This window comes from Enterococcus innesii (genome assembly GCF_022846515.1).
GTDB lineage: Bacteria > Bacillota > Bacilli > Lactobacillales > Enterococcaceae > Enterococcus_D > Enterococcus_D innesii.
The window spans coordinates 1,937,501-1,995,171 of record NZ_AP025635.1; the positions used below are offsets into that span (position 1 = coordinate 1,937,501).

53 protein-coding genes, 2 rRNA genes and 2 other annotated features (2 of these 57 running past the window's edge) are annotated in these 57,671 nt (G+C 44.4%); of the genes, 30 read left to right on the forward strand and 25 right to left on the reverse strand.

What is annotated here, in order from left to right; genetic code table 11:
• Together ENLAB_RS09055 and ENLAB_RS09060 are read right to left on the reverse strand one after the other, a co-directional pair.
• A 23S ribosomal RNA gene (locus tag ENLAB_RS09055) occupies positions 1-454 on the reverse strand; it reaches 2,461 nt to the left of the window's first position.
• Positions 455-683: 229 nt separating this feature from the next.
• Positions 684-2,243: ribosomal RNA gene (locus ENLAB_RS09060) — 16S ribosomal RNA — on the reverse strand.
• The 16S and 23S rRNA genes sit together here, the layout of an rRNA operon.
• A gap of 716 nt (positions 2,244-2,959) precedes the next feature.
• On the opposite strand from ENLAB_RS09060, the gene croR reads away from it, so the two are divergent.
• From croR to ENLAB_RS09080, 4 genes are all read left to right on the forward strand, one after another.
• Positions 2,960-3,649, forward strand: coding sequence for a response regulator transcription factor CroR (gene croR, locus ENLAB_RS09065; protein ID WP_008376963.1), 690 nt, complete (start codon positions 2,960-2,962; stop codon positions 3,647-3,649).
• A complete protein-coding gene (locus tag ENLAB_RS09070; protein ID WP_244350786.1) occupies positions 3,639-4,847 on the forward strand; it encodes a sensor histidine kinase in 1,209 nt (402 codons plus the stop codon). The genes croR and ENLAB_RS09070 overlap by 11 nt, the downstream gene beginning before the upstream one ends.
• Positions 4,848-4,882: 35 nt before the next feature.
• Positions 4,883-5,080 (forward strand) — a binding site (T-box leader).
• 57 nt (positions 5,081-5,137) lie between these two features.
• Complete coding sequence (gene serS / locus ENLAB_RS09075) at positions 5,138-6,415, forward strand: serine--tRNA ligase (protein WP_086293456.1); 1,278 nt, start codon at positions 5,138-5,140, stop codon at positions 6,413-6,415.
• 287 nt (positions 6,416-6,702) lie between these two features.
• Positions 6,703-8,223: a polysaccharide deacetylase family protein gene (locus tag ENLAB_RS09080; protein WP_244350787.1), complete on the forward strand. Its 1,521-nt coding sequence runs from the start codon at positions 6,703-6,705 to the stop codon at positions 8,221-8,223.
• A 69-nt stretch (positions 8,224-8,292) separates the two neighbouring features.
• Here ENLAB_RS09080 and ENLAB_RS09085 read toward each other — a convergent pair whose 3' ends face one another.
• A complete protein-coding gene (locus ENLAB_RS09085) occupies positions 8,293-8,919 on the reverse strand; it encodes a TetR/AcrR family transcriptional regulator (protein WP_086293459.1) in 627 nt (208 codons plus the stop codon).
• Between the two features lie 85 nt (positions 8,920-9,004).
• On the opposite strand from ENLAB_RS09085, the gene ENLAB_RS09090 reads away from it, so the two are divergent.
• Together ENLAB_RS09090 and ENLAB_RS09095 are read left to right on the forward strand one after the other, a co-directional pair.
• Positions 9,005-9,706 (forward strand): ABC transporter ATP-binding protein, encoded by a 702-nt coding sequence (locus ENLAB_RS09090; RefSeq protein ID WP_008376960.1) that lies wholly within the window; start codon positions 9,005-9,007, stop codon positions 9,704-9,706.
• Positions 9,707-9,715: 9 nt separating this feature from the next.
• Positions 9,716-12,421, forward strand: coding sequence for an FtsX-like permease family protein (locus ENLAB_RS09095; RefSeq protein ID WP_244350789.1), 2,706 nt, complete (start codon positions 9,716-9,718; stop codon positions 12,419-12,421).
• Positions 12,422-12,579: 158 nt separating this feature from the next.
• Here ENLAB_RS09095 and guaB read toward each other — a convergent pair whose 3' ends face one another.
• The 12 genes from guaB to ENLAB_RS09155 all read right to left on the reverse strand — a co-directional run bounded on the left by guaB (position 12,580) and on the right by ENLAB_RS09155 (position 21,504).
• The gene (gene guaB, locus ENLAB_RS09100; protein WP_074535545.1) at positions 12,580-14,064 is read right to left on the reverse strand and encodes an IMP dehydrogenase; all 1,485 of its coding nucleotides are present in this window, start codon (positions 14,062-14,064) and stop codon (positions 12,580-12,582) included.
• 202 nt (positions 14,065-14,266) lie between these two features.
• The gene (locus tag ENLAB_RS09105; RefSeq protein ID WP_005226251.1) at positions 14,267-14,959 is read right to left on the reverse strand and encodes a DUF1129 domain-containing protein; all 693 of its coding nucleotides are present in this window, start codon (positions 14,957-14,959) and stop codon (positions 14,267-14,269) included.
• Positions 14,960-15,030: 71 nt separating this feature from the next.
• Positions 15,031-16,131, reverse strand: a complete 1,101-nt coding sequence (ychF, locus tag ENLAB_RS09110) for a redox-regulated ATPase YchF (RefSeq protein ID WP_005226252.1) — start codon at positions 16,129-16,131, stop codon at positions 15,031-15,033.
• Positions 16,132-16,139: 8 nt separating this feature from the next.
• A complete protein-coding gene (locus ENLAB_RS09115; protein ID WP_005226253.1) occupies positions 16,140-16,328 on the reverse strand; it encodes a DUF951 domain-containing protein in 189 nt (62 codons plus the stop codon).
• Positions 16,329-16,338: 10 nt separating this feature from the next.
• On the reverse strand, positions 16,339-17,229 hold the full coding sequence (locus ENLAB_RS09120; RefSeq protein ID WP_005226254.1) for a ParB/RepB/Spo0J family partition protein: 891 nt from the start codon (positions 17,227-17,229) through the stop codon (positions 16,339-16,341).
• A complete protein-coding gene (locus tag ENLAB_RS09125; RefSeq protein ID WP_005226255.1) occupies positions 17,219-17,983 on the reverse strand; it encodes a ParA family protein in 765 nt (254 codons plus the stop codon). The genes ENLAB_RS09120 and ENLAB_RS09125 overlap by 11 nt, the downstream gene beginning before the upstream one ends.
• A gap of 11 nt (positions 17,984-17,994) precedes the next feature.
• Positions 17,995-18,711 carry a 16S rRNA (guanine(527)-N(7))-methyltransferase RsmG gene (gene rsmG / locus ENLAB_RS09130; RefSeq protein ID WP_140966363.1) on the reverse strand — a complete coding sequence of 239 codons (717 nt, stop codon included), beginning with the start codon at positions 18,709-18,711 and terminating at the stop codon, positions 17,995-17,997.
• 142 nt (positions 18,712-18,853) lie between these two features.
• Complete coding sequence (locus ENLAB_RS09135; RefSeq protein ID WP_195265660.1) at positions 18,854-18,997, reverse strand: hypothetical protein; 144 nt, start codon at positions 18,995-18,997, stop codon at positions 18,854-18,856.
• A gap of 11 nt (positions 18,998-19,008) precedes the next feature.
• Positions 19,009-19,779 (reverse strand): Asp23/Gls24 family envelope stress response protein, encoded by a 771-nt coding sequence (locus ENLAB_RS09140; RefSeq protein WP_005232937.1) that lies wholly within the window; start codon positions 19,777-19,779, stop codon positions 19,009-19,011.
• A 24-nt stretch (positions 19,780-19,803) separates the two neighbouring features.
• The gene (locus tag ENLAB_RS09145; RefSeq protein ID WP_005226258.1) at positions 19,804-19,995 is read right to left on the reverse strand and encodes a DUF2273 domain-containing protein; all 192 of its coding nucleotides are present in this window, start codon (positions 19,993-19,995) and stop codon (positions 19,804-19,806) included.
• Positions 19,996-20,002: 7 nt separating this feature from the next.
• Positions 20,003-20,572: an alkaline shock response membrane anchor protein AmaP gene (gene amaP, locus ENLAB_RS09150; protein ID WP_005232936.1), complete on the reverse strand. Its 570-nt coding sequence runs from the start codon at positions 20,570-20,572 to the stop codon at positions 20,003-20,005.
• Between the two features lie 38 nt (positions 20,573-20,610).
• The gene (locus ENLAB_RS09155) at positions 20,611-21,504 is read right to left on the reverse strand and encodes an SDR family oxidoreductase (protein ID WP_008376956.1); all 894 of its coding nucleotides are present in this window, start codon (positions 21,502-21,504) and stop codon (positions 20,611-20,613) included.
• Between the two features lie 256 nt (positions 21,505-21,760).
• On the opposite strand from ENLAB_RS09155, the gene ENLAB_RS09160 reads away from it, so the two are divergent.
• The 3 genes from ENLAB_RS09160 to ENLAB_RS09170 all read left to right on the forward strand — a co-directional run bounded on the left by ENLAB_RS09160 (position 21,761) and on the right by ENLAB_RS09170 (position 23,566).
• Positions 21,761-22,213, forward strand: a complete 453-nt coding sequence (locus ENLAB_RS09160) for a DUF2188 domain-containing protein (protein ID WP_244350791.1) — start codon at positions 21,761-21,763, stop codon at positions 22,211-22,213.
• A gap of 350 nt (positions 22,214-22,563) precedes the next feature.
• Positions 22,564-23,031 (forward strand): DUF5626 family protein, encoded by a 468-nt coding sequence (locus ENLAB_RS09165; protein ID WP_081117589.1) that lies wholly within the window; start codon positions 22,564-22,566, stop codon positions 23,029-23,031.
• Positions 23,032-23,047: 16 nt separating this feature from the next.
• Positions 23,048-23,566, forward strand: coding sequence for a helix-turn-helix domain-containing protein (locus ENLAB_RS09170; protein ID WP_081117590.1), 519 nt, complete (start codon positions 23,048-23,050; stop codon positions 23,564-23,566).
• A gap of 105 nt (positions 23,567-23,671) precedes the next feature.
• On the opposite strand, the gene mnmG is transcribed toward ENLAB_RS09170, so the two are convergent.
• Both mnmG and mnmE read right to left on the reverse strand, forming a co-directional pair.
• Positions 23,672-25,564: a tRNA uridine-5-carboxymethylaminomethyl(34) synthesis enzyme MnmG gene (mnmG, locus tag ENLAB_RS09175; RefSeq protein ID WP_008376950.1), complete on the reverse strand. Its 1,893-nt coding sequence runs from the start codon at positions 25,562-25,564 to the stop codon at positions 23,672-23,674.
• A gap of 33 nt (positions 25,565-25,597) precedes the next feature.
• Entirely contained in the window at positions 25,598-26,995 is a 1,398-nt protein-coding gene (gene mnmE / locus ENLAB_RS09180; RefSeq protein WP_081117591.1) for a tRNA uridine-5-carboxymethylaminomethyl(34) synthesis GTPase MnmE, read from the reverse strand.
• A 238-nt stretch (positions 26,996-27,233) separates the two neighbouring features.
• Here mnmE and ENLAB_RS09185 point away from each other — a divergent pair, with 238 nt between their 5' ends.
• Positions 27,234-27,563: a heavy metal-binding domain-containing protein gene (locus ENLAB_RS09185; RefSeq protein ID WP_005226284.1), complete on the forward strand. Its 330-nt coding sequence runs from the start codon at positions 27,234-27,236 to the stop codon at positions 27,561-27,563.
• Positions 27,564-27,766: 203 nt separating this feature from the next.
• Here ENLAB_RS09185 and jag read toward each other — a convergent pair whose 3' ends face one another.
• From jag to rpmH, 4 genes are all read right to left on the reverse strand, one after another.
• Positions 27,767-28,525: an RNA-binding cell elongation regulator Jag/EloR gene (gene jag, locus ENLAB_RS09190; protein ID WP_005232929.1), complete on the reverse strand. Its 759-nt coding sequence runs from the start codon at positions 28,523-28,525 to the stop codon at positions 27,767-27,769.
• Between the two features lie 17 nt (positions 28,526-28,542).
• Positions 28,543-29,367, reverse strand: coding sequence for a YidC/Oxa1 family membrane protein insertase (locus ENLAB_RS09195; protein WP_077453252.1), 825 nt, complete (start codon positions 29,365-29,367; stop codon positions 28,543-28,545).
• 18 nt (positions 29,368-29,385) lie between these two features.
• A complete protein-coding gene (rnpA, locus tag ENLAB_RS09200; protein ID WP_015510644.1) occupies positions 29,386-29,721 on the reverse strand; it encodes a ribonuclease P protein component in 336 nt (111 codons plus the stop codon).
• A gap of 147 nt (positions 29,722-29,868) precedes the next feature.
• Entirely contained in the window at positions 29,869-30,003 is a 135-nt protein-coding gene (rpmH, locus tag ENLAB_RS09205) for a 50S ribosomal protein L34 (protein ID WP_002356012.1), read from the reverse strand.
• Between the two features lie 511 nt (positions 30,004-30,514).
• Between rpmH and dnaA the strand changes: the two genes are divergently transcribed.
• The 14 genes from dnaA (at position 30,515) to ENLAB_RS09275 (ending at position 46,775) form a co-directional block, all read left to right on the forward strand.
• A complete protein-coding gene (dnaA, locus tag ENLAB_RS09210; RefSeq protein ID WP_077453250.1) occupies positions 30,515-31,852 on the forward strand; it encodes a chromosomal replication initiator protein DnaA in 1,338 nt (445 codons plus the stop codon).
• 159 nt (positions 31,853-32,011) lie between these two features.
• Entirely contained in the window at positions 32,012-33,142 is a 1,131-nt protein-coding gene (gene dnaN / locus ENLAB_RS09215) for a DNA polymerase III subunit beta (RefSeq protein WP_216682123.1), read from the forward strand.
• Between the two features lie 222 nt (positions 33,143-33,364).
• On the forward strand, positions 33,365-33,604 hold the full coding sequence (yaaA, locus tag ENLAB_RS09220; RefSeq protein ID WP_077453248.1) for a S4 domain-containing protein YaaA: 240 nt from the start codon (positions 33,365-33,367) through the stop codon (positions 33,602-33,604).
• On the forward strand, positions 33,591-34,703 hold the full coding sequence (recF, locus tag ENLAB_RS09225) for a DNA replication/repair protein RecF (RefSeq protein ID WP_077453246.1): 1,113 nt from the start codon (positions 33,591-33,593) through the stop codon (positions 34,701-34,703). Before yaaA ends, recF begins: the two co-directional genes overlap by 14 nt.
• Before the next feature lie 5 nt (positions 34,704-34,708).
• Positions 34,709-36,658, forward strand: coding sequence for a DNA topoisomerase (ATP-hydrolyzing) subunit B (gene gyrB, locus ENLAB_RS09230; protein WP_140966360.1), 1,950 nt, complete (start codon positions 34,709-34,711; stop codon positions 36,656-36,658).
• 23 nt (positions 36,659-36,681) lie between these two features.
• The gene (gyrA, locus tag ENLAB_RS09235) at positions 36,682-39,192 is read left to right on the forward strand and encodes a DNA gyrase subunit A (RefSeq protein ID WP_244350792.1); all 2,511 of its coding nucleotides are present in this window, start codon (positions 36,682-36,684) and stop codon (positions 39,190-39,192) included.
• Positions 39,193-39,455: 263 nt separating this feature from the next.
• Complete coding sequence (rpsF, locus tag ENLAB_RS09240) at positions 39,456-39,755, forward strand: 30S ribosomal protein S6 (RefSeq protein ID WP_005226363.1); 300 nt, start codon at positions 39,456-39,458, stop codon at positions 39,753-39,755.
• 43 nt (positions 39,756-39,798) lie between these two features.
• The gene (gene ssb / locus ENLAB_RS09245) at positions 39,799-40,323 is read left to right on the forward strand and encodes a single-stranded DNA-binding protein (protein ID WP_005226365.1); all 525 of its coding nucleotides are present in this window, start codon (positions 39,799-39,801) and stop codon (positions 40,321-40,323) included.
• A gap of 23 nt (positions 40,324-40,346) precedes the next feature.
• Positions 40,347-40,583 carry a 30S ribosomal protein S18 gene (gene rpsR, locus ENLAB_RS09250; protein WP_005226367.1) on the forward strand — a complete coding sequence of 79 codons (237 nt, stop codon included), beginning with the start codon at positions 40,347-40,349 and terminating at the stop codon, positions 40,581-40,583.
• 239 nt (positions 40,584-40,822) lie between these two features.
• Positions 40,823-42,271 carry a GGDEF domain-containing protein gene (locus tag ENLAB_RS09255; protein WP_244350793.1) on the forward strand — a complete coding sequence of 483 codons (1,449 nt, stop codon included), beginning with the start codon at positions 40,823-40,825 and terminating at the stop codon, positions 42,269-42,271.
• Positions 42,272-42,286: 15 nt separating this feature from the next.
• Positions 42,287-42,739, forward strand: a complete 453-nt coding sequence (rplI, locus tag ENLAB_RS09260) for a 50S ribosomal protein L9 (protein WP_005226371.1) — start codon at positions 42,287-42,289, stop codon at positions 42,737-42,739.
• A 108-nt stretch (positions 42,740-42,847) separates the two neighbouring features.
• Positions 42,848-44,218, forward strand: a complete 1,371-nt coding sequence (dnaB, locus tag ENLAB_RS09265) for a replicative DNA helicase (protein WP_005226374.1) — start codon at positions 42,848-42,850, stop codon at positions 44,216-44,218.
• Positions 44,219-44,466: 248 nt separating this feature from the next.
• Positions 44,467-45,759, forward strand: a complete 1,293-nt coding sequence (locus tag ENLAB_RS09270) for an adenylosuccinate synthase (RefSeq protein WP_244350794.1) — start codon at positions 44,467-44,469, stop codon at positions 45,757-45,759.
• A gap of 140 nt (positions 45,760-45,899) precedes the next feature.
• The gene (locus ENLAB_RS09275; RefSeq protein ID WP_244350795.1) at positions 45,900-46,775 is read left to right on the forward strand and encodes a DegV family protein; all 876 of its coding nucleotides are present in this window, start codon (positions 45,900-45,902) and stop codon (positions 46,773-46,775) included.
• 99 nt (positions 46,776-46,874) lie between these two features.
• On the opposite strand, the gene ENLAB_RS09280 is transcribed toward ENLAB_RS09275, so the two are convergent.
• Positions 46,875-48,497 carry an ABC-F family ATP-binding cassette domain-containing protein gene (locus ENLAB_RS09280; protein WP_081117596.1) on the reverse strand — a complete coding sequence of 541 codons (1,623 nt, stop codon included), beginning with the start codon at positions 48,495-48,497 and terminating at the stop codon, positions 46,875-46,877.
• Between the two features lie 208 nt (positions 48,498-48,705).
• On the opposite strand from ENLAB_RS09280, the gene ENLAB_RS09285 reads away from it, so the two are divergent.
• Entirely contained in the window at positions 48,706-49,524 is an 819-nt protein-coding gene (locus ENLAB_RS09285) for a ZIP family metal transporter (RefSeq protein WP_081117597.1), read from the forward strand.
• Positions 49,525-49,579: 55 nt separating this feature from the next.
• Here the strand turns inward: ENLAB_RS09285 and ENLAB_RS09290 are convergent, their stop codons facing one another.
• Positions 49,580-49,783, reverse strand: a complete 204-nt coding sequence (locus ENLAB_RS09290; RefSeq protein ID WP_008376766.1) for a hypothetical protein — start codon at positions 49,781-49,783, stop codon at positions 49,580-49,582.
• A gap of 150 nt (positions 49,784-49,933) precedes the next feature.
• On the opposite strand from ENLAB_RS09290, the gene ENLAB_RS09295 reads away from it, so the two are divergent.
• The gene (locus tag ENLAB_RS09295; protein ID WP_244350796.1) at positions 49,934-50,335 is read left to right on the forward strand and encodes a DUF4809 family protein; all 402 of its coding nucleotides are present in this window, start codon (positions 49,934-49,936) and stop codon (positions 50,333-50,335) included.
• Between the two features lie 103 nt (positions 50,336-50,438).
• Here the strand turns inward: ENLAB_RS09295 and ENLAB_RS09300 are convergent, their stop codons facing one another.
• Positions 50,439-51,683: a glutamate-5-semialdehyde dehydrogenase gene (locus ENLAB_RS09300; RefSeq protein ID WP_244350798.1), complete on the reverse strand. Its 1,245-nt coding sequence runs from the start codon at positions 51,681-51,683 to the stop codon at positions 50,439-50,441.
• On the reverse strand, positions 51,680-52,495 hold the full coding sequence (gene proB, locus ENLAB_RS09305) for a glutamate 5-kinase (protein WP_081117600.1): 816 nt from the start codon (positions 52,493-52,495) through the stop codon (positions 51,680-51,682). Before proB ends, ENLAB_RS09300 begins: the two co-directional genes overlap by 4 nt.
• 189 nt (positions 52,496-52,684) lie before the next feature.
• Between proB and ENLAB_RS09310 the strand changes: the two genes are divergently transcribed.
• From ENLAB_RS09310 to gltX, 4 genes are all read left to right on the forward strand, one after another.
• The gene (locus tag ENLAB_RS09310; protein ID WP_081117601.1) at positions 52,685-53,194 is read left to right on the forward strand and encodes a dCTP deaminase/dUTPase family protein; all 510 of its coding nucleotides are present in this window, start codon (positions 52,685-52,687) and stop codon (positions 53,192-53,194) included.
• 44 nt (positions 53,195-53,238) lie between these two features.
• Positions 53,239-54,609 (forward strand): DNA repair protein RadA, encoded by a 1,371-nt coding sequence (gene radA / locus ENLAB_RS09315; protein WP_005226394.1) that lies wholly within the window; start codon positions 53,239-53,241, stop codon positions 54,607-54,609.
• A 172-nt stretch (positions 54,610-54,781) separates the two neighbouring features.
• Positions 54,782-55,921, forward strand: coding sequence for a PIN/TRAM domain-containing protein (locus ENLAB_RS09320; protein ID WP_005232908.1), 1,140 nt, complete (start codon positions 54,782-54,784; stop codon positions 55,919-55,921).
• Between the two features lie 169 nt (positions 55,922-56,090).
• Positions 56,091-57,548 (forward strand): glutamate--tRNA ligase, encoded by a 1,458-nt coding sequence (gltX, locus tag ENLAB_RS09325; protein WP_195265652.1) that lies wholly within the window; start codon positions 56,091-56,093, stop codon positions 57,546-57,548.
• Positions 57,545-57,671, forward strand: a binding site (T-box leader) (it continues 72 nt past the right edge of the window). Its footprint overlaps the gene before it by 4 nt.

Consider the following 57,671-nt stretch of genomic DNA (forward strand, 5'->3'; position numbering starts at 1 on the left):
TGGTCCTCCCGGATTCCGACGGAATTCCTCGTGTTCCGCCGTACTCAGGATCCTCCTAGGTGTTATCCAAATTTCGCCTACGGGGTTTTTACCCTCTTTGACATACTTTTCCAAGTATTTCGACTATCTGAATAGACTACCATATCGGAGTCCTACAACCCCAACAAGCAAGCTTGTTGGTTTGGGCTTTTCCCGTTTCGCTCGCCGCTACTCAGGGAATCGAATTTTCTTTCTCTTCCTGCAGGTACTTAGATGTTTCAGTTCTCTGCGTCTACCTCGACTGCGCTATGTATTCACGCAGACGTAACATCCTATAAAAGATGCTGGGTTCCCCCATTCGGAAATCTCTGGATCATAGCTTACTTACAGCTCCCCAAAGCATATCGGTGTTAGTCCCGTCCTTCATCGGCTCCTAGTGCCAAGGCATCCACCGTGCGCCCTTATTCACTTAACCTTTGACCTTACGGTCGGTTTTGAGTACTTCTTCTAGCGATAGAAGGTTGCTCAAGAAAATAAGCGTTGAACTTATTAAAAAACTCTTTTAACATTTCAACTCGGTGTGTGTTACTTGTTTTGATTCTTTCTTCGATATCCAGTTTTCAATGAACAAATTTTGTTTGAGAGTAAACCTCTCAAAACTGAACAAAGGCAAACGATGTGTAGTCTTCCGAAATATTCCTTAGAAAGGAGGTGATCCAGCCGCACCTTCCGATACGGCTACCTTGTTACGACTTCACCCCAATCATCTATCCCACCTTAGGCGGCTGGCTCCAAAAAGGTTACCTCACCGACTTCGGGTGTTACAAACTCTCGTGGTGTGACGGGCGGTGTGTACAAGGCCCGGGAACGTATTCACCGCGGCGTGCTGATCCGCGATTACTAGCGATTCCGGCTTCATGTAGGCGAGTTGCAGCCTACAATCCGAACTGAGAGAAGCTTTAAGAGATTAGCTTAGCCTCGCGACTTTGCAACTCGTTGTACTTCCCATTGTAGCACGTGTGTAGCCCAGGTCATAAGGGGCATGATGATTTGACGTCATCCCCACCTTCCTCCGGTTTGTCACCGGCAGTCTCGCTAGAGTGCCCAACTAAATGATGGCAACTAACAATAAGGGTTGCGCTCGTTGCGGGACTTAACCCAACATCTCACGACACGAGCTGACGACAACCATGCACCACCTGTCACTTTGCCCCCGAAGGGGAAGCTCTATCTCTAGAGTGGTCAAAGGATGTCAAGACCTGGTAAGGTTCTTCGCGTTGCTTCGAATTAAACCACATGCTCCACCGCTTGTGCGGGCCCCCGTCAATTCCTTTGAGTTTCAACCTTGCGGTCGTACTCCCCAGGCGGAGTGCTTAATGCGTTTGCTGCAGCACTGAAGGGCGGAAACCCTCCAACACTTAGCACTCATCGTTTACGGCGTGGACTACCAGGGTATCTAATCCTGTTCGCTCCCCACGCTTTCGAGCCTCAGCGTCAGTTACAGACCAGAGAGCCGCCTTCGCCACTGGTGTTCCTCCATATATCTACGCATTTCACCGCTACACATGGAATTCCACTCTCCTCTTCTGCACTCAAGTCTCCCAGTTTCCAATGACCCTCCCCGGTTGAGCCGGGGGCTTTCACATCAGACTTAAGAAACCGCCTGCGCTCGCTTTACGCCCAATAAATCCGGACAACGCTTGCCACCTACGTATTACCGCGGCTGCTGGCACGTAGTTAGCCGTGGCTTTCTGGTTAGATACCGTCAAGGGATGAACATTTTACTCTCATCCTTGTTCTTCTCTAACAACAGAGTTTTACGATCCGAAAACCTTCTTCACTCACGCGGCGTTGCTCGGTCAGACTTTCGTCCATTGCCGAAGATTCCCTACTGCTGCCTCCCGTAGGAGTCTGGGCCGTGTCTCAGTCCCAGTGTGGCCGATCACCCTCTCAGGTCGGCTATGCATCGTTGCCTTGGTGAGCCGTTACCTCACCAACTAGCTAATGCACCGCGGGTCCATCCATCAGTGACGCAAAAGCGCCTTTCAACTTTCTTCCATGCGGAAAATAGTGTTATACGGTATTAGCACCTGTTTCCAAGTGTTATCCCCTTCTGATGGGCAGGTTACCCACGTGTTACTCACCCGTTCGCCACTCTTTTTCTTTCGGTGGAGCAAGCTCCGGTGAAAGAAAAAGCGTTCGACTTGCATGTATTAGGCACGCCGCCAGCGTTCGTCCTGAGCCAGGATCAAACTCTCATAATGATTTGTTTGAATGACCAAATGGTCACTAAGCTCATAAAAATTAACTTTGCTAGCTATTGCTTGCATGTATTTGTTTCAATAAATTGAAACGTCCTACACATTGGTTCGTTTGCTTGCTTTGTTCAGTTTTCAAAGGTCTACCGTGCTGTGTTAGCAACTTTTATATCATATCAGAGTGACATTTAATTGTCAACTCTTTTTTTAAAAGTTTTTTTTCGCTCGTTGTTTTTCAACTTCGTAGCGGCTGTCTCAGCGACTTTATTAGAATAACAAATGATTTGTTATTTGTCAACAACTTTTTTCAATTAATTTTGTTGATGTATCAACATTGATTAACTGTTTCAAAATTGCGACTTCGTTATAATATCATCTGTCGAGCTGTGCGTCAACTACTTTTTTCAATTCTTTTTAGGAATTCAATTAGTCATTTGGCACATGTAATAATATACCAAGACTTGCGCTATTCGTCAACCATAAAATGATTGATAGACCAACGTTTCTAGTTACTCCGTTTCCAAAGATGATTCGTGATTTTTAGTCCGTGATTTCCGCCTTTTTTAAGGACTTTTTCCGTTATTATTTGCCTATCGTTCGTCTTTTTCCTTTTTGTGTTTTCTTAATTCCTATCATTCTTATAAATTTAAGTATGATTTTATCTATTTTGTGGAATATTTGCTAAAATGGAGAAAAGAATATTGTTCCTAGGAGGACCCAGTATGAAAATACTTGTAGCAGATGATGACAAAGAGATCGTAGAACTATTAAGCATTTATTTACACAATGAAGGTTATGAATCGGTCAAAGCATATGATGGAAAAGAAGCACTGACCAAGATCCGCACCACTTCTGATATCGAACTATTGATCTTAGATATCATGATGCCGGAAATGGATGGCATGCAAGTCGTGAAAGAATTGAGAAAAGAATCCCAAATCCCTATTATTATGCTGACCGCTAAAACAACCGATATGGATAAGATTCGTGGATTGGTCGCCGGTGCGGATGATTATGTCACAAAACCTTTCAACCCATTAGAAGTTATGGCCCGGGTAAAATCGTTATTGAGAAGAACCAAGATGCAGGCTGCTTCAAATCAACCAGAGATTCTGGAAGTAAGCTCTCTTATTATCAATCGCGATTCCCATGAAGTAAAAACCGTCGATGGCAACGAAATTCAATTGACTGCATTAGAATTTGGTATCCTCTACTTACTGGCATCGCATCCCAACCGTGTCTTTAGCGCCGATGAGATTTTTGAACGAGTTTGGAAACAAGAAAGTGTCGTTTCTGCCAAAACAGTTATGGTCCATGTCAGTCACTTACGAGATAAGATCGAAGAAGCCACGGATGGTGAAAAAGTCATCCAAACAGTATGGGGGGTCGGCTACAAAATAGATGCGAAGTAAACCAACTGAAAAAAAGCGCAACACACCAATCGAAAAAAAGAAACGGATCACGTTGACCTCAAAGGAAATCAGTGAGTTATTTGCCGAAGGAATTGTAACGATTGTTCTTTTACTTCTATTAAATATCGCTATTTTGGTCATCTTGACCTCAATCGTTGAAAACTCACCAGATTTAGTTGATGCCATCTACGCATCGAAGAATGCTTTCACGTCTGCCTTTAATACGGATATCTTCCGCAGTGGGCGTAACTTCATTCTACCGATGTTCTTCCTATTAGATGTGATCGTCTTATATTGGCGTTTGATTCGCCGCTACCATCAAATGCAGCTACGTCACATCATCAGTGAGCTTCATTTTATTGCGGAAGGCAATTACGATCATCGCATCCCCTTCGAGTTACGGGGCGATTTAAGTCGGATCGTTTCTAATATCAACGGCTTAGTCGACAGTACGGTGGCGGCGATCGAAGATGAACGGCGGATCGAGCAATCCAAAGATGAGCTGATCACCAATGTCAGTCATGACATTCGAACACCATTGACTTCGATCATCGGCTATTTAGGTCTAATTGAAGATCGACAATACCATTCAGAAGAAGAATTGCTGAAATATACCCATACGGCGTATGTCAAAGCCAAGCAAATGAAATCCCTCGTCGATGATTTGTTTGAATACACAAAAGTGCGCCAGCCTAGCGTGCCAATCAATGTGATGGAATTTGATATGGCTCAGCTAGTGGAACAATTGGCGGCGGACTTTGAATTAGAAGCTAGCCGAAAAGGTATCAAGATTGAAACGTACACCCATCCAGAGCATATCGAGATGGATGGCGATACCGAAAAACTGGTGCGGGTCTTCAATAACTTGCTTTCGAATGCCTTGAAATACGGCAAAGGCGCCGATAAGATCCGCATGGAAGTCGAGAAAGTCGGGACCGAAGCGATCTTAACAGTCAAAAACAATGGGCAAATGATCCCTAAGCAAGCCCTTGATTCTCTATTCGACCGTTTCTACCGAGTGGAAGAATCCCGCTCTCAAGAAACAGGAGGAACTGGCTTAGGTCTAGCGATCGCTCAAAGCATCGTCGCCTTACATGGCGGCTATATCTATGCCAAGTCAACGCCAGAATGGACGTCCTTTATTATCCATCTCCCGTTGAAACGCAACAACTTATCCAACACACAAACCTATGGTTGACGACCCAACATTTTTTGGGTATGCTAGAGAAAATAATCAAGGCACAGAACCTAGTATATTTTTTTCATCTGTATAGAGAGCTGATGGTTGGTGAAAATCAGTGTTGGAAAAAATAGAATCCAGTTCTTTAACGTGTATTTTTCGAAAGAAAAATCGTTGGCTCACGATACGAGCAGCAAGGGCAGCGCAAGCTGAACTTGGGTGGCACCGCGAATGGTCATTTCGTCCCAAGCAATACGGGATCGGAATGGCCTTTTTTCTATGGAAAAATCAAAGGAGGATGTATCACTATGTTAGATGTAAAAATGATTCGCCAAAATTTTGCTGAAGTACAAAGCAAACTCGCAACACGCGGCGTGCAGAAAGAAGTATTGGACCGCTTTTTAACGCTTGACGAACGTCGCCGAGAGCTCTTAGTCCAAACGGAAGAACGCAAGAAATTGCGCAACGATGTTTCTGGTGAGATCGCTGCCTTGAAACGGGCGAAAGAAGACGCGGCTGATAAAATTGCCCAAATGAAAGAAGTCGGTAGCCAAATCAAACAATTGGATGAAGAAATCGCCCAAATCGATGAAGACATCAAAGAGATCGCCACGACGTTACCGAACTTGCCGAATGATTCTGTTCCGGTGGGCAAAGATGAAGACGACAATGTAGAAGTCCGCCGCTGGGCAGAACCAAAAACCTTTGACTTTGAACCAAAACCCCATTGGGAGATCGCAGAAGACTTGGGGATCCTCGACTTTGAGCGGGGCGCCAAAGTTTCTGGTAGCCGTTTTGTTTACTACAAAGGCTTAGGTGCTCGTTTGGAACGTGCCTTATACAACTTCATGTTGGATCAGCATGTTTATGAGCATGGATATACAGAGATGATCACCCCGTATATCGTCAACAGCCAAGCAATGTTCGGTACTGGGCAATTTCCGAAGTTCAAAGAAGATGTTTTCCAATTGGCAGACACTGATTTGACTTTGATCCCGACTGCGGAAGTACCTTTGACCAACTACTATCAAGGGGAGATCTTAGAACAAGAGCAGCTCCCTGCCTACTTCACTGCCTTGAGCCCATCATTTCGTTCGGAAGCCGGCAGCGCTGGCCGTGACACTCGCGGCTTGATTCGCTTGCATCAATTCAATAAAGTCGAAATGGTGAAATTCAGTGATGCAGAACATTCTTATGAAGAATTAGAAAAAATGACGGCTAATGCCGAAGACATTTTGCAAAAACTCCATTTGCCTTACCGTGTGCTTAGCTTGTGTACAGGAGATATGGGCTTTTCTGCAGCGAAGACCTATGATTTAGAAGTATGGATCCCTGCCCAAGAGATGTATCGTGAGATCAGCTCTTGCTCAAACTGTGAAGACTTCCAAGCACGCCGTGCGATGATCCGTTACCGCGATCAAGAGGGCAAGATTCACTACATGCATACACTAAACGGCTCTGGTCTGGCTGTCGGTCGGACGGTGGCTGCAGTGCTTGAAAATTATCAAAACGAAGACGGCAGTGTAACGATACCGGAAGTTCTGGTTCCTTACATGGGCGGACTGACAAAAATTGAAAAAGCCTAAGCCTTAGTAACCTCAGTAGCAACCCCTAGAGAACAGTCACACCGCGTGAAGGTTCCCTAGGGGTTTTCTTGTTCACGTCGCCTGTAGTGGTTTCAATCCCCCCTAGCCACTTTGATCGCTTCTTGCAAGAGAAACAACGCAACAAGGTTGTAATTTTTAAGCGAATAATTAGAAAAATCCCTTTGTCTTTTTAATCCTCTATCAGAAACCGGGCATGATCGTTGAAAGTGCCTGTGACTTATGGTAACGTGGGCATAATTTAGGATGGAATGAAGGGAGCTTCACCAATGCCCGAACGAAAGACCTATGCCCGTCGGAGTGACTTACACAAGAAACCAAACAATAATCAAAAACGAACAGCATCCGCTGATGAAAGACCGAAAGGACCACCCTCGAAAAAGAAGCCGTATCGAAAAGCAATTTTTTCCTTATTCGCCTTATTATTGATCGTTTTGATCGCAACGGCTGGCTCAGTCCTTTACACCTTGCACCAACAAGAAGTTGCCGCCCAAGCAAAATATGAGGCAGCTGCGGAGAAATTATTGGCATCAATCCAAGCAGAACAAAGCCAAAATGGGTTAAAAACAACGCCTGAAGTGCTCTCCAAAGGAGCAAACAAAGAACTGATCTACCGCCCGCAAGACCTCGATACGTTTCCCATCAAAGATATCAAAGATCGGTTGACGAAAGCCGCTGAGTCATTGCGCAAAAAACAAACGGAAAAAGAAGTCGTCACCGTTGCCCGTATCCAAGCACAAACAGTAGCTGCAAAAGTCTCTACCTATTCATTAAAAGCCGACAGCTATGTATGGAATCGAGAAACCGGTCGTTTTGAAGATGCTGATCGTTTAACAGATGCACCGATCTTTGTTTCAGAGAAGACACAAACCGAATTGTCTTTGAAAGAACTGGTTCCTGATGAAGGCAGCTTATTAGGTATTCAGCAAGTCATTCAACAGAAACTGCTGGATCAAGCTAAGGAACCCGCAAAAATCATCGACGCCGTCTTGGCCATGGAGCGGATCACCTTCGATTCGAAATTTACTTATGATCCGGAAAAGCTGACCATCGAATTGCCAAAAAATCAGACGGGAGCGACGGAAATCACCCTGTCTTACAGCGAGATCGCCCCATTCATTGATCCTGATCTCGTGGCTGCTGACCAACTCGACAATGCCTTGCCAAGTCTTGACCCCAATAAAAAATACGTGGCATTGACCTTTGATGATGGACCCAACAACACCTCCACCATGGATCTGTTGAACATCTTACAAGAAAATGATGTCAAAGCGACCTTCTTTATGCTAGGACAAATGGTTGAGCAATATCCGCAAGCTGCCAAAAAAGTCCAAGAAGCTGGACACGAGATCGCCAGTCATTCTTACTCTCATCCGCAGCTGAATACTCTTTCAGCGGAAGATTTGCAGTCAGAAGTCACGAAAACCAATAAAGCCATTTACAATGCGACGGGTTTACTACCTAGGAATTTACGGCCCCCTTATGGCGCTATCGACAAACAAAGCGCAGAAACCATCGGCATGCCGATCATTCAATGGGACATCGATTCTCAAGACTGGAAATTGAAGGATCCGAAGAAAATCAATGCCTTGGTTCAACAAAATGTCTTTAATGGTGCCATGATCTTGATTCATGATATCCACCCGAAATCTGTGAAAGCTGTACCGGGAGTCATTAAAACGCTCAAAAACGAAGGCTACGAATTCGTGACCGTCGATCAATTATTAGGCGCACGGCAAAAACCGCTGCATCAATACTTTGGGATGAACGATGAACGCCTCGTTGATTAAGAGAAAAAGGAACGCAGCAAATTGTCTCTTGCTGCGTTCCTTTTTGGTTATTGGATCGTTCCCTCTTTTTTAGCCCTTCTTTTCTTCATACACATTAGTCACAAAAATTTGAATCAATAGATCAGCGACAGCTTTTGGCGGCATCGTTGAAAAATCTTTGAGCCAGCGTTCGATCAACCCGATAGATCCGCAGACAAAAAAGCTCAGGCACAGCTCCAATTCTTCCTCGGAAGCATCTTGAAAGTATTGGGCAAACCGTTTCAAGGTCTCCGGTTTAATCTCAGACAACAAAAGATTCAGCAAATGGCTGTTGTTCAACAAAATCAAATGGGTGGTACTAGGATTCTCATACAAAATCGTCAATAGCTTTTCCAGCCAAAGATCCAATGACAAATTTTCCTGCTGCAAGTTCGATGCGATCTGCTCAACGAGCTCCCCTTCGATCTCCTCCAACAAAGCGGCTGTGTCCTTATAATATTTATAAAATGTTCCCCGATTGATATCTGCTCGTTCCGCAATCTCTTTGATCGTGATTTTGCGGTACTCTTTTTCCAACAATAACTCCTGAAAGGCGCGCCGGATCACTTTTTTCGAGTAGATCGTTCGACGGTTCCCCACAGTCCCTACCATATCGTTTCCCCTTTTCTCTGTACATTTGATCAATATTTGTCTATTTAATGACAAATACGTAAGCATTGAGGATTGCTCTTACTTTTCTTTCTTAGTATACTAACACCATGTGATTAAATCAACACGTGTTTAAAAAATGGAGGCTTTATTAATGAGTTATGTTGAAGTAAAGAATGAATATAAACGCTATCAGATGGGCGAAACCACCATCACTGCCAACAACGATCTTTCCTTTGCCATTGAAGAAGGCGAATTAGTGGTGATCCTTGGACCCAGTGGTGCCGGAAAATCGACCGTTTTGAATATTTTAGGCGGGATGGATTCGCCAGATGAAGGAGAAATCATTATCGACAATGTCGATATCGCGAAGTTTAACGACAAACAGCTGACGGAATACCGCCGCACAGACGTCGGGTTCGTCTTCCAGTTTTATAATTTAGTCCCGAATTTGACAGCGAAAGAAAACATTGAATTGGCAACAGAAGTCTCACCGAATGCACTCGATCCTGATGAAGTCTTAGCCCAAGTCGGGTTAGAAAACCGCAAAAACAACTTTCCTTCGCAGCTCTCTGGTGGGGAACAGCAGCGGGTATCGATCGCTCGGGCGTTAGCCAAAAACCCGAAACTGCTGCTATGCGATGAACCGACTGGTGCCTTGGACTTTGAAACAGGAAAACAAGTGTTGAAGCTTTTGCAAAACGCTAGCCGGAAAAATGGCAATACGGTGTTGATCATCACCCATAATAGCGCCATTGCCCCGATCGCCGATCGGGTGATCCATATCAACGATGCCACTGTCCGTTCCATTGAAGAGAATCCTCATCCCATCTCGATCGATGAAATCGTTTGGTAGGAGGATCTGATGAAAAATAAGACCTATCTTAAAGCAAGTTTGCGAGAGATTCGCCAATCAAAAGGCCGCTTTATCGCAATCACCTTGATCATTTTTTTAGGAACATTTCTCTTTGTCGGTGTCAAAGCGACCGGCCCGATCCTGAATCATTCCGCAAGTGAATATGTCAACGGCCAGCAATTAGCAGATCTGCAAGTCACTTCCACGCTGGGATTGACGGAGGACGACATTGATGCGGCGAAAAAAAGTGGTGCGCACACAGAAGCCGCCTATCAATTTTATTACGCTGCCAACTCAGATGAAGTCGTGCAAGTGACCTCTTATGATCCCTCGCAGGAACTCAACCAGCTACTGGTGAAGGACGGCCGACTGCCAGAAAAAGCCGATGAAATCGTGCTGGACACCGAAGCAAAAAATTATGGCTGGCAAATAGGGGATACTTTTACGATCGATGATCCCGACAATCTGTCGGACAAAGAGTATACGATCGTTGGGTTTGCCACTTCTCCGATTTATATCAGTGCTGCCGAACGGGGCTATGCGAATGTCGGCAGCGGTGTCGTGACGTACTTTGCTTATGTACCGGAAGAACAGTTCACGATGGAGGTCAAATCGATCCTTTATCTCGCCTTTGATGATGTCGCTGGGCTTGAAACATACTCCGATGCGTACACCGACAAGATGGCAGCCCATCAAGAAACGATTGAGGAACTGTTTGCGGATCGCCCTAAAGAACGCTTAGCAGAAATTCAGCAAGACGCTTTTGATGAATTAGCCCCTGCAGAAAAAGAAGTCCGCGATGGACAAAAACAGTTAGCTGATGGACAAGCCCAACTGGATCAGGCCAAAGCGGAACTAGAACAACAGCAAGCCGCCTTGGCACAGCTGCCGCCCGTACAACAAGCAGCCCTCGAAGGCCAATTGGCAGCTGGGGAAGCAGAATTGACACAGCAGCAAGACCAATTAGATGAACAGCAACAAGAACTAACTGACGCCCAACAAACACTGGCAGAAAAACGGGCAGAGATCGAAGACTTGGCAGAGCCGACGTATCTTTACAACCAGCGCAAAGACACCCCCGGTTTCCAAGAATATGGTGGGTTGTCTGATCGTATCGCCGCGATCGCCAATGTGTTCCCAGTCTTCTTCTTCTTTATCGCTGCGTTGATCACCTTTACGACACTGACGCGGATGGTAGAAGAAAACCGCAAAGAGATCGGTACCTTAAAAGCGATGGGCTATGGCAAAGTCGAGATCTCCCTTAAATATTTGATTTATGCTCTCCTATCTTCGGCCATTGGCATTATCAGTGGTGCCGTATTAGGAACCGAACTGTTGCCGCGTTTGATCTATTTCCTATCCAGCGAACGGTATCTTTTAGACGGAATTCGCGTCTATTATGTCTGGTCGCCAATTATTTTGGCCGCGATCGCCTTTTTACTGGCGACTCTCGGTGCCTGCCTCTTTGTTTTGATCAAAGAATTGCGGGAAAAACCTGCCCAGCTACTGCAAGTTCGGGCGCCAAAACCTGGGAAACGGATTTTATTAGAAGCCATTACCCCCCTATGGTCACGATTAAGCTTCAATCAAAAAGTCAGCTTCCGTAACATTTTCCGCTACAAATCGCGAATGATTATGGCGATCATTGGCATCGCCGGTTGTACGGGACTGATGGTGGCAGGTGTTGGGTTGAAAGATTCCTTAAGTGCTGTGACTGCGAAACAATTTGGACCCATTACGGATTATCAAGCCGTCGTGACCTTAAATGATGCGAAGGAAGAAACCGTTGCTGCCGCTGAAACGGTTTTAACAGACGATCCTTTTGTGACCCATTCGATGCTAGTCTACAATGAAACGATCGAGATTCGACCGGCTAACCAAGGAAAACAAAGTTTGACCTTGATGGTTCCGGCAGATCAAGAAGCTTTTACCGACTATGTCCATTTGAAAACGACGGCAGGACAGAAGCTGTCATTAACAGAGGGCGCCGTACTGACTATGAAGTACGCAGAATTGTATGATCTGCAGGTTGACGATACATTGACCTTCTATACTAGCGATCAAGAAGCCTTTGAAGTACTTATTAGTGGCATCGCAGAAAATTATTTAGGCAATTCTCTTTATCTGTCACCAACCGTTTACGAAGAAATCACCAATAGTACCTTTGAACCAAATGCCTTCTTAGTCAAAAGCAAGACGATGACGAAAAAGCAAGAGGAAGCTTTATCAACAGCCTTGTTAGATACCGACAAAGTCAAAAACACGACGTTCCTTTCCACTCAGATCAAAATGCAGGATGATTCGATGGGCAACTTGAACTCCATTGTCTTGATCTTAGTTGTATTATCAGGGGCATTAGCCTTTGTCGTCTTGTATAACTTGACCAACATCAATGTTTCCGAGCGGATTCGCGAACTTTCTACCATTAAAGTATTAGGGTTTTACAATAAGGAAGTCACCATGTACATCGTACGGGAAAATATCGTCTTTACGTTATTTGGGATTCTCGCAGGCTACGTGGTAGGTTACTTCTTAACTGACTTTATTTTGATCCAAGCTTCGATGGAAAACATGGTCTTTCCATTAGTGATCACTTGGCCGGCCTATGCTTTAGCCGGCGGCATGACGATTCTCTTTACGATCATCGTGATGTACGTCACCCATGTGAAACTGACTCATGTCAATATGATCGATGCATTGAAATCAAACGAATAAGTTACTGCTAAAGCGATTTGCTGATCATCCAGCAGCGATTTTAAAGAAAAGGACGCCACTCTTGCCTAGATAGCTGAGAGTGACGTCCTTTTTTGAACAAATAATCCCCTCTGTCCGCTTTTGAACAGAGGGGATCGTTTGTTTTCACGTGAAACATTTTATGATTTTACAGAGTAGTTCGGTGCTTCTTTCGTGATTTGAACATCGTGGGGATGTGATTCTTTTAGTCCGTTGCCGCTCATTTGGATAAATTGTGCTTCATCACGTAATTGCTGTAGATTGCCAGCACCGACATAACCCATCCCTGATTTCAACCCGCCGATCATTTGGAAGATGATATCAGAAACGCTGCCTTTATAAGCGACACGCCCTTCAATGCCTTCTGGAACCAATTTGTTGGCTTCGTTTACGCCCCCTTGGAAGTAACGGTCGCTGGAGCCTTTTTCCATTGCCCCCAATGAACCCATTCCGCGGTACGTTTTGAAGCGACGGCCTTGATAGATTTCGAATTCACCTGGTGATTCATCGGTTCCTGCCAACATGCTGCCTAGCATTACGGCATGACCGCCAGCTGCTAAAGCTTTGACGATATCGCCAGAGTACTTGATCCCACCATCAGCAATGATTGCTTTTCCGTATTGACGTGCCACAGAGGCTGCATCATAGATCGCGGTCAATTGAGGAACTCCGACACCGGCTACCACCCGAGTAGTACAGATCGATCCTGGACCGATCCCGACTTTTACGACATCGACACCAGCATCATACAATGCTTTCGTGCCTTCGGCAGTGGCAACATTTCCAGCAATCAATGTCGCTTCTGGGAAATGGGCACGAATTTCAGAGATTTTGCGTAAAACACCGGCACTGTGTCCGTGGGCAGTATCAATGACGATCGCATCCACGCCTGCATCCAATAATGCTTGTGCACGTTCAAAGGTATCGCTGGTAACGCCGACTGCTGCTGCCACTAATAGGCGTCCATGCGTGTCTTTGGCTGCATTCGGGAATTCGATCACTTTTTCAATATCTTTGATAGTGATCAACCCGCTTAAGATTCCTGCTTCATCAACGATCGGTAATTTTTCGATCTTGTGTTGTTGTAAGATTTTTTCCGCGTCTTTCAACGAAGTACCGACAGGTGCTGTGATCAATTGGTCTTTGGTCATCACATCATTGATCGGCATCGTATAATCCGTGACAAAACGCATGTCGCGGTTCGTGATGATACCGACTAATTTGCGGTTTTCCATCGTTTCTACGATCGGTACCCCGCTGATGCGGTACTTGCTCATCAAATGTTCTGCATCAGCAACTAAGTGGGTTGGTGTTAAGAAAAACGGATCGATGATCACGCCGCTTTCAGAACGTTTTACTTTGCGCACTTCATCTGCTTGCGCTGCGATACTCATGTTTTTGTGAATCACGCCAAGTCCGCCTTGACGCGCCATTGAGATCGCCATTTTACTATCAGTTACGGTATCCATACTGGCACTTATGATTGGAATATTTAGTGTAATATTCGGGGCAAGCTGCACTTTCATATCCACGTCATTTGGCAAGACGTGACTTTCTGCCGGAATCAATAAGACATCATCAAACGTTAACCCTTTTTTTACAAATTTGGTTTCCCAGTTGGACATTTTTGTAACCACTCCTTAAAGTTTTTAGGTATTTTAAAAAAAATAGCAAAGATTTTTTCATAAGTCAACCATTCGGAAAGCTTTCTTAATAATCCTCTTCAAACCTTTGGTCAAATCTCATAATTCGCCATTTTTTCTAAAAAAACACGCTGATCGTGCGGTCTTTTTTAACAAAAGAAGGCGCACGATCAACGTGTAGCCATCAGCCTCTAGGAACAGACAGACTGCTGATGATATTGTATTTGCGTTTCAAGTAGTACTTCGCTGCTAATGCCACTGCCCCGATCAAGGCTTCAATCACAGGATCAACTTGTGGATTCAATGGTGGTTGGATCATCGCAGAAAGCGAGATCACAACGATCCATAGCATGAAGGCTGCGACTAAAATCAAAATGATCTTCCACATCTTCGGCCGTTTGCTCTTATCGGCACCCGGGCGTTCATATTGATACATGTATTTGTACATCAAGTAGAACACCCAACCAGCAAGCATCGCCATCAAGAAGAGGGTCAATAAGCCATAAGGTTGTGCTTGTCCTCTAGTAAAGATTCCCATAACCCCTAACATCAACCCAAAAATCCCTAAAATCAGCAAGGTGTTATCCAACCACATCAAGAAGGGGCCGGATTCTTTTTGCTCAACGGGTTTGTTGATGATGGCTTCGGTACGTTCAGACACTGTACCAAATAATTGGCGGGCCGTTTTGCCGCCTTTTTGTTCTTTGACTAAGACCGGCAGCATCTCATGCAAGGCAATCGTTTTTTCTTCTTCAGAAAGGTTGGCTGCCTCTAGCGATTTTTTTAAATCAAATATATATTGTTGGTTTCGTTTTGTTAATTGTTGTTCTAATTCACGATTTTCGGAAACATAATTTCGCAGAGTTTCTGGTTCCATGAATTGATTCTCCCTTCTGCGTTTTCTTCACAATGGACATTTTACCACAAATTCACTGGGAAGAAAGCCCTTTATACGTTAAAACGGAACAACATCACGTCGCCATCTTGCACGACATAATCTTTTCCTTCCAAACGTACCCGACCGGCTTCTTTGGCCGCTTGCATCGTGCCGTATTGGTTCAGATCCTCAAAGGAAACAGTTTCCGCACGAATAAAGCCGCGCTCAAAGTCCGTATGGATGATCCCCGCTGCTTGCGGTGCTTTGATGCCTTTACGGAACGTCCACGCACGCACTTCTTGTTCACCAGCGGTAAAGTACGTTGCTAGACCCAGCAAATCATAGGCGGCACGAATCAATTGATCCAACCCTGATTCTTCAATTCCTAATGCTTCTAAAAACTCTGCTTTGTCTTCTTCTTCCAGCTCAGCGATCTCTTCTTCAGCACGAGCACTGATGACGATCACTTCCGCATTTTCGCTTGCTGCAAATTCTTTCACTTTGTTGACATAGTCATTGGTTTCATAGTCTGCCACGTCTTCTTCTGCTACGTTGGCAACGTATAAGACTGGTTTGGTCGTTAGTAAAAACAAACTTTTGACGATGCGCTGTTCTTCATCTGTAAATTCGATCGAACGAGCAGAGATCCCTTCTTCTAAGACCGGTTTGATCTTATCAAGAACGGCCAGTTCCGCAACTGCATCTTTGTCTTTGGTTTTGGCAATTTTTGCGACCCGAGTATAGCGCTTGTTGACGGATTCTAAATCCGCTAAAACCAACTCCAAGTTGATGGTGTCGATATCAGCTAATGGGTCCACGCGGCCTTCCACGTGGGTGATGTTGTCGTCGTCGAAACAACGAACGACATGACAGATCGCATCCACTTGGCGGATATGGCTCAAAAATTGGTTACCTAATCCTTCCCCTTTGCTGGCACCGCGGACGATTCCAGCAATATCCGTAAATTCAAAGGTGGTTGGGACCGTCTTTTTCGGACGGACTAATTCTGTTAAACGCTGTAAGCGCCAATCTGGCACTTCCACCATTCCTACATTCGGATCGATCGTCGCAAACGGGTAGTTTGCGGCTTCTGCTCCTGCTTTGGTTATTGCATTAAATAAAGTAGATTTGCCCACATTTGGCAATCCAACGATTCCGGCAGTTAACGCCATGCTTCACTTCACTCTTTCTCTTTTTTTTCTAGGATTTTCTTCATCTTTTTATCAAATTCTCGGCGCGTCATCATGACGATGTGGCCGCAATTCGTACACTTTATTTTGATGTCTGCCCCCATGCGGATGATTTCCCAACGATTGGCTTTGCAGGCATGCGGTTTTTTCATTTCGACAATATCCCCAAGATCATACATCTTTATCACCTCAAGCTTCATCAAATTGAATGTTCAATAAATCTAAAATACGGGTTAAATCTTTTTGTGACAGGTATTCGATCTCGATTTTTCCTTTGCCTTCTTTTTCGCGGATCTCGACATTCGTGCCGAATTTATCCATTAACCGTTCTTCGCTTTCTCGTAAATAGTACGGTTTTTCCCGAATCAGACGCGGCACTTTTTTCTTTTCGTTTTTCGTGTCATTCATCTCAGCGACCATTTGTTCTAATTGGCGGACTGTCAGATTTTCTTTGACACAACGATTGGCTAATTTTAAGATCTGTTCTTTGTTTTTCAAGCCTAGTAATGTCCGGGCTTGCCCCATAGACAAACGGTCATCTTGAACCATTTCTTTGACGAGTTTCGGCAAGGACAGCAACCGCAAATAATTAGCGATATACGGACGGCTTTTCCCTAAACGTTCAGCGACTTGTGCTTGGGTCAATTTCAAGTTCTTCATCAGCATGTCATAGGCTTCTGCTTCTTCTAAAGGATTTAAATCTTCCCGCTGCAAGTTTTCTAAAACGGCGACTTGCATCATCGCTTCTTCATCAAAATTGCGGATGATGGCTGGGATCGTTTCCTTGCCAGCTAATTTGGACGCTCGAAACCGGCGTTCACCAGCAATGATCTCATAGCCTTTGACGGATGATTGCCGCACGATGATCGGTTGAAAGACCCCCGAATGCTGGATCGAATTGGCCAGTTCTTGTAATGAAAGCTCATCAAAGGTTTTTCGCGGTTGATAAGGGTTGGGTCTTAATTCGTTTAAAGGCAGTTCAACGACTTTTTCTGTCTTGATATCGACTTCTTCTAACCCTTGCAGGTCTTGAAACAACGCATCGATCCCACGCCCTAATCCTTTCCCTTTATTCTTCACGGGCTAACACTTCCTTTGCTAACGTCTGATAGACTTCGGCTCCTTTTGAGCGTGGATCATAATCAATGATCGACAATCCATGACTAGGTGCTTCAGACAACCGGATATTCCGCGGAATAATGGTTTCATATACTTTTTCTTGGAAATAGCGACGGACTTCCTCCACGACTTCCGCGCCTAAGTTCGTTCGGGCATCATACATCGTCAGTAAGACCCCTTCGATCTCTAACTCAGGGTTAAAATGTTTTTGTACTAAACGCACGGTATTCAATAGTTGGCTCAGCCCTTCTAATGCATAGTACTCACATTGGACTGGGATCAAAATCGAATCACTGGCGGTAAAGGCATTGATCGTCAAATGACCTAAAGATGGCGGGCAATCGATAAAGATATAATCGTATTGTTCTTTGATTTCATTCAAAGCCGATTTCAATCGAGATTCCCGTGCCATCATGGAGGTCAATTCAATTTCCGCACCAGCTAATTGGATCGTCGCTGGAACGATATCCAAGTTTTCTCGGCTGCTAGGTAAAATCGCTTCAACGATCGGTGTTTCATTGACTAATACATCATAGATGTCTTGTTCCACATCTGGTTTGCGAATGCCGACACCGCTTGTGGCGTTGCCTTGGGCATCAATATCTACGAGTAACACTTTTTTGCCGACAAATGCTAAGGACGCACCTAGGTTCACCGTTGTGGTGGTTTTGCCTACGCCGCCTTTTTGGTTTGCAACAGAAATAATACGGGCCATTGATTTTCCTCCTATTTAATTGGTTGTTTCGCTGGCATTCCCGGTTTGCGGGGGTATTTCTTTGGCGTTTCTTTTTTCTTTTGAATGATCAAAAGATGGCGTTCATCGCCGCTGACCGGTAAGGTAAAGCTTTTTTCTTCAATAAATTTGCCGCCTAAGAGTGAGATCGCTGGTTTGGCTTCAACCAGTTCTTCCTCGCTTTTGGCAGCTTTGAGCGCATAAAAATAGCCTGCTTTTTTCACCAATGGCACACAGAGTTCCGTTAACACATTCAAACGGGCAACCGCACGAGCGGTCACATAATCGAATTGCCCACGAAATTGCGGTTTTTGACCAAATGTTTCTGCACGGTCATGGTACAAGTGGACATTTTCCAATTGTAGATCCGTCACAAGAGTTTGTAAAAAGGTGATGCGCTTATTTAAAGAGTCGACGATCGTCACTTCTAATTCAGGAAACACGATTTTTAGTGGAATACTTGGAAAGCCAGCACCTGAACCGACATCGCACAAATGACTTTGCGGGTCAAAGGCGGTTTCAAAAGCTAAGGAAACAGAATCGTAGAAATGCTTTAAATACACTTCTGATTTTTCCGTAATTGCGGTTAGATTCATCTTCTGATTCCATTCGACCAAACGCTCGAAATAGACAACGAATTTTTCCATTTGTTCTTCGGTTAAAATGATCCCGTTTTTGCGTAATTCTTCATGAAATTCTTCAGGTAGCATAACGAATCCTTTCTATTTTGTGAAACAGAAAAATGTTTCACAGACTAGTTCCTACTTTAACGCAAAAAGCAATGTGATGCAATAGCCAGCGATTGCTTTCTAGGAGAATTTACCATTTTTTAACTGGGGCTTTAAGGTTGGTTTAAGGCATGGGAATTATACTCATTTCAATCCAAAAAACTTTTTTCATTTTTCCTTGACCAGCAAGGCTGCCAACCCTGCTGGTCAGCTTTTTTCTCAAAGAAACAAGCATTGATCTCAGGATCAATGCTTGTTTTTGTTTCATATGAAACTTTTTTATTTCACGCGAGGTTCGTTGTATTCTTCGATACGATCAGACGCGCGGGAAGCCGCATGTTTGGCTTTGTTGGTTTGACGTGAAGCAAAGTCGCCGGTTTTAGAAGCCGCTGACGTTACTTTGTCTTGAACCGTTTCTTGTTCCTCTTCGTATTCAGCGATTGTTTTCACATCCACAACGTTGATGTTGACTTCGATCACTTCTAATTGGGTCATTGTCGTTACTTCTTTTTGAATGACTTCTTTGACTTGTTCAGCGATTTCTGGGATATTGCGGTCGTATTCAACCACGATATCTAAATCAACGGCTACTTGTTTTTTCCCAACTTCAGTATTGATACCGGCAGTCACATTGTCTGTATTAACTAATTTTTCAGCAATATTAGAGAAGAAACCACCATCGACCGTCAACAGACCATCTACATTTTCTAATGCAATTCCGATAATTTTTTGGATCACTTTGTCATCATAGGTCAATGAACCATGAACGGGTGCATCCCCGGTTGGTCCTTCAAAATCGTTGTGGCCAGGTTTTGGCGGTGCTGGATGATGTCCGGCTGGATCTGGATTTCCTGGTGCTGGATGATCCCCTGGTTTTGGTCCATTTTGTTGTCCTGCTACTGCTTTTTCAGCATTTGGTACCACTGGATCAGGTGATTCAGTCATTGGAATCGCATTTTCATTGGCTTGATGATTGGTGTTGGGAACCACTGGATCTGGATGTGCACTGACATTTTTTTCATTGTTTAATTCGTTTTTATCGTTATTCATTAAAAATTCCTCCTATAAAATACGTTATTGTTGGTTAAAAAATTCGTCGATGATACCGGTACGTTGGAGATACAATCCTAGCGCAAAACCCAAACCTGTTAGGAGTAGAATCAGCAATGTTTTGAAAAAACCGATCGTTACAAACAACACAGCCAGAACAAGGCCGATTGCTCCAAAAATCAATGGGATTTTGTATTGTTGTAGTTCGTTCATCATAGCCCTCCTATTCTACTCGCGGGTTTTCCGGAGTCTCATTTTGTTCAAAATTCGCGTAATTGACTTCGACTTTGACTTTTTCACTTGAGCCAAGCACTCGTTGGACATCTTGTTGGATTTCCGCCATTAAGTTTTCGGTTTTGCCAACTAAGGCAGACGTCCGTTTCAAGCGGCCTTTGATTTTGATTAAAATTCGATTTTTGGTCGCCTTGACATGAACTTTTGGTCCTTCAACAAATTCTTTTTCATTTACTTTCGTACGTACAAGTCCTTCGATCGCTTTCTTATCGATCGTCAATGCGCCCTTATCCTCTTTCAAAACAAAGGTTGTTTTGGTTTTTGGATAAAACAGCACGACTAAGATCACGATCAAGAATACGGCGATTAAAACAACGGCTACCCAAAACATATATTGACGCATAAACAAGTTGTCAAAGAAATACGTGACGACATTGCCTCTGCTGTCCAAACCAAATGGCAGCTGCATGTAAGGATTACTCATTAAAACGATTGGTAATAAGACAGTGATAAAGATCAACGAAACGATGATTGATACGATTTTCCACCCTTTACTCATAGGACACCTCCTCCTTTTTCTCCGATTTTTTGATAAGCTTACAAGTTGATGGCTTCTCCGCCGGTAACACCATAAATCTGTGCTGTCACATAGCTAGCTTTATTGGAAGCTAAAAAGACATAGACGGGTGCCAGCTCAGCTGGTTGTCCTGCCCGCTCCAGTAATGCTTGCTGACCAAATTCAGGCAGCTTGTCTTGCGGTTGGCCATGATCTAACTGTAATGGTGTCCAGATTGGTCCTGGGGCTACCCCATTGACCCGAATCCCTTTTTCAGCAAATTGTTTCGCCAAGCTGACTGTAAAACTGGCGATCGCCGATTTGGTTGCCGCATAATCCATTAAATGGGCGCTTGGACTAAAGGCTTGGACAGAAGTCGTTGTCACGATCGCTCCCCCAGCCGGTAAGTGTGGCTCAGCTGCTTTCACTAATGCAAACATTGAGATAATGTTTACCATAAAGGTGTCTTTCACTTGTTCAATCGGTAATTCTGCAATCGATGGCCGCGTGATTTGCTGTGCTGCGTTCAATACTAATGTATCTAACCCACCTAATGCTGCTACCGCTTTGTCAACGATCTCTTGTGGTGCCGCTTCGTCTCGCAGGTCATAGGGTAGCAAAATCACTTTGCGTCCGGCTTCTTTGATGTACCCTGCAACTTCTTCGGCATCTTCTTCTTCTCCTGGGAAAAAGTGCAGGGCAATGTCTGCTCCTTCACGAGCGAAGGCAATCGCTGCTGCTCGTCCGATCCCAGAATCCCCACCGGTAATCAGTACCCGCCGGTTTTCTAACTGCTGACTTCCCTCATAAGAGTCTTCACCACAATCAGGTTTTGGTCGCATTTCTTCTTGTAAAGCAGGCGTATCTTGTTCCTGTTTGCTGTATTTACCCGTGTGATAAAGTTCCCGTGGATCAGTCAAAATAGGTTCACTCATTCTTACGTCCTCCTTTTCTCTATAATAAAATTCTAAACCATTCATTTTTTTTTGGGAAATATAACGCTTTGTTAACAAAAATAAATCCTCGTTTATTAGAAAATGAAAAAAGAAAGTGCCCTCATTTTTGACCAGAAAGCAAATGATTTCACTTTTTTATAGAAGGGGGTAAACTAATGAGTAGTAACTGGTGGTACCTGTAAAAGGGGACCCCTAGGAAAATGACTTTGGATCAAGAAAAAGGAGGAACCAAACAATGCCTTGGAATGTCCGTGATTATCCTGCGTCAATGAAGAATCTAGACCCCTTAGTTCGTAAAAAAGCGATCGATATCGCCAATGCCCTGCTAGCCGATGGCTATTCCGATGATCGGGCGATCCCGATCGCCACGAGTCAAGCAGAAAAATGGTATGAAAATGCAGACGAAGAGGAGAAGAAAGCTTTTCAGAAAGAGAAAAATCCGCAAAAACATGATGCCCATCAAACCAATAAGAATGCGAAAAAATTAATGGATGCGGATGTAGAAGTTGTGTATGAAGAGGACCAATGGCAAGTCCGTTCCAAAGGGGCAAAACGTGCCAGTGACCATTTCGACAAGAAAGCAGAGGCCATCGCCCGTGCCAAAGAAATCGCCGAAAACAAAGAATCCGTGGTGAACGTTTATAAGAAAGACGGCGACCATCAAAAGGATATTGATTTGAGAGAATAAAATTGGCTGCAAAAAAGCGGAAGGAGGCCTTACGTTTGTCGTTTTAACGGCGTGAAACGTTGCCTACTCTTTCGCTTTTTTGTTTCCTTTCACAGCTAGGTTTAGTGAAAACTAAAGCAACGGCTTCTTTAACGTTTCTCTTTAAAAGCAGCGGTTCGTTGTCAGAAACCTAAAAAACGAAGACCTTTTGAATGAACTATTACTTTTAAAATTTCTCGACATCCTAAAAAATAAGCCTATGAAATGCTGATTTAGCAACAACTGTAAACCATCCGTTACCCCTGTAAACTAGCTTGTGCTTTCTTTAACTAAATAAACCTTGTATACTTGAATTATCAAAAGTACAAGGAGTGGTGTTTGTGAAAAAATTATTTTTTGTGCCGTTTATTTTTATTTGTTTCCTCTTTGCTCTCCCAGCTGCCGCCCAGACAGTGGAAGAACCAGAACTCGTTTATGACCTAGCATCAGATAGTCCCTATGAGCAGCTGATCACGGTAGATGAAGAAGGCAATGAGGTGATTTTGACCATTGAAAAATTGCCGTCATTCCGAGCAAATCTGGCAGCGGGAACGTATCGTGTGTCAAAAACATCCGCCGGTAATTGGACCGCTAGTTATAATGTAACGGTCAATAGCCGCAATCAATTTACAGGCACTTCGAATTTAAGTTTAGTTGCTCACAGAGGAAGTATCACTTCTAGTTCATTAACTCACACGTCCACCAAAGCCACCTGTACGTTTAAGCAAAAAGCAGGTATAATCACTACCAATGGGAGTGTCGTAACCACGATCTCAAATGGGAAGCTAGTTGTTAAATAGCAGATAGGAGCATACATTGGCTTTAGCAGAACAATTAAAAAGCTGTCGCGAGTCTTCGGGATTGTCGCAAACAGCAGTCGCAGAAAAATTACAGATTTCACGCCAGTCGATTTCGAAATGGGAAAATGGGCGCGGCTATCCAGATATTGAGAATTTGATTTTGTTGAGTGATCTCTATCAAGTCTCGATTGATGAGCTTTTACGTGAGAACGAAGCCTTAAAAGAGCGGATCGAAACCAACAATCAAGAAATCAGCGACAAGAAAGAAAAATTGTCGTTACTCCAAAGAACGATGGCAGCAGATAAAGATGAAAGTCTGCTCTTGCTACTGTTAGCTGGAATCGGCTCATTTCTCTTTCCATTAGGTTTGATTTTAGATGGCTTTGTCTTATGGCGTAACAAAAAGGCCAATAATTTTTATGTATTGATCTATATCGTCTGTGCCTTCTCGATTTTCTTGAATTTGTACGATGGCTATGTCCATCTCAGCAACATCATGAATTGGGGAACCACTACGATTGAAAAAGTTGAATAATTCAATTGCTAACACAAAAAGCCCGCTGCGAATTGTTTTCGCAGCGGGCTTTTGACACTCTATTTACCATTTATAAATTGGTTTTTCAAAGAATATTAACCGTCTTTAGTTAACCTTTGCAATCTTCCCTTGTTCGATATACACCATCAAAATACTAATATCAGCTGGGTTTACTCCGCTGATACGGCTCGCTTGGGCGATGGTTTCGGGTTGGATTTTTTGCAGTTTTTGTTTGGCTTCTGTTGCCAAGCCATTGATAGCGGCATAGTCGATGTTTTCAGGAATACGTTTGGCTTCCATCCGTTTGAGTTTCTCCACTTTTTCGAGGGCTTTTTTAATATAACCTTCGTATTTGATTTGAATCTCGACTTGTTCAATCTCTTTTGGCTTCAATGCTTCATTGGCTTCGATAAATTGCAGCATTTCGGCATACGTCACTTCAGGCCGACGCAAGAATTCATTTGCTAAAACGCCATCTTTCAAGGTGGCCGTCCCTTTGGCAGTCAAATACGCTTGTACTTCTGGCGTTGGTTTGATGCGGATTTTGGATAAACGTTTGATTTCTGCTTCAACAGCTTCTTTTTTCGCTACATACGCTTCGTATTGTGCTTCTGGGACAAGCCCAATTTGATGTCCCACTTCGGTCAAACGCAGATCGGCATTATCATGACGCAGCAATAAGCGGTATTCGGCACGAGAGGTCAATAAACGGTATGGTTCATTGGTTCCTTTAGTCACCAAATCATCGATCATCACACCGATATAACCGTCGCTGCGTTTCATAATGAAGGGTTCTTTGCCTTGAATTTTCAAAGCGGCATTGATGCCGGCGATCAAGCCTTGACCGGCCGCTTCTTCATAGCCGCTGGTTCCGTTGGTTTGTCCTGCCGTAAAGAGGTTTTCGATGACTTTGGTTTCTAATGTTGGACGCAATTGATGAGGTACCACGACATCATATTCAATGGCGTAGCCCGTCCGCATCATTTCCGCTTTTTCTAAACCTGCGATGGAATGCAGCATTTGGACTTGGACGTCTTCTGGCATAGAAGTAGAAAGCCCTTGAACATACACTTCTTCGGTGTTCAACCCTTCTGGTTCCAAGAATAGTTGGTGACGAGATTTGTCTGCAAAACGCACGATTTTGTCTTCGATGGATGGGCAATAACGGGCACCTACTCCTTCGACGATCCCTGTAAACATCGGCGCCCGGTGTAAATTCTGGTTGATGATTTGGTGGGTCCCTTCGTTCGTATAGGTCAACCAGCAAGGTTCTTGGTTTTGATTGTAGGCTTCATCGGGTGTGCTATAACTAAAGTGATTCGGTTGTTCATCGCCAGGCTGGATCTCCGTTACCTCATAGTTGATGGTGCTGGATTTCACCCGCGGTGGTGTACCGGTTTTAAAACGAGCGATCTCTAGACCAAGCTCTTTCAAATGATCGGCTAGTCCAATCGATGGTTGCGAGTTGTTTGGACCAGAAGAATATTTCAACTCTCCAATGATGATCTCTCCTCGCAACGCTGTTCCTGCAGTGATCACTACAGCTTGGGCTTGGTAACGAGCGCCTGTAGAGGTCACGACGCCACGACATTCGCCTTCTTCAACGATCAGCTTTTCAACGATTCCTTGGCGCAGTGTCAAATTGGCTTCTTTTTCGATCGTTCGTTTCATTTCAGCCGCATAGGCATGTTTATCGGCTTGCGCTCGCAAGGCCCGCACAGCGGGACCTTTTCCTGTATTGAGCATCCGCATTTGGATGTAGGTTTTGTCGATATTTTTGCCCATTTCTCCGCCTAAAGCATCGATTTCGCGCACCACGACACCTTTCGCGGGTCCGCCGACGGAGGGATTGCAAGGCATGAATGCGACCATGTCTAAGTTGATAGTCAGCAAGAGGGTTTTTGCCCCCATGCGGCTAGCTGCCAAGGCAGCTTCTGATCCGGCATGGCCGGCCCCAACAACGATCACGTCATAACTTTCTGCTTGATATTCTTGCATGGTGTTCTCCTTTTTACGCCAGTGGCGCATTCTTTATTTTCCTAAACAAAACTGACTAAATAATTGGGTGATCAACTCATCTTGGACACTATCGCCGACAACTTCTCCTAGATAGTCCCAGCAGCGTGTCATATCGATTTGAACCAAGTCAACAGGCATTCCTGCTTCAATCCCTTGGATGACCTCAGACAACGACTGAACGGCATTTTCTAATAAGGCAATGTGGCGGGTGTTAGAAAGATAGGAAGCATCCTTATCAGTGGTCTTCCCCCCAAAGAATAGATCGGCAATGGCTTGTTCCAGTTGGTCTAAGCCTTCACTCGTCAACACAGAGACAGAAAAAATCGGTTCATCTGCTGCGTACTGTGCTAACTCAGCGGGTGCTAATTTTGGCTCAAGGTCGGTCTTATTCAATAAGATGATCCGACGGCTGCCAGCAGTCAGCTCCAGCAATTGTTTGTCTTCCTGGGTCAAGCCTTCGCTTTGGTTGAGAACCAGCAAAATCAACTCCGCTTCTGCCAGTGCTTTGCGGCTGCGTTCGACCCCGATTTTCTCAACGACATCTTCTGTTTCGCGGATACCAGCCGTATCGATCAGTTTCAACGGTACCCCGCGAACATTGACATACTCTTCAATGACATCTCGAGTCGTACCAGCAATGTCTGTCACGATGGCTTTTTCTTCCCTTAATAAATGGTTCAATAAGCTGGATTTACCGACATTCGGCCGACCGATGATCGCAGTGCTCAAACCTTCTCGCAAAATTTTTCCTTGTTGGGCAGTCGCTAATAAGGCTTGGATCTGCCCTTTGACCATCGTGGCTTTTTCTAGCAATAAGCGGGTCGTCAATTCTTCCACATCATCGTATTCAGGGTAATCGATATTCACTTCAACTTGCGCCAGCGTCTCTAAAATCTCTTGGCGTAAGGTCCGAATCAAGTGGGAAAGATTGCCATCCAACTGATTGACGGCGAGGTTCATCGCTTTATCGGTCTTGGCACGAATCAGATCCATCACCGCCTCGGCTTGAGAAAGGTCGACACGTCCATTCAAAAAGGCCCGCTTCGTGAATTCCCCCGGCTCAGCCAGCCGTGCCCCTTGGCGTAAAACCAGCTGCAAGAGTTGATTGACGACCACGATCCCGCCATGACAGTTGATCTCAACGACATCTTCTCGGGTAAAGGTCCGTGGCTTTTTCATCACTGAAAGCATCACTTCATCCATCAAACGACTTTCCTCTGGATCCACGATATGACCATAATGGATCGTATGACTTGGGACTTGGGCGAGGGTTTTATTGCCTGCTTGAAAAATCCGATCCGCAATTGCGATCGCTTCTTCCCCGCTTAATCGCACAATACTGATGGCCCCTTCACCGGGTGGGGTGGAAATTGCGGCAATCGTATCAAATTCTTGCGTAATATTCGCCATGTTGCATACTCCTCCTATTTTTTCACATAAAAAAAGTGCCCACTCCACCCGTCAAATTGATTGAAAATCAATAAAAACGAGTAGACTTAGCACTTTGACTGCTTGTCAATTAAATTCTGGAAATAGATTAGCACATTTTGGCGCCAGTCGCAAGCTTCCTTGAAAAACTTTTAAATTTTGCATCTGTAGGCAAAAACCTTTAAAATAAAAGCAAAGAATAAGAAAAGAGTGATCTATTATGGAAACCATCAAATCATCAAACAGTGCTGCCCGCATTAAGGAAATCATTTTATCGACAGGAAACGTGAATCGGCCTTATGTCGTGCGGGATATCGTCTTTGCGGCAGACAAAATCGAAGTAGATCTATTTGATACATCTGTGAACTTGAACGACCTGTTGGCAGATGTGACTTATCGCTTAAAAGAAACCGCCCACAGCTATGGCGCGAACGCGGTGATCAACTGTCATTTCGAACACGATCGCATCGTCGAAGGCGACAAAACTTACCTTGAGATCTTTGCCTATGGTACGGTGGTTCAATTTACTCAATCAACCATCGGCGGCTAATTCCCTCTATCATCAAAAAAAATACAAAAAAGAGTCCGCGGCATACGGACTCTTTTTTGATACCAAAGGCTGACCTACGTAACGTATGTTGACTTTGATAAGAATGATTTCTAGTCAAGGATACTTGGTTTTAAATTTGTTGTCAATCGCTTTTTCCCATCAAAAAAGGGAAAGGCTTGTCAGAGCGCCTTTCCCTTTTTTCATTAAATTCGTTTGTCCGCAGGTTCCACTACTAAGTAGCGATACGGTTCATCCCCTTCAGAATGAGTTTGAACATACGCATCTTTACTCAATACGGAATGAATCTGCTTTCTTTCAAACGCCGGCATCGGCTCTAAAAAGACCGGGCGACCAGTTCGTTTGACTTTTTCAGCAGTACGACTGGCCAAACGTTCTAAGATCGCTTGACGTTTTTCACGGTAATCCCCGACATTCACAACGATCGATAATTTGTTTTTCGCGATGCGGTGAATGTAAACTTGCGCCAAATATTGCAATGCATTCAAGGTTTTGCCGTGCTTCCCAATTAAAATGCCTTGTTTTTGCGTTTCTAAATGAAAGACGATCACGCCGTCTTGACGAGCGGTTTTTACTAAGGCAGGTGCATTCAATGCTTTTGAAATATTTGTCAGATAGAGTCCCAACTGAGCCAGTGCTTCCTCATCGGAAAGATCCGTCAGCAAAACAGGTTCGCTCGCGGCCGCCTCCATCACACTGCTTGCATCCTCTGTCGTCACAGGATCTGGTTCTACCAGCGGTTTTGCTGGTACTTCTTCAACGGGTGCCGGTTCTTCAACGATTCTTTTTTCAATGGAGACCCGTGCTTGTTTTTTTCCTAGCCCCAAGAAGCCTTTTTTACCTTCATCCAGGACTTCGATTACTGCTTGATCTTTGGTAATACCAAGGACTTGCAATCCCTCTTGAATTGCTTCAGCTACTGTCAGATTTTCATAAATCGGCATTGCAGTGCAACCTCCTCTTATTTTTTCCGTTTCTTTTTAGGACTCATTGCTTTTTTCAGCGCACGTTCACGCTCGCGTTCTTTGCGGGCGGCTTCTTCTCTTTCTTGGCGAATCTTGAATGGGTTATTTAGAATCAACGTTTGCACAACTTGGAATGCATTGGAAACGACCCAGTACAAGGAAAGTCCGCTGGCAATGTTGATCCCCATCAGCAAGATCATCATCGGCATAGCGAAATTCATGATTTTCAGACTCGCATTTGATTCCACTTGGCTCATACTTGATAAATAGGTACTTGCAAAAGTAAAGAGCGCCGCTAAAATCGGCAAGATGAAGTATGGGTCACGATCACCCAGCTGCAGCCATAAGAATTTTCCTTCTTGCAAAGCAGGAACCCGTGAGATCGATTGCCACAAGGCCATCAAAATCGGCATTTGTACCAATAATGGCAGACAGCCGGCATAGGGATTGACATTGTTTTCCGCATACAAACGTTGTGTTTCTTCTTTTAACTTGCTTTGTGTTTCTGTATCTTTTGACGCATATTGCTGCTGCAGCGCTTTTAGCTTTGGTTGTAATTCTTGCGTTTTGCGCATGCTTTTGGTTTGGAAGTGCATCAACGGCATCAAAATGACCCGAATGATCAATGTAAAGAGGATGATCCCGATCCCGGCATTGCCGAAGGAGAGGGCTTTGATCGCCTCTGCAAAATAATAAACGATGTAACGATCCCACAGACCAGTACTTTGTGCATTTACTTCACCTGTTGCACCGCAGGCAGATAAGACAACTACTAATGAGAGAACTCCCAAAAATAGTAAGACGCGTTTCCCTTTTTTCACGTAACTAATTCCTTTCCATTAATGAATAATTTTGGCAAGCTTTAAAACATGCTCTAAATTCGAGTAGATTTCCTTTGAGGAACAAGTGGCGATACTTGGACGAGCGATCACGATGAAATCGACCGCTGGTTCGATCCGCGGCTTCATTTCCGTTAAACTCGCACGGATCTTGCGCTTGATCTCATTTCGCTTCACTGCATTACCGACTTTTTTCCCTACAGATAAACCAACTCGAAAATGTGATTGCTCTTTAGGTAAGACATACACCACGAACTTCCGATTTGCAAAAGAATTTCCTGCCTGAAAAACTTTTTGAAAATCTTGCTCTGTTTTTACTCGATAGGATTTTCTCATCTTCGGTTCCTTCACTTCTTTCAATTAAGCTTCGCGAAACGGATTGAATCCGTAACCACTCACCTGTCAATAATACCATATTTGCCAAAAGTCAGACACTATATTCCGCAAAAACGGCATAAAAAAAAACCACTGGCATTCAGTGGCTTACGCAGAAATAACCTTTCTGCCTTTACGACGACGGCTAGCTAAAACACGACGTCCATTTTTTGTACTCATACGTTTACGGAATCCGTGAACTTTTTGACGTTTACGTTTATTTGGTTGATACGTTCTTTTCATTTATTTCCACCTCCATCAGGATAATGCTTATGCGCACAGACATACTTTGATAGTATAACGAGTCAAGTACTAGTTTGTCAATAAGAAGTTTGCTCAAAATCGGGCATTCTTTATCCACAATCCCCTTGATTTGTGTGGGTTTGCTGTTTATAGCCAATTTTTGTGGATAACTTTTTCCCCAGAGTTATTTTGGCTTTTTCCACAAACAAACAGCCTGTAGAAAAGTTTTCCACAATCGTTTTTCAAGCTGTTGATAACTACCCTAAAACCTAGTATTATCAAGGCGTGATCTTCACATCGATCTGTGGATAAAGGAGATTTTTTTACAGTTATTCACATTCTTTTTCTGCCTGTGGATAGTCGAATTTCGAACATGTGCATTTCCTTTTTTCATTTATCCCGTTTTGTGGAAAAGTATTTTTTTCTAACCTTTTTTATCGTAATCTGTGGAAAACTTTTTCAATCCGTGCTATTTTAGTTATATCTATTCTTAGTTATAGGAGGACAATTTATGCCATCTGCTGATTCTATTTGGCAAGATCTTCAACGATCCTTTAAAGAAGAGCTGAATCCGGCCAGTTATAGCGCTTGGATCGAGACTGCCAATGTCTTGTCGTTTGAAAAAAATCAGCTGCTGATCGAAGTACCCAGCGATCTTCATAAATCTTATTGGGAAAAAAATCTAGCTGCCAAAATTGTTGAAATGGGATTTATGAAAACTGGTGAAGAATTGATTCCTAGTTTTGTGACTGTCGAAGAAGCAGAAGCTTTAAAAACAGCCCCATCTACTATTAAAACAACTGCAGAAGAAAACGAGCAGCCGCCGAAATCGATTTTAAATGAAAAATACACATTTGATACCTTTGTCATCGGGAAAGGCAATCAAATGGCCCATGCTGCTGCTTTAGTTGTTGCTGAAGATCCTGGGTCTATTTATAATCCGCTGTTCTTCTATGGTGGCGTTGGTTTAGGGAAAACCCACTTGATGCATGCGATCGGTCATCAAATGTTGCTGAAACGTCCCAATGCCAAAATCAAGTATGTTAGTAGTGAAAATTTCACCAATGATTTCATTACTTCTATTCAAAAGAACAAAATGGAAGATTTTCGAAACGAATACCGCAATGTTGATCTTTTGTTGGTGGATGATATTCAATTCTTAGTCAATAAAGAAGGAACCCAAGAAGAATTCTTTAATACCTTCGAAGAACTGTATCGCAATAATAAACAGATCGTCCTGACAAGTGATCGTTTGCCAAATGAGATCCCAACTTTGCCGGAACGTTTGGTTTCTCGTTTTGCTTGGGGCTTGTCCGTTGACATCACCCCGCCGGATCTAGAGACGCGGACCGCGATTTTGCGGAAAAAAGCCGAAGCCGAACGCTTGGAGATCCCCGACGATACCTTAAGTTATATTGCTGGACAGATCGATTCGAATATCCGGGAACTTGAAGGAGCACTCGTCCGGGTACAAGCTTTTGCTACGATGCAAAACTCAGACATTACAACCAGCTTGGCAGCTGAAGCCATCAAAGCCTTGAAATCAAGCCATGGCTCGACCCAAGTTTCGATTTTGCAGATCCAAGAAGAAGTCGCAAAATACTATCACATTCATGTCAATGATCTAAAAGGGAAAAAACGGGTCAAAGGCATCGTCGTGCCACGGCAGATCGCGATGTATCTCTCTCGAGAATTGACCGATAGTTCTTTACCAAAAATCGGCGGCGAATTTGGCGGCAAAGACCATACCACGGTCATTCATGCCCATGAAAAAATTCAGCATTTAGTCGAAACAGATCCTACGATCAAAAATGAGATCGCTGAAATCAAACAAATCCTATTCAGCTGATCTGTGGATAATAAATAAAAAACCAAAAAAGTTGTCCACAAGTTATTCACAGGCGTTTTCGTTAGTCTAATCACTCTTTTCTCTAGTTATCCACATTACTAACAAGCCTATTACTACTATTACTTTTATTTAATAACTATAAATTAAAGGAGTATCGCTATGAAGCTAACTTTAAACCGAACAGAGTTCATGCAAGAATTACAAACTGTCCAACGGGCAATTTCAACCAAAACCACCATCCCGATCTTAACTGGGGTAAAATTGTCCCTTTCAGAAAAAGGATTGACCATGACTGGGAGCAATGCCGATATTTCCATTGAAACTTTTTTAAGTGTGGAAAACGAAAAAGCGCAAATGCAAATCGAAAAAACAGGAGCGATCGTTTTACAAGCACGTTTCTTTAGTGAAATCGTTCGTCGTTTGCCTGAAAGTACCTTAACGTTAGAAGTTTTAGACAATAATCAAGTAGCGATCACTTCTGGAAAAGCCAACTTTACCGTCAACGGCTTAGATGCCGATAGTTATCCACATTTACCAGTTGTCGAAAGTCAAAACTCGATCGAGATTCCAGCGCACGTATTGAATAAGGTCGTTAGTGAAACAGTCTTTGCGGTTTCGCAACACGAAAGCCGTCCGATCTTGACTGGGGTCCACTTTGTCTTAGAAAATCAAAAATTATTAGCTGTTGCGACGGACTCACACCGTCTGAGCCAACGGGTGATTCCCTTGGAAAGCGGGGAAACAGCCTTCAATATCGTGATTCCCGGCAAAAGCTTAACGGAACTTTCTCGTTCCTTAACGGATGAGGAAGAAGCGATCCAAATCAGCATTATGGATAACCAAGTATTGTTCCAAACGAAAACTATGAAATTCTATTCTCGTTTATTGGAAGGAACTTACCCAGATACCAATCGTCTGATCCCTTCAAGCTTCAATACTGAAATTGAATTTTCTGTGCCAGAATTGTTACAAGCTATCGAACGGGCGTCATTGCTTTCTCATGAAGGCCGTAACAACATCGTTCGTTTGGCGATCTCCGAGGAAGCCGTTGTCTTATATGGAAACTCACCAGAAATCGGGAAAGTGGAAGAAGACCTTTCTTTTGAAAAAGTGACCGGCGACCCATTAGAGATCTCTTTTAATCCTGACTATATGAAAGCTGCACTACGAGCATTTGGTGACACCAGCATCGTAATCCGCTTTATTTCAGCGATCCGGCCCTTTACGTTGGAGCCAACAGAGAGCAAAGGCAGCTTTATTCAGCTGATCACACCGGTACGCACCAACTAGTTTTTCATGTCTTTTGAAAAAAGTTGAAACAATCATCTGAAAATGAATAAATGAGTTAAAAGGGCTTAAAATCGTTTTTAAGCCCTTTTTTCTATTTTGGCTTCTTTTTTATCTAAAAGCAGTAAGTCTTCTGAGAATGAAAAATATGCCGATGAATTTGTTTTCTTGGCAAAAAAAGAGTATAATAGAGCTAAACGCTCTTTGATAGAATTGAGGGGAATTATGAAAATGCAAATACCGTTAGAAACGGAATATATGACACTTGGACAAATGCTCAAAGAAGTCAGCGTGATCAGCAGCGGCGGCCAAGCGAAATGGTACCTTGCAGAGCACACCGTTTTTGTCGACGGCGAGCCAGAAAATCGACGAGGGCGCAAATTGTATGCGGGAATGCGTATTGAGCTACCTGATGAAGGTACTTTTTTTATGGTGAAGAAGGAAGACGCCGATGCGGCTGAATGAGTTGCATTTAAGCAATTATCGGAACTATGATTCGCTGACACTGACTTTTGAGAAAGGTCTGGTCATTTTTTTAGGCGAAAACGCGCAAGGAAAAACCAATATCTTAGAAAGCATCTATGTATTGGCGATGACCAAAAGCCACCGCACCTCCAGTGAGCAAGAACTTATTCGCTGGGACACAGAAGGTGCGCGGATCTCTGGCAGTGTCAGTCGGGGACGCTCAACGATCCCGTTAGAACTGTTTTTGTCAAAAAAAGGACGAAAAACGAAAGTAAACCACATTGAGCAAAAAAAGCTCAGTAGTTACATAGGGCAGTTGAATGTCATTTTATTTGCTCCAGAAGACCTCTCCCTTGTAAAAGGAAGTCCCCAAGTCCGCCGCAAATTTCTCGATATGGAAATTGGGCAGATCGATCCAATCTATCTCTATGATCTCGTTCAATACCAATCCGTTTTGAAACAGCGCAATCAATACTTAAAACAGCTGAATGAAAAAAAACAGACCGATGAGATCTATTTAGATGTTTTGACGGAACAGCTGGTGGCTTTCGGCAGTAAAATCATTTTAGCCAGACAACGGTTTGTTCAGCGCTTGGCGTATTGGGCAAATCAGCTGCACCAAAAGATCAGCCAAGGAAAAGAAACCTTGCAGATCGACTACTTATCGAATGTGCCCGGTGAGGCGAATACGCTGGAGGAGATCCAACAGCAATTTGTCAAAGCCTTGGCACAAGTCAAAGACCGTGAACGATTTCGGCAAGTCACGCTGGCAGGTCCCCATCGAGACGATCTGGATTTTTTGATCAATGAGAAAAATGTTCAGACCTTTGGCTCGCAAGGACAGCAGCGAACGACGGCCTTAAGTGTTAAATTGGCAGAAATCGATTTGATGAAAGAAGAAACGGGAGAATATCCCGTCCTTTTATTAGATGACGTCATGAGTGAGCTGGATGATTCCCGACAACTGCATTTATTGGAGACCATTGAAGGAAAAGTTCAGACCTTTCTGACAACGACGACATTAGAACATGTGAAAGACAAAATGTCTGTGGAAGCAGAGATTTTTTATGTAGAGCAAGGACATATTAAAGGAGAATAGACTGAATGACAGAAGAAGAAAAAAGCTTAGTTGAACGTGCGAAAGCCTATGATGCCAGTCAGATCCAAGTGCTGGAAGGGCTAGAAGCCGTCCGCAAACGACCTGGGATGTACATTGGTTCTACCAGTTCAGAAGGTTTGCACCACTTAGTATGGGAAATCGTCGATAACTCGATCGATGAAGCACTAGCAGGCTTTGCCTCAAGTATTCAAGTGATCATTGAACCAGATAATAGTATTACGGTCGTCGATGACGGTCGGGGGATCCCCGTTGATATCCAAGCCAAGACAGGCCGTCCAGCGGTAGAAACCGTCTTTACGATCCTGCATGCCGGCGGGAAATTCGGCGGCGGCGGCTACAAAGTATCTGGTGGACTGCACGGGGTAGGTTCCTCCGTCGTTAATGCGCTATCCACGACTTTAGATGTAAAAGTCTACAAGGAAGGTAAAGTGTATTATCAAGAATACCATCGTGGGGCAGTCGTTGATGACTTAAAAGTGATCGATGAAACCGACCGCCACGGAACGACCGTCCACTTTGTTCCAGATCCAGAGATCTTTACGGAAACAACTGTATTCAATTTTGACAAATTAGCGACGCGGGTTCGGGAATTAGCCTTCTTGAACCGAGGTTTAAAAATCTCGATCGAAGACAAACGGGAAGAAAAACCCGTCTTGAAAGAATATCATTACGACGGCGGGATCAAGAGCTATGTGGAGCATTTGAATGCGAGTAAAACAGTGATTTTCCCAGATCCGATCTATTTAGAAGGAGAGCAACAAGGAATCACGGTTGAAGTTTCCATGCAATATACCGATAGTTACCACAGCAATCTGCTAAGTTTTGCCAACAATATCCATACCTATGAAGGCGGAACCCATGAATTCGGGTTTAAGACTGCCTTGACCCGGGTGATCAATGATTACGCCCGCAAGTCAAAATTGATGAAAGAAAACGACGAAAACCTAACCGGAGAAGATGTTCGGGAAGGGTTGACGGCGGTTATCTCCATCAAGCATCCAGATCCTCAGTTTGAGGGACAAACGAAAACCAAATTAGGAAACTCCGAAGTGCGGACAGTCACCGATCGTCTCTTTTCGGAACACTTCACGAAATTCTTGATGGAAAACCCGAATGTGGGTCGTCAAGTCGTGGAAAAAGGACTTTTGGCATCAAAAGCCCGTCAAGCAGCCAAACGTGCCCGGGAAATGACTCGCCGAAAAGGTGCGTTAGAAATCAGTAACTTACCTGGGAAATTAGCCGACTGTTCCAGTAATGATCCAGAAAAATGCGAATTGTTTATCGTCGAAGGAGATTCTGCCGGCGGTTCAGCAAAACAAGGCCGCAGTCGCGAATTCCAAGCGATCTTACCGATCCGCGGGAAGATTTTAAATGTCGAAAAAGCCAGCATGGACAAAATCTTAGCAAACGAAGAGATCCGTTCATTGTTTACAGCCATGGGAACTGGGTTTGGTGCTGATTTTGATGTAGCAAAAGCCCGTTACCACAAGCTAGTTATCATGACCGATGCCGATGTAGATGGTGCCCATATCCGGACCCTACTTTTGACGCTGTTCTATCGTTATATGCGTCCAATCGTTGAAGCTGGTTATGTCTATATCGCACAACCGCCATTGTACGGTGTCAAACAAGGGAAAAATATCCACTATATCCAACCCGGCAAGAATGCCGAACAAGATTTGAAAAATACGATTGAATCACTGCCTGCGACACCAAAACCAACGGTTCAACGCTACAAAGGTCTAGGGGAAATGGATGACCACCAGTTATGGGAAACCACGATGGATCCTGACAACCGGATGATGCTGCGGGTCAGCGTAGATGATGCCATAGAAGCCGATCAAATTTTTGAAATGCTGATGGGAGATCGCGTCGAACCAAGACGGGCCTTTATCGAAGAAAACGCGCACTACGTGAAAAATCTTGACATCTAGCCAATCGTAGAGGAGGAAACAGCTTGAGTGAAGAAGCAAAACAAAATATTCATGACGTCAATCTGACCAGTGAAATGCGCGAGTCCTTTATCGATTATGCAATGAGTGTAATTGTTGCTAGGGCTTTACCAGATGTGCGGGATGGCTTAAAGCCGGTTCACCGCCGAATTTTATATGGAATGAATGAATTAGGGGTGACACCAGACAAACCCCATAAAAAATCAGCCCGGATCGTCGGCGATGTCATGGGGAAATACCATCCCCATGGTGACAGTGCGATCTATGAATCAATGGTGCGGATGGCACAGCCCTTTAGCTATCGCTACATGCTAGTCGATGGCCACGGAAACTTTGGTTCAGTCGATGGTGACGGTGCCGCTGCGATGCGGTATACCGAAGCCCGCATGAGTAAACTGGCGATGGAGATGCTGCGGGACATCAACAAAGATACTGTTGATTTCCAAAGCAATTATGATGATACAGAACGAGAACCAGCGGTATTACCAGCACGCTTCCCGAACCTTTTGGTCAACGGGACGACGGGAATCGCTGTTGGGATGGCGACCAATATCCCGCCTCATAACTTGAATGAAGTTATTGCAGCCATCGATCTATTGATGGAAAATCCAGAAGTCACAACGAGTGAATTGATGGAAGTCCTACCAGGACCAGATTTCCCAACTGGTGGGATCGTGATGGGGAAATCCGGTATTCGCCGTGCTTATGAAACAGGGAAAGGTTCGATCACTGTTCGCGGGAAAGTCGAAGTGACTGAAATGCCCAACGGTAAAGAACGGATCTTAGTGACTGAATTGCCATATATGGTCAATAAAGCCAAATTGATCGAACGGATCTCTGAGCTGCACCGTGACAAACGGATCGAAGGAATCACCGATCTGCGGGATGAATCGTCTCGTGAAGGCATGCGGATCGTGATCGACGTTCGTCGCGATGTCAGTGCATCGGTGATCTTAAACAATCTCTACAAAATGACTGCACTGCAATCTTCTTTTGGCTTTAATATGTTAGCCATTGAAAAAGGCGTGCCGAAGATTTTGAGCTTGAAACGAATTTTAGAAAACTACATCGAGCACCAACAAGAAGTGGTGACTCGACGAACACAGTTTGATAAAAACAAAGCAGAAGCTCGTGCCCACATCTTGGAAGGGTTACGGATCGCATTGGATCATATCGATGAGATCATTGCTTTGATCCGGGCATCAAATTCTGATGATGAAGCAAAAAATAGCATGATGGAGCGCTTCAAATTGTCCGATCGCCAAGCGCAAGCGATTTTAGATATGCGTTTGCGTCGCTTGACCGGTTTGGAACGCGACAAGATCGAAAACGAGTACCAAGGCTTGTTAGAATTTATCGCTGATTTGACAGACATTCTAGCAAATCCACAACGGGTCCTAGAGATCATCCAAACGGAGTTGCAAGAATTAGGCCAACGCTTTGGCGATGATCGCCGGACTGAATTATTGGTTGGGGAAGTCTTAAGTCTTGAAGATGAAGATTTGATCGAAGAAGAAGAAATCGTCATTACCTTGACGAACAATGGGTACATCAAACGAGTAGCTAAATCTGAATTCCGTGCACAACGCCGCGGCGGACGTGGCGTTCAAGGAATGGGGATCCACGATGAAGACTTCGTGAAGACGTTGGTTTCTTGTTCGACTCATGACACATTACTGTTCTTCACCAATAAAGGGAAAGTTTACAAAGCCAAAGGCTATGAAATTCCTGAATATGGTCGGGCAGCCAAAGGGATCCCTGTGATCAATCTGCTAGGAATCGATTCTAGCGAACGGATCGAAGCGATCATTTCGGCTTCTGGTGGGCCTCAAGAAGGACGCTACTTGTTCTTCACGACGCGTCTAGGTGTGGTTAAACGGACCTCAGTGACGGCCTTTTCAAATATCCGTGCCAATGGTCTGATTGCGATCGGTCTTCGGGAAAATGATGAGTTGGTCAACGTGATCGAAACCCATGGCGAAGATGTCGTGATCATCGGAACCCACGATGGTTACTCGGTGACCTTCAAAGAAGCCCTTGTGCGGGATATGGGCCGGACAGCTGCTGGTGTGCGAGGCATTCGTCTAAGAGACGGAGACTACGTGGTAGGCGCTGCAGTGATCACAGAAGACAGTGAAGTCTTGGTCATCACTGAGAACGGCTATGGCAAGCGTACCAAAGGCTCTGAATACCCAATCAAAGGTCGGGGCGGAAAAGGGATCAAAACAGCCAACATTACGGCGAAAAACGGTCCATTAGCCGGCTTGACGACGGTCAGCGGTGAGGAAGACATCATGGTGATCACCGATAAAGGCGTCTTGATTCGTTTCAATGTAGCGACTGTTTCCCAAACTGGTCGGGCAACCTTAGGGGTTCGTTTGATGAAGATGGAAAACAATGCCAAAGTAGTGACGATGGCAACGGTTGAACCGGAAGTCGAAGAACTAGCGACTGCTGAAGAAACAGCGGGACAAGACGTGCCAGTTGTGGAAGACACCACGGATACACAAGAATAAGCAATACGTTTTCTAGGAAGACAGCAACCTGCGAACCTGCAGCTTGCTGTCTTTTTACTCTTTTTCAAAAAATCGGCAGCAGCTGACGTATTTATCAGTGTAAGCGATTGTTTGCGGTGATGGGTAGATGCAGGGACGCAAAAAAACAGCTTGCAGTAGGGACGAAAAAAGTGTATAATAATTATTTGTGAGTAGTCTAATTAGACCACTCTCTCTGCTCCTAGAAAACTAGGGGCCAAAGTCCACAGGGAGGTGAAAAATCAATGGAAAACACGAAATATGAGATCTTATATATCATTCGTCCAAACATTGATGAAGAAGCAAAAGCCGCATTGATCGCTCGTTTTGACTCAATCTTAACTGATAACGGCGCTGAAGTTATCGAATCAAAAGATTGGCAAAAACGCCGTCTAGCGTATGAAATGGATGGATTCCGTGAGGGTATCTATCACATCGTTAAAGTTTCTTCTTCAACAACTGCAAGTGCAATCAACGAGTTTGACCGTCTTGCGAAAATCAATGATGACATTATCCGTCACATGATTGTCAAAGAAGAAGCATAATATTGTTTCACATGAAACAAAAGCGATGAGGAGATGATGAACTTTGATTAATAATGTTGTACTAGTAGGAAGACTAACCAAAGATCCTGATTTACGTTACACTTCTAATGGCACTGGTGTCGCAACCTTTACCTTGGCGGTAAACCGCAATTTTACCAACCAAAGTGGAGAGCGCGAAGCTGATTTCATCAACTGTGTTATTTGGAGAAAACCAGCGGAAACATTAGCAAACTATGCACGCAAAGGAACTTTATTAGGAGTTACTGGACGTATTCAAACCCGTTCATACGACAACCAACAAGGCCAACGTGTTTATGTAACAGAAGTCGTTGCTGACAACTTCCAATTATTAGAGTCGCGGAATGCTTCCGAGCAAAGACGCACAACTGATAGCGGATCTGGCAGTAACAATACGTATAACTCAAACAGTTCTTCTGGATTTGGTAACAATAACTCAAATCAAACTCAATCCTCTCAACCATCAGGAATGCCTAATTTTGATCGAGACAACTCCGATCCATTCGGAAACTCATCAATCGACATTTCAGACGATGATTTACCATTCTAAGAAATTGATAGGAGGGAAATAGGATGGCACAACAAAGAAGAGGCGGACGCAAACGTCGTAAAGTAGACTACATTGCTGCAAACCATATTGAACATATCGATTATAAAGATATTGAATTACTAAAACGTTTCATTTCAGAACGCGGTAAAATCTTACCACGTCGTGTAACTGGTACTGGTGCGAAAAACCAACGCAAACTTACCATTGCAATCAAACGTGCGCGTATCATGGGATTACTTCCATTCGTAGGCGAAGAATAAATCGAATGATTTTCATTGACAAGTTTCTTTTGAAGCTTGTCAATTTTTTTATCCATCGAAGAAAAAATGTTATTTTATAAACAGATAGAATAACGAATAACAGAAATTTGTTCATAGTTGTTTCACCAAAGAAGTTTCACGTGGAACTTTTTTGCATCAATCGCCTATTTGATTGTTTTATGGTAAAATAAGGAACAAAGCTTCAAAAAAATGGGATGATACATTGAGGGGTAAAAAAGATGGCAGCAATTGGGTTGATTTCAATTGATAATTACGATGATTTGATTGAGAAAAAAGACGACAAACAAGTTTCTTATTTGAACTCGCTGATCACGACATTGATTTCTGATTGGGCAAGTGAGAATCATGTTTTTTACAAACGAATCAATTCCGAGCGGTTTCTTTTCGTCGCGAAGTATTCAGATATTGAGCGGATGAAGGAAGAAAAATTCCAATTTTTGACTAGAGTACGGCAAGTTGCGGAAAAAAATGATCTGGCATTAACGATCAGTATGGGAATCTCCTATGGGGAAGAGTCTTTTGAAGAGATTGGTGAAGTGGCACAAAACAATCTCGACATTGCGTTAGTTCGTGGCGGCGATCAAGTCGTTTTAAAAGAAGCCAAAGAAGAAGCAAAACCGCAATTCTTTGGCGGTAATACGGATGGTACGCCGAAGAGAACGCGTGTTCGTTCTCGTGCCATGAGTACGGCGTTGAGAAAGATTTTTGCTGAAAACCAGCGGATCTTTATCATGGGTCATCGTTACCCGGACATGGATGCTTTAGGTTCGGCTTTTGGGGTGGCTTACATGGCGATGATGAGCGACAAAGAATGCTACATCATTTTAAATCCAAAAGAGATCACCGCCGACATTCAGCGGGCATTGGAAGAATTGAAAAAATACCCCGAGCTGGAACGATTTGTGATCACTGGGGAAGAAGCAGTTAATTTATCAAATGAAGAAAGTGTCTTAGTGATGGTAGATTACCATAAGCCATCGATGTCGATCTCGCAAGCGGTCTATGATGAATTTGACAAAATCGCAGTGATCGATCACCATCGTCGCGGGGATGAGTTTCCCGATAAGCCTTTATTGACGTATATTGAATCTTCCGCATCTTCGGCATCAGAACTAGTAGCAGAATTGATCCAGTATCGTGCTTCTCGCAGATCGCAAGTCCCGAAATTTATTACGACTTCTTTATTAGCGGGCATCTACGTGGATACGAAGAACTTCACGGTGCGAACCACTGGTCGGACCTTTGATATTGCTGGCTATTTGAAAAATCAAGGCGCGGATACCTCATTGGTTCAATACATGTTGAGTACGGATCTCGATTCCTATTTGATGATCAGTGAACTGGTTTCTCGCAGCCAGCATTTCCGAGAAGATATCGTGATTGCTGCAGCGGATGAAGATCGGGTCTACGATAGTGTCACCGTTGCGAAAGCGGCCGATACTCTGCTATCGATCAATGGAATCCATGCGGCGTTTGTCATTACGAAACAGCCTGGAGATTTGATCGGTATCAGTGCTAGAAGCACCGGTAAAGTCAATGTACAAACCTTGATGGAGGCATTAGGCGGCGGCGGACATTTTACCAACGCAGCCACGCAAATAAAAAACAGCAGCATTAGTGATGTAGAAAACCAGCTGCGAGCGGAATTAACGAAAAATGAACAATAACAAGGAGTGACCAAGATGAAAGTTATTTTCTTACAAGATGTCAAAGGCAAAGGCAAAAAAGGCGATATCAAGGAAGTCCCTAATGGCTACGCACAAAACTTCCTGATCAAAAACAACTTAGCTAAACCTGCCAACAATGAAAGCATGGCAGAATTAAAAGGCAAACAAAAAGCCAAAGAAAAACAAGATGCCGAAGTCTTAGCAGAAGCGAAAGAGTTAAAAGCACTTCTTGAAAAAGAAGAAACCGTTGTGAAGATCAATGCTAAAGCAGGGGAAGATGGCCGCTTGTTTGGTTCGATCCCATCAAAACAAATTGCCGATGCCTTGAACAAGCAATACAAAATCAAGATCGACAAACGCAAAATCGAATTGGATCAGCCGATTCGTGCATTAGGGTTTACGCAAGTACCTGTAAAATTGCACCCACAAGTAACAGCAACGATCAATGTTCATACCATTCAAGAATAAGTATTACTCCCAACAGTCACATGTTGGGGTTTTTTTCGGCAAACGTCCAAGCAATCTTGTACTTTGGATGGGAATCTTGTAGAATGAATGGACGAAGGAGCGAATGGCATGAATGAAGTTTGGCAAAATCAAGTTCCCCCACAAGATATTGAAGCGGAACAAGCGGTCCTAGGGGCAGTCTTTTTAGATGCCGATGCGATCATCGATGCAATGGAAGTAATCGCCCCAGAAGATTTTTATCGCCGCAGCCATCAAATAATTTTTCAAGCAATGATCCAGTTGAACGACCGTAGTGAATCGATCGACTTGATCACGTTGAAAGCAGAAATTGAAAAAAGCAATAGTCTTGAAGATGTTGGCGGCCTGACGTATCTGACTGAATTGAGTCAAGCTTCACCATCAGCAGCAAGTATTGCTTATTATGCGAAGATCGTTGACGACAAAGCTACGTTACGCAATCTGATTCAAACAGCGAGCCGTATCGTAACCAAAGGCTTTGAACAAGATGAAGATGTGCAGTCGATCATTGATCAAGCAGAAAAAAGTATTTTAGAAGTATCCGAAAAGCGCAACAGCAATGGCTTCCAATCGATAGCGGAAGTCTTGAATCGGACGATCGAAACGATCGATCAGCTGGCGCAAAACAACGAAGAAATCACCGGATTACCTACGGGTTATGCGGCTTTAGACAAAATGACGGCGGGGCTGCAAAAAGAAGAGCTGATTATTCTGGCTGCCCGCCCCGCGGTAGGGAAAACCGCATTTGCCTTGAATATCGCACAAAATGTCGGAACGAAAACCGATCGTTCCGTGGCGATCTTTAGTCTGGAAATGGGGGCTGAATCATTGGTCAACCGGATGCTTTGTGCGGAAGGCTCGATTGAGGCCAGTCACTTGCGGACGGGGCAGCTCTCAGAAGAAGAGTGGCGGAATTTGATCGTTGCCATGGGCAGTCTTTCTAACGCCAATATCTATATCGATGATACCCCCGGGATCAAGATCTCTGAGATTCGGGCACGTTGTCGGAAACTGGCGCAAGAAAAAGGCAATCTCGGCTTGATATTGATCGACTATTTGCAGTTGATTGAAGGAACGGGTCGCGAAAACCGCCAACAAGAAGTCTCTGAGATCTCTCGCCAATTAAAGAAACTGGCGAAGGAATTGAAAGTGCCGGTGATTGCACTGTCTCAGCTTTCTCGGGGTGTGGAACAGCGACAAGACAAACGTCCTGTTTTAAGTGATATCCGGGAATCAGGGTCGATCGAGCAGGATGCCGATATCGTTGCTTTCTTGTATCGGGATGATTACTACCGCAGTGAAGGCGACGATGACGATGAACCAGAGGAACAACAAAACAACAATGTGATCGAAGTCATTATTGAAAAAAACCGGAGTGGTGCCCGGGGGACGGTCGAACTTCTATTCATCAAAGAATACAATAAATTCTCCTCGGTCTCGCCACGAGAAGAGTTCGGGTAAGACAACTAGCTATCTGAGAAACACTAGCTCTTGCTACCATCCGCATCGCGCTGATGGTAGTAGGGCTTTTTTTATGTGCCGACTTTATTCGTTTTTACGTGTATAAATAATTATTGAGAAGAAAATAGTTCGTTTTTTACCCCTGAAAAATGAGAATTTAAAACGATTATTCGATTTTAGATTGAAAGAGCTTGCGAATCTTGTTACAATACTTAAGGAATGCACTAATTAAAGAAAGAGGTCATTATATGTCATCTGTAGTAGTAGTAGGTACACAATGGGGCGATGAAGGTAAAGGAAAGATTACGGACTTTTTGAGTGAAAACGCGGAAGTCATTGCACGTTATCAAGGTGGAGACAATGCCGGCCATACGATTAAATTTGACGGTGTGACCTATAAACTGCATTTGATTCCTTCTGGGATCTTTTATGCAGATAAAATCAGTGTCATTGGAAACGGGGTCGTTGTGAACCCGAAATCATTAGTTAAAGAATTAGCATACTTGAAAGAAAACAATATAATAACAGAAAACTTAAAGATCTCTGATCGTGCTCATGTTATTTTACCTTACCATATCCATTTGGATCAGCTGCAAGAAGATGCCAAAGGTGACAACAAGATCGGTACTACGATCAAAGGGATTGGACCAGCCTATATGGATAAAGCGGCCAGAGTCGGCATTCGGATCGCTGATCTTTTAGACAAAGAAATTTTTGAAGAACGTCTGCGTATCAACTTAGAAGAAAAAAATCGTCAATTCGTGAAAATGTTTGACGCAGAGCCAATCGCCTTTGAAGCCATTTTTGAAGAGTATTACGAATATGGCCAACAAATCAAAAAATATGTGACGGATACTTCGGTGATCCTTAACGATGCCTTAGATGAAGGCAAACGGGTTTTATTTGAAGGGGCACAAGGCGTGATGCTGGATATCGACCAAGGAACCTATCCTTTCGTGACATCATCCAACCCCGTTGCTGGGGGAGTCACTATTGGTAGTGGTGTGGGTCCTTCAAAAATCAACAAAGTCGTTGGTGTCTGCAAAGCTTACACCTCTCGGGTAGGAGATGGTCCTTTCCCAACGGAACTGTTTGATGAAACAGGTGAACAAATTCGTAAGATCGGTCGTGAATACGGAACAACGACAGGACGTCCTCGCCGTGTGGGCTGGTTTGATACCGTCGTGATGCGCCATTCAAAACGTGTTTCAGGGATCACGAACCTATCCCTTAACTCGATCGATGTCTTGAGCGGCTTAGAAACCGTGAAAATTTGTACCGCTTATGAACTAGACGGCGAATTGATCTATCATTACCCAGCAAGCTTGAAAGAGTTGAACCGCTGCAAACCGGTCTACGAAGAACTTCCTGGCTGGTCTGAAGACATTACTGGCTGCAAAACATTGGCAGATCTGCCAGAAAATGCACGCAATTACGTTCACCGCATCTCTGAATTAGTCGGTGTCCGCATTTCGACCTTCTCGGTAGGACCAGACCGCAGCCAAACCAACATCTTAGAAAGTGTTTGGGCGCAAATCTAACCTGACGCAAAAGCATCAGAACAAGACAAAGAACTCCTACGTCAAAAGCAGTCAACGATATGTTTGGCTGCTTTTGATGAGAATTTCTTCTGTCTTGTTCTTTTTTTGCTATAATAGGGGGTAACGAGAGGGGTGAAACCATGTTTCAAATCATGACAGATTCCTGCTGTGATTTACCAGCAGCAAGATTAGCGGAGCTAGATGTCGCCTATATTCCAATGCTGATTGAATTAGACGGCAAAGAATATATCGATGATATGGGCAAAGAATTTGATACGGAATGGTTTTTAGGAAAACTAAAAGAGCATGCGCAACCGACGACTTCTCAAATCAATGTCGGACGTTATATGGAATATTTTCGGCCATATGTCGAAGCGGGCACACCGGTCCTTTATTTAGGTTTTTCTTCAGGAATGAGCGGCTCATTCCAAAGTGCCGTCCAAGCCGTAGCCTTACTAAAAGAAGAATACAAAGAAGTTGCGATCACCTTGATCGATACGCGCTCAGCTAGTTTAGGGGAAGGCTTCTTAGTGGCTGAAGCAGCCCAACAAAAAGTCCAAGGACGTTCGTTGCTGGAAGTCAGCCAATGGGTAGAAGAAAACAAACTGCGTTTAGATTCATGGGTCACCGTCGATGATTTAAAACAGTTGGAACGCGGCGGCAGAATCTCTAAAACGGCGGCAGCGATCGGCGGATTGCTGAACGTGAAACCAATCATTACCGTCGATACTGCGGGAAAATTACGCAGCGTTGATCGAGTGCGGGGACGCAACAAAGCGATCCAAAAAATCGTGGATCAAACCATCGCCAATCTTCACGAATCAAAAACCAATACGGTTTATTTTGCCAATGCCGGCGATGCCGAAGCAGCGGAGAAAGTCATCAAACGTTTGACCGAAAAAGTTCCTGACATTATTATTCATCATTATCCATTAGGTCCAACGATCTCCAGTCATACCGGCTATGGCTGCTTGGCGCTGTTTTCATTCGGCAAAGCCCGTTTAGAACAAGCCTAATCTGCACAAAATGCCTGAAGCACCTAGGCAAAATAAAAGAAACGCTCCAGTTGCAGCCTTGGTGGCGGGCAACTGGAGCGTTCTTTTTTTAAAAGCAGCTTATTGATTCAATTCTGCTACGCGTTTTTGGACATCTTTGTTTTCTAAGAATTCATCGTAGGTCGTTTCGGCACGATCCACCACGCCTTTGCTAGAGACCGCAATGATACGGTTCGCAAGGGTTTGAATAAATTGGTGGTCATGAGAAGCAAACAACAATGAGCCGGTGAAGGCCATCAAACCATCGTTTAATGCGGTGATCGATTCTAAGTCCAAGTGATTGGTTGGATCATCCAACACCAATACGTTGGCTTTTGAAAGCATCATTTTCGACAACATACAGCGAACTTTTTCGCCCCCGGAAAGGACGTTGACGGGTTTTAATACTTCATCACCAGAGAATAACATGCGACCGAGGAAGCTGCGCAAGAAGGTATTGTCGTCTTCTTCTTTGCTTGCGTATTGACGCAGCCAATCAACGATCGGGGTATCCGTATCGAATTCGCTGGTCGTATCTTTTGGCAAGTAGGCATGCTGCGTGGTGACGCCCCAACGAACACTACCTGTATCAGGAGTGATTTCCCCCATGATGACTTTGAATAGCGTCGTGGTGGTGATATCGCTATTGGCAACAAAAGCGACTTTGTCGTCTTTATTCAAGGTGAAAGAGATATTGTCTAAAATCTTTTTGCCGTCGATCGTCACACTGACATTGTCGACTTGCAGCAAGTCATTCCCGATTTCACGTTCTGGTTTAAATCCGACAAACGGATAGCGGCGGGACGAAGGTTGAATATCATCAAGGGTGATTTTATCCAACATTTTTTTCCGAGACGTTGCTTGTTTGGATTTTGATGCATTGGCACTAAAGCGTGCGATAAAGTCTTGCAGTTCTTTGATCTGCTCTTCTTTTTTGGCATTTGATTGGGATTGTAATTTCGCTGCTAATTGGCTTGATTCCAACCAGAAATCATAGTTGCCGACAAACAATTTGATTTTGCCGAAGTCTAGATCGGCCATATGGGTACAAACTTTATTTAAGAAGTGGCGGTCATGGGAAACAACGATGACAGTGTTGTCAAAGTTGATCAGAAACTCTTCTAACCAGTTGATAGATTGGATATCCAATCCGTTGGTAGGCTCATCTAGGAGCAAGACGTCTGGCTTACCGAAAAGGGCTTGTGCGAGTAAGACTTTCACCCGTTGACCAGCAGTTAGATCTTTCATCAAGACATGATGCAATTCATCGGGAATGTTCAAGCCTTGCAAAAGAACGGCTGCTTCTGGCTCCGCTTCCCAACCATCAAGTTCCGCAAATTCGCCTTCAAGTTCGGCGGCACGAATCCCATCTTCATCAGAAAAGTCTTCCTTCATGTAGATCGCGTCTTTTTCTTTCATCACTTCGTAGAGACGTTTATGGCCCATGATAACCGTTTCGATCACTGGAAACTCTTCGTAATCATAGTGGTTCTGTTTCAAGACAGCCATCCGTTCATCAGGACCTAAAGAAACATTCCCGGTCGAAGGTTGGATCTCACCAGATAAAATTTTTAAAAAAGTTGATTTACCAGCACCATTTGCACCAATCAAACCATAACAATTACCAGGCGTAAACTTAATATTAACATCATCAAACAGTTTGCGGTCTGAAAAATGCAAACTTACATCACTTACTGTAATCAATTCTTTTCCTCACTTTATATAAATTGACATGGAGTCTCCTAGCATTATAGCGATGAATGTTGAAACTTTCAAGTAAAGCCGAGGATTTCATCAGGAAAGGCTTAGGGCTGGTGAAAGAAAAATTTTGGCTGCTGTTGCCTTCCTAGTAGAACCTGACGGCTTCCTATGCTAGAGTATTGGTAGAATAGTTAGACAAAGGAGCAGACGAATGGTGGATTGGTTGGTTGGATTGTCGCCATGGCAGCAAGCGCTGGCGGGGACGATCTTTACGTATGGTATGACGGCGTTTGGGGCAGCGCTAGTCTTTTTCTTCAAAGAAATCAATAAAAATGTCCTGAATACGATGCTGGGGTTTGCCTCTGGCGTGATGATTGCTGCTAGTTTCTGGTCGTTATTAGATCCTGCGATCGCACGAGCCGAAGAAAATGGCGACATTCCGTGGCTCGTGGTCAGCATCGGGTTTGGTTTGGGCGGTTTGTTTCTATATGCAGCAGATAAGACGCTCCCGCATATGCATTTTGGTCCAAATCATGAAACAGAAGGTTTGCCCAGTCATTTGAAGCGAACGATCTTGCTGGTCTTTTCCATCACGCTACATAATATCCCAGAAGGCTTGGCGGTAGGGGTAGCGTTTGGGGCGGCGGCTAGTGCCGATGATCCGCGAGCAGCGATCTTAGCGGCGCTTTCGGTAGCGATCGGGATCGGGATTCAGAATTTTCCAGAAGGCGCAGCCGTTTCGATCCCCTTGCGTCAAGAAGGGTTAAGCCGAACCAAAGCCTTTATGTATGGGCAAGCGTCCGGGATCGTAGAACCGATCGCCGGTGTGATCGGGGCTTTGTTGGTAACGAGTATGTCCGCTGTCTTGCCGTATGCGTTGGCTTTTGCAGCGGGTGCTATGATCTATGTAGTGGTGGAAGAATTGATTCCAGAAGCGCAGCAAACCTTGACGAGTCGCCGCCATTTTGCGGTCTTTGGCGTCATGCTAGGCTTTATCTTAATGATGGTTTTAGATGTCGCATTAGGCTGATCGATAAAAAAACACCTGACTGTTGGAAAGTCAGGTGTTTTTGGTTTTCTTGTGATTAACGATAATATTTTCTTGGCTTTTGGCGAATCGAGGTTAACCAGCGAACGATCAAAACGGCTAGCAGCAAAGGAATCCCGAAACGGAAGATCAATCCGATCAACCCACCAACAATGCCTAATACGACGGATAAAACAAGAGATGCTGCGATTAAAACTGCCACGACAGTAACGATTCTTCCTAATAAACTTTCTGTATTCATAGTGACTCCTCCTAGACTTTTTTTCTTATCCTTAGCATAGCAAGAAAGAAAAAGAAACACATCCAACTTAAGGCGGAATAATTGCTCCGCCGTGGGCCATAGGTTTGTGATAAACTAAACATGAATCATTCATGAAAGGAGTCAAAAAGAATGAACGTAGAAATCCTCACGAGCCAAGTCATCACGGAAGGAGGGTGCAATGCCTGTTTGCCTTATGAACTCAACACCTTCACGCTGCAGCTGCCAGATGGTCGTTGTTTTTCGCTAGAAAACTTGGATGCTGCTTCCTTGGTGATGCCCATTGCCCAGATCAATCAGTGGCAGACTCGCTTATTATTAGAAGAAGACGAAGGACTGATCTATCAAAAAGGAACGCAAGAAGTAATTTTCGTAGAGGGCAGCCGTCAGGATACGTTTTCCAGCAAAGGACAGACGATTGCTTGTCCGAAAAAGAGTTGCGAAGCTGACGTTTTTGCCACAACCAATCGAGTGCTGACAGAATTGTTCGGCATCGAACCGCTTTCCTTCGTTCTGGGGGCTGCACAAGCATAAGAGGACGAAAAAAAGCCGCTTGCGCATGTAGCGACCTCCTGAAGTTAGCTTTTTAGTCTAACTATTGGGGGGCATTACAGCAAGTGGCTGTTTTTGCGTATCGTTACTTACGGATCTGGCCTTCGCCATAAACAATGTATTTGGTGGAAGTCAGTGCTTCTAACCCCATTGGCCCACGGGCATGGAGTTTTTGCGTTGAGATGCCGATCTCGGCTCCAAAGCCAAACATAAAGCCATCGGTGAAACGGGTCGAGGCATTGACGTAAACCGCTGCCGCATCAATTTCTTTCAAGAAGCGTTGAGAAGCGAAATAATCATCAGTGATGATCGCTTCAGAGTGCTTCGTATTGTAGCGATTGATGTGGGCAATGGCTTCTTCTAGCGAAGCCACCACTTTGATCGCTAAGATATAGTCTAAAAACTCGGTTGCCCAGTCCTCTTCAGTGGCAAGCTGCGCGTTGTTTAAAAACGCCAACGCTTTTTGATCTCCTCGCAATTCGACTTGATCGGCAAATTGCTGTTCTACCATAGGCAAAAATTCTGCCGCCACTGCTTCATGGACGAGGATCGTTTCGATGGCATTGCAGACAGAAGGGCGTTGCGTCTTTGCATTCGTGACGATCGCCAGAGCCATCGGCAGCTGGGCTGCTTGGTCGATGTAGATATGGTTGTTGCCGGTGCCGGTTTCGATCACTGGTACTGTGGCGGTCTCTTTGACACGACGAATCAAGCCGGCGCCCCCCCGGGGGATCAAAACATCCAAGTAATCTGTCAGCCGCATCAGCTTAGCCGCTGTTTCGTGGCTCGTGTCTTCGATAAACTGGATCGCATGGCGGGAGTGTCCGTTGGCAGCTAATGCCTCTTGTAAAATAGTCACGAGGACTTGATTGGAGTGGAAGGCTTCTTTTCCGCCACGCAAAATCACGGCATTTCCTGATTTGAAACACAGACTAGCCGCGTCAGTAGTGACATTAGGGCGGGCTTCGTAGATGATGCCGATGACCCCTAAAGGCACCCGCTGTTGACCAATCAAAAGATCGTCAGCATTGCGCCACATTTTATCCACGGCACCGATTGGATCGGGCAATTGGGCGACTTCTCGGATGCCGTTAGCCATCTCGGTGATCCGTTGTTCTGTCAGCAACAGACGATCTAGCATCGTTTGGCTGGTTCCTTTGGCTTTTGCGGCGGTTAGATCTTGTTGATTAGCAGCTAAAATCTTCTCGGTAGCTTTTTCTAAAGCATCGGCCATCGCTGCCAGTAGGTGGTTTTTTTCACTGGCACTCAGTAAGCTTAATACCTGGGCGCTTGCTTGTGCTTGTTGACCGATCGTTTGTAAATTGCTCATTGCTCATCCTCCGTTCGTTGATAAAAGTGGGTGCCGACAGGTTCCCCTGCGAGCAAGTCAAAAATAATTTTCGGCTGCTTGCCGTTAGCCAGCAGCATGTGACTGTTCAAGTCTAAGATACGTTGAGCGGCTTTTAATTTGCTGGTCATACCGCCGGTTCCATAAGGACTGCCTTTTCCCGTAGCTTGTTCTAAAAGTTCCGGGGTGATTTCATTGATCTCGGAATACAAAACAGCCTCAGGATCATTTAGCGGATTGGCGGAATAAAAGCCGTCGATATCAGAAAGCATGATCAAAAGCTCGGCTTTCGTCAACTGAGCGACGATCGCTGACAGCTGGTCATTGTCGCCAAATTTGGTGAGATGGTCTAATTCATCCACTGCCACTGTGTCGTTTTCATTAATAATCGGGATGATCCCCATCGCAAGTAACTGCTCTAAGGTGTTGCTAACATTTTGACGGCTTTGGGGAAATTCGATGATGTCTCTGGTCAGCAGGATCTGTGCAGTCTGCTGGCTATAGCTTTGAAAACGCTGGTTGTAGATCGTCATCAGTTCCGATTGGCCAACGGCGGCCACGGCTTGCTGCTGCGGGATCTCCACGGGTCGTTCTTTCAAATTCAACTTGTTCATGCCAACACCGATCGCACCAGAGGAAACTAAGATGATTTCTTTGCCTTGGTTTTGTAAAGCTGCTAAGACAAAGGCTAATTCATCGATACCAGCTAGATTGATGGCACCATTGGGATAAATCAACGAGCTGGTGCCGATTTTTACAACGATTCGGTTTTTGTTTGAAAGATCTGCGCGCATATGCCACCGCCTATTTTTTGATATTTTTTCTATTGTACTCGCAAATGGGCGTTTCGTCATGCTCTTTTTTCTTTTTGAGCTATTTTTAAACGAAGAAATTGTAAAGACTTTTCGATAATTGTGTTTTCCATGAAGAAAATAGTTCTTCCTATGCTAAAATAGCTATATGTTTTATTATTGGAGGAACCCATGAAATTACGAGGATTTGAAATTATTACATCATATAAAGAAAAAAGCATCACCTTGCCTCAACGTGCCACCCATCATGCGGCTGGTTACGACTTTGAAGCAGCGGAAGAAATCGTGGTGCCAAGCATTTGGAAAGCGGGCGTGATCGACGGGGTCAAAGCGCTGTTGGCAAAAGAGACCGCAAAACAGTTGAAGCCAACCTTGATTCCCACGGGGATCAAAGCCTATATGGGGGAAGACGAGTATTTGCAGCTGACAAATCGTTCCAGCAATCCTTTGAAACGTTTCTTAGTCTTGACGAATGGTGTCGGCGTCATCGACAGCGATTACTATGACAATCCAGATAATGAAGGGCATATCATGTTTCAGTTTACCAATTTCGGCCCCACAGATGTCGTCATTAAAAAAGGCGAGCGGATCGGTCAAGGAATTTTCTTGCCGTTCTTAAAAGCTGATCAAGATACAACCACTGCCAGCCGAACCGGCGGCTTTGGCTCCTCGAATCAGTAAATCCTGCCTGGGGGTCTGTTTGATAGAAGTAGTGGAGGAGATCAATGGCAAAAAAAGCAAAAAGTCAATTTGTCTGTCAAAACTGCGGGTATAGTTCCCCTAAGTATTTAGGAAAATGCCCCAATTGCGGCAGCTGGAATTCAATGGTAGAAGAAGTGATCCAAGAAACTGCTGATCGTCGTGTACGAACAACATTGACCGGTCAAAAGATGCAGCCGACGAAAATTGCCGATGTCGTACCGAAAAAAGAACCGCGGGTCCAAACGAAACTCGCTGAATTGAATCGCGTCTTAGGCGGCGGCGTGGTCCCAGGTTCCTTGATTTTGATCGGTGGGGATCCCGGGATCGGAAAATCGACGCTGCTCTTGCAAGTTTCCCAGCAATTAGCAGCGATCGGCGGAACGGTCTTGTATGTGTCAGGAGAAGAAAGTGCCGAGCAGATCAAAATGAGGGCGCAGCGCTTAGGCGCCATCGACACGGAATTTTATCTCTATGGGGAAACGGACATGTCAGAGATCAGTAAAGCGATCGAAAACATCCGTCCAGATTATGTGATCATCGATTCGATCCAAACCATGACCCAACCGGATATCACCAGTGTGGCAGGCAGTGTCAGCCAAGTGCGAGAAACGACCGCAGAATTGCTGAAAATCGCTAAAACCAATGGCATCGCCATCTTTATCGTTGGCCACGTGACGAAGGAAGGCTCGATCGCAGGACCGCGGATGCTGGAGCACATGGTGGATACCGTCTTGTATTTCGAAGGTGAAAAGCACCACAGCTTTCGGATTTTGCGGGCCGTCAAAAACCGCTTTGGATCCACCAATGAGATCGGGATTTTTGAAATGGAAGAAGGCGGGTTGAAAGAAGTCGCCAATCCGTCACAAGTCTTTTTGGAAGAACGCTTAGAAGGCGCAACTGGATCGGCGATCGTAGTGGCAATGGAAGGCAGTCGGCCAATCTTGGTGGAGATCCAAGCTTTGGTCACGCCAACGATGTTCGGCAATGCCAAACGCACGACGACGGGGCTAGACTTCAACCGCGTCTCGCTGATCATGGCGGTTTTAGAAAAACGGGCAGGCTTGCTGCTGCAAAATCAAGATGCCTACTTAAAAGCAGCCGGCGGGGTCAAATTAAATGAACCCGCGATCGATCTAGCGATCGCTGTTAGTATCGCGTCTAGCTATAAAGAAAAAGGCACCAGCCCGACGGAGTGTTTTATCGGTGAAATTGGCTTGACAGGTGAGATTCGCCGAGTCAATGCGATCGAGCAACGGGTCAAAGAGGTGCAAAAACTGGGTTTTACGAAAGTTTATTTGCCGAAAAACAATCTGACTGGCTGGCAGCCGCCTAAAGGCATCGAAGTCGAAGGCGTGTCTACCTTAGCCGAAACCTTACGGAAAGTCTTCCGTTAAAGTGGAGTCAATGCAAGAGCAAGGGGCAATCTCCCTTCCTCTTGCCCTGACGCTGCTGGTTCATTCATTTGAACCAAACAACCGATCGACAACCGCTGACTGGCGGAAAGAGCCTGTTTGGCAGCACGGATTTTTGAACAAAAGAAACCTACTGGAGTATGGAGGAACATGTATGCAGAAACGAGTCATTACCGCACTAATGGTACTTGCCGGAGCAAGTCTAGGGATCTCACTGATGCCTATCGCATGGCAAGCCATTGGGCAAACCCAAAACGAATGGCTGAATAATAACATCACTAATAGTTTGCTTGGAGCCCTTATTTTCTTTTTATTATCTTTACTATTAGCGAAATATATTGCAGCCGGTATTCGCAAAATTGAAGAAAAACTAAGTGAATTGAGCTTGACCTATCTCTTGTTTGGCGCAATTGGTTCGATCATCGGTCTGATGATCGGTGTGATTGTGTCGATTCCTTTTTACAATTGGGACATTCCTTTTATCAACGGGATCGCCCCAATCTTAGTGATGGTCCTGTTAGGGTATCTCGGTTTTCAGATCGGGACGACACGGATCGATGAATGGAAAAAAGTCTTTGCCCCGAAAAACAAAAAGGCAGAGCCGCAAGAGCAAGATGAACAGCAGATGCTGGAAAGAAAAATCGCGGACCATTTCCACAAATACAAAATTTTGGATACCAGCGTGATCATTGATGGTCGGATCTATGACATTGCTAAAACGGGCTTTTTAGAAGGCGTCTTGCTGATTCCGAATTTTGTCTTGTACGAATTGCAATACATCGCAGATTCTGGCGATAGTTTGAAACGGGTTCGAGGCCGCCGCGGCTTGGATATTTTGAATGCTTTGCAAAAAGAAGAAGGCATCGCAGTTGAGATGTACGAAGGCGATTTTGAAGACATTTCCGAAGTCGACAGCAAGCTGATCAAGTTAGCGAAATTGCTGGATGGTGTCGTTGTGACTAATGACTACAATTTAAACAAAGTTTCTGAATTTCAAAATGTGCCGGTCTTGAATATCAATGCGTTGGCCAATGCGGTCAAACCAGTGGTGATTCCAGGAGAAAGCATGCACGTCTTAGTAGTGAAAGCTGGCACGGAGCGCCAGCAAGGGGTCGCTTATCTAGATGACGGGACGATGGTCGTGGTGGAAGATGGCCAGCATTACATGAATGAACACATCGAAGTGATCGTCACCAGCGCTTTGCAAACGGCAGCTGGGCGGATGATTTTTGCCAAACCAGCCCATTCTGGTCGCGGCATCGACAACAAAGAAGGATCAAAATCAGAGAAATAATCCTCGGCAGCTGGCGTAAAATATGTCAGCTGCCTTTACTAATTGGGTTATTGATTGTACAATTCAACTTGAGGGTTCTGTTTTTTACGCGGGTCTTTCCCACTAAACTGAACAATAAGCCCCAAGCAGCTTGGCTGGCTTGGAAATCAGATGAAGGAAGAGGAAAACAATGACAAAAGTACGTGTACGTTACGCGCCAAGTCCAACAGGACATTTACACATCGGGAATGCTCGGACGGCTTTATTCAATTATTTGTTTGCTCGTCATAATGACGGTGAATTTATTATCCGAATCGAAGACACCGATCAAAAAAGAAACATTGAAGATGGTGAAAAAAGTCAGCTTGAAAACTTGCAATGGTTAGGGATGGATTGGGACGAATCACCTGAAAATCCAGGGGAATATGGGCCGTATCGTCAATCAGAACGCGGCGATATCTACCAACCACTGATCGATCAATTGCTTGCAAGCAATCGTGCGTATAAGTGTTATTGTACGGAAGAAGAGTTGGAAGCCGAACGCGAAGGCCAAAGAACGCGTGGCGAAATGCCTCATTATGCAGGGAAATGTGCCAACTTAACACCGGAAGAGCAAGCCGAAAAAGAAGCACAAGGCTTGAAACCAGTGATTCGTTTCCGTGTCTCTCGCAATACTGAATACAAATTCCATGACATGGTCAAAGGCGAGATCGTTTTTGAATCAGATAATGTCGGTGGCGATTTTGTCATCCAAAAACGTGATGGCATGCCGACCTACAACTTTGCAGTAGCAGTGGATGACCATCATATGAAAATCACCCATGTGTTGCGTGGAGATGACCACATCGCCAACACACCAAAACAGTTGATGATCTATGAAGCATTTGGCTGGCAAGCACCGGAATTCGGTCACATGACGTTGATCATCAATAGCGAAACTGGGAAAAAATTAAGCAAACGGGACGAATCGATTCTGCAATTCATCGAGCAATACCGTGAATTGGGCTATTTGCCAGATGCTATGTTCAACTTTATTGCACTTTTAGGCTGGTCACCAGTTGGGGAAGAAGAAATCTTCTCTCAAGAAGAATTGATCAAAATCTTTGATCCTGAACGGTTGAGCAAATCACCAGCTGCCTTCGATGCCAAGAAATTGGAATGGGTCAATAACCAATACATGAAACAAATGGATTTGGATGAATTGACGGCAATGTGCGTTCCTTACTTGGTAAAAGCTGGCCGCATCGAGGAAACATTGACCGAAGAAAAAGCTGCTTGGTTGAAAAAAATCGTGTCCTTGTATCAACCACAAATGAGTTTTGCGGCACAAATCGTCGATCTTTCGGAATTGTTCTTCGAGGAACACCCTGAATTAGATGATGCAGCCAAAGAAGTCTTAGCAGGAGAAACTGTACCGACGGTTTTGACAGCCTTTAAAGAAAAATTACAGGCGATGCCAGTCGTTGAGGCTGCAGCAGTCAAAGCAGCCATAAAAGAGATCCAAAAAGAAACAGGCATCAAAGGCAAGAATTTATTCATGCCGATCCGCGTGGCGGTCTCAGGCCAAACCCACGGACCAGAACTACCGGATACCGTTGAATTATTAGGGAAAGAAAAAGCCCTTGATCATTTGAATAACGTGTTATAAACACAGCGAATAGACGAAGTACTAGCCGATTTTTTTCAGAGAGGCCACGGAAGGTGAGAGTGGTCAAAAAAGGCTAGGAAATGCACCTAGGAGTGGCTTTGGCGCAAGTCAAAGACGAAGCAG

Bases quoted from the DNA above. Each gene is read 5' to 3' on its own strand.
- ENLAB_RS09160 (WP_244350791.1), top strand. From the start codon at position 21,761: ATGCCTTGGAATGTCCGTGATTATCCTGCGTCAATGAAGAATCTAGAC.
- rpmH (WP_002356012.1), bottom strand. From the start codon at position 30,003: ATGAAAAGAACGTATCAACCAAATAAACGTAAACGTCAAAAAGTTCAC.
- ENLAB_RS09275 (WP_244350795.1), top strand. From the start codon at position 45,900: ATGTTTCAAATCATGACAGATTCCTGCTGTGATTTACCAGCAGCAAGA.
- ENLAB_RS09295 (WP_244350796.1), top strand. From the start codon at position 49,934: ATGAACGTAGAAATCCTCACGAGCCAAGTCATCACGGAAGGAGGGTGC.
- ENLAB_RS09300 (WP_244350798.1), bottom strand. From the start codon at position 51,683: ATGAGCAATTTACAAACGATCGGTCAACAAGCACAAGCAAGCGCCCAG.
- rplI (WP_005226371.1), top strand. From the start codon at position 42,287: ATGAAAGTTATTTTCTTACAAGATGTCAAAGGCAAAGGCAAAAAAGGC.
- ychF (WP_005226252.1), bottom strand. From the start codon at position 16,131: ATGGCGTTAACTGCCGGAATCGTTGGATTGCCAAATGTGGGCAAATCT.
- dnaN (WP_216682123.1), top strand. From the start codon at position 32,012: ATGAAGCTAACTTTAAACCGAACAGAGTTCATGCAAGAATTACAAACT.
- ENLAB_RS09320 (WP_005232908.1), top strand. From the start codon at position 54,782: ATGCAGAAACGAGTCATTACCGCACTAATGGTACTTGCCGGAGCAAGT.
- rpsR (WP_005226367.1), top strand. From the start codon at position 40,347: ATGGCACAACAAAGAAGAGGCGGACGCAAACGTCGTAAAGTAGACTAC.
- ENLAB_RS09070 (WP_244350786.1), top strand. From the start codon at position 3,639: ATGCGAAGTAAACCAACTGAAAAAAAGCGCAACACACCAATCGAAAAA.
- ENLAB_RS09125 (WP_005226255.1), bottom strand. From the start codon at position 17,983: ATGGCCCGTATTATTTCTGTTGCAAACCAAAAAGGCGGCGTAGGCAAA.
- rpsF (WP_005226363.1), top strand. From the start codon at position 39,456: ATGGAAAACACGAAATATGAGATCTTATATATCATTCGTCCAAACATT.
- ENLAB_RS09255 (WP_244350793.1), top strand. From the start codon at position 40,823: ATGGCAGCAATTGGGTTGATTTCAATTGATAATTACGATGATTTGATT.
- jag (WP_005232929.1), bottom strand. From the start codon at position 28,525: ATGCCGATTTATGAAAATCTGACAGTAGCTGAAGCAATTCAAGAGGGA.
- croR (WP_008376963.1), top strand. From the start codon at position 2,960: ATGAAAATACTTGTAGCAGATGATGACAAAGAGATCGTAGAACTATTA.
- ENLAB_RS09290 (WP_008376766.1), bottom strand. From the start codon at position 49,783: ATGAATACAGAAAGTTTATTAGGAAGAATCGTTACTGTCGTGGCAGTT.
- ENLAB_RS09310 (WP_081117601.1), top strand. From the start codon at position 52,685: ATGAAATTACGAGGATTTGAAATTATTACATCATATAAAGAAAAAAGC.
- rnpA (WP_015510644.1), bottom strand. From the start codon at position 29,721: ATGAGAAAATCCTATCGAGTAAAAACAGAGCAAGATTTTCAAAAAGTT.
- proB (WP_081117600.1), bottom strand. From the start codon at position 52,495: ATGCGCGCAGATCTTTCAAACAAAAACCGAATCGTTGTAAAAATCGGC.
- ENLAB_RS09115 (WP_005226253.1), bottom strand. From the start codon at position 16,328: ATGTATGATCTTGGGGATATTGTCGAAATGAAAAAACCGCATGCCTGC.
- gltX (WP_195265652.1), top strand. From the start codon at position 56,091: ATGACAAAAGTACGTGTACGTTACGCGCCAAGTCCAACAGGACATTTA.
- serS (WP_086293456.1), top strand. From the start codon at position 5,138: ATGTTAGATGTAAAAATGATTCGCCAAAATTTTGCTGAAGTACAAAGC.
- mnmE (WP_081117591.1), bottom strand. From the start codon at position 26,995: ATGGCGAATATTACGCAAGAATTTGATACGATTGCCGCAATTTCCACC.
- dnaA (WP_077453250.1), top strand. From the start codon at position 30,515: ATGCCATCTGCTGATTCTATTTGGCAAGATCTTCAACGATCCTTTAAA.
- ENLAB_RS09140 (WP_005232937.1), bottom strand. From the start codon at position 19,779: ATGAATAACGATAAAAACGAATTAAACAATGAAAAAAATGTCAGTGCA.
- rsmG (WP_140966363.1), bottom strand. From the start codon at position 18,711: ATGCTACCTGAAGAATTTCATGAAGAATTACGCAAAAACGGGATCATT.
- ENLAB_RS09145 (WP_005226258.1), bottom strand. From the start codon at position 19,995: ATGATGAACGAACTACAACAATACAAAATCCCATTGATTTTTGGAGCA.
- amaP (WP_005232936.1), bottom strand. From the start codon at position 20,572: ATGAGTAAAGGGTGGAAAATCGTATCAATCATCGTTTCGTTGATCTTT.
- ENLAB_RS09085 (WP_086293459.1), bottom strand. From the start codon at position 8,919: ATGCTTACGTATTTGTCATTAAATAGACAAATATTGATCAAATGTACA.
- ENLAB_RS09285 (WP_081117597.1), top strand. From the start codon at position 48,706: ATGGTGGATTGGTTGGTTGGATTGTCGCCATGGCAGCAAGCGCTGGCG.
- ENLAB_RS09185 (WP_005226284.1), top strand. From the start codon at position 27,234: ATGGAAACCATCAAATCATCAAACAGTGCTGCCCGCATTAAGGAAATC.
- dnaB (WP_005226374.1), top strand. From the start codon at position 42,848: ATGAATGAAGTTTGGCAAAATCAAGTTCCCCCACAAGATATTGAAGCG.
- guaB (WP_074535545.1), bottom strand. From the start codon at position 14,064: ATGTCCAACTGGGAAACCAAATTTGTAAAAAAAGGGTTAACGTTTGAT.
- gyrB (WP_140966360.1), top strand. From the start codon at position 34,709: ATGACAGAAGAAGAAAAAAGCTTAGTTGAACGTGCGAAAGCCTATGAT.
- ENLAB_RS09270 (WP_244350794.1), top strand. From the start codon at position 44,467: ATGTCATCTGTAGTAGTAGTAGGTACACAATGGGGCGATGAAGGTAAA.
- yaaA (WP_077453248.1), top strand. From the start codon at position 33,365: ATGAAAATGCAAATACCGTTAGAAACGGAATATATGACACTTGGACAA.
- radA (WP_005226394.1), top strand. From the start codon at position 53,239: ATGGCAAAAAAAGCAAAAAGTCAATTTGTCTGTCAAAACTGCGGGTAT.
- ENLAB_RS09090 (WP_008376960.1), top strand. From the start codon at position 9,005: ATGAGTTATGTTGAAGTAAAGAATGAATATAAACGCTATCAGATGGGC.
- ENLAB_RS09105 (WP_005226251.1), bottom strand. From the start codon at position 14,959: ATGGAACCAGAAACTCTGCGAAATTATGTTTCCGAAAATCGTGAATTA.
- mnmG (WP_008376950.1), bottom strand. From the start codon at position 25,564: ATGCAAGAATATCAAGCAGAAAGTTATGACGTGATCGTTGTTGGGGCC.
- ENLAB_RS09095 (WP_244350789.1), top strand. From the start codon at position 9,716: ATGAAAAATAAGACCTATCTTAAAGCAAGTTTGCGAGAGATTCGCCAA.
- ENLAB_RS09135 (WP_195265660.1), bottom strand. From the start codon at position 18,997: ATGAAACAAAAACAAGCATTGATCCTGAGATCAATGCTTGTTTCTTTG.
- ENLAB_RS09155 (WP_008376956.1), bottom strand. From the start codon at position 21,504: ATGAGTGAACCTATTTTGACTGATCCACGGGAACTTTATCACACGGGT.
- recF (WP_077453246.1), top strand. From the start codon at position 33,591: ATGCGGCTGAATGAGTTGCATTTAAGCAATTATCGGAACTATGATTCG.
- ENLAB_RS09080 (WP_244350787.1), top strand. From the start codon at position 6,703: ATGCCCGAACGAAAGACCTATGCCCGTCGGAGTGACTTACACAAGAAA.